This is a genomic window from Sediminibacillus sp. JSM 1682029 (assembly GCF_041366435.1).
Lineage (GTDB): Bacteria > Bacillota > Bacilli > Bacillales > Amphibacillaceae > Sediminibacillus > Sediminibacillus terrae.
The window spans coordinates 631,384-689,054 of record NZ_JBEWYY010000001.1 but is presented as its reverse complement, the minus strand read 5'-3'; the positions used below and the strand labels follow the sequence as shown (position 1 = coordinate 689,054).

Here is a 57,671-nt window from a genome sequence, read left to right as displayed (position 1 = left end):
TATTGTTCCATCGCTCCAGCATCTGCCAAGACGGGGTTGCAGGTTTGCAGAACGTATCCCGTGGCTGGATGGTTCGGCACATGAAGAGCAACCGGAACTTCATGAAGTGAAGCCAGAACATTTCGTGCGATGCACGTGTTATCGCCATTTCCATTTCCCGGCGGAAAGGGAGGGATGGACGCATGGCATTTCTTGAAGTGAAAAATTTGAAAGTCCATTTCCCGGTCCGGGGTGGGTTGTTCAATCGAAAAATCGGCGCTGTGAAAGCAGTGGACGGTGTATCTTTTACAATTGAACAAGGGAAAACCTACGGATTGGTGGGGGAATCAGGATCAGGAAAAACAACTACCGGACGGGCAATCATCGGTTTGAACAAAATAACGGAGGGACAGGTGATTTTCGAGGGAGAAGGTTTAACGGGGAAAAATCCCAGGCGAAAAAAAGATGTTCAAATGATCTTCCAAGACCCTTACTCCTCTTTGAACCCGAGGAAGCGTGTGCTGGATATTATCGCCGAACCGCTTCGGAACTATGAGAACCTGACCAAACAGGACGAGCTGGAACAAGTGATTCAACTTTTAAAAAGGGTGGGACTAAGCGAGGACAGCATCTGGAAATACCCTCATGAATTTTCAGGTGGTCAGCGGCAGAGAATCGGAATTGCCCGGGCGATAGCATTGAAACCGAAACTTATCATAGCCGATGAACCCGTTTCCGCTCTTGATGTATCGGTCCAGGCACAAGTACTGAACTTTATGCAGGAGATCCAGGAGGAATTGAACCTTACATATTTGTTTATCAGCCATGACTTGGGGATTGTCAAGCATATGAGTGACCGGATCGGAATTATGTACAAGGGCCGTTTTGTCGAAGAGGGGACAACGGGAGAGATATTCAATAGTCCACAGCACATATACACAAAACGGCTGGTGGCGGCGATACCGGATATCGATCCGAAAAAAAGGTCTCTTCAAAAGCGTCTGCGCCAGGAAGTACAGGCCGAATACACACGTTCTTACCATGATTATTTTGATGAACAAGGGCTTGTCTATGATTTGCGCAACATCTCTGATTCCCACCTAGCAGCATTGCCGGAGAAAGGTTGAGGATCTTATGTGGAAATTCATTGTTAGAAGGTTGCTCATTACGATGCCACAAGTTTTATTGCTGAGTGTCCTGGTATTCCTTATGGCTCAGATGATGCCCGGTGACGCTCTCTCTGGACAAATTGATCCGAATATCGATCCAGCAGCCATCGAGGCGCAACGTGAAAAACTTGGCTTGAACAATCCTTGGTATGTGCAGTATGTGGATTGGGTGGGTTCCGCGCTTCATGGAGATCTCGGTCAGTCTTTCCGTCATAAAATGCCAGTGACGGATTTGATTGGACAGCGGCTTGCCAATACTTTTTGGCTTGCTGTTGCAACCCTGATTCTTACCTATCTAATTGCAATCCCTCTTGGCATTACAAGCGGGAGATACAATGACACACTTCGCGACCAGTTGATCACAGGCTATACCTACATTGGCTTTGCTACTCCGTTATTCATATTTGCTTTGGTATCTCTTTGGGTTTTCGGGTTCAAGCTGGAATGGTTTCCGACGGGAGGCAGCGTGGCACCGGGACTTGAGCCAGGAACCTTCCCTTATATTGTGAGTAAACTGCAGCACCTATTATTGCCGGCTCTGTCCATGGCTTTGATCACCACGGTGAATACTGTCCAATATTTACGCAGTGAAATAATCGATACCAAACAAAAAGATTTCATTATCACAGCAAGAGCGAAAGGGGCTCCGGAGTCCCGGGTCTATAATCGTCATATCTTGCGTAATTCTCTGCTTCCGCTTGCGGCATTCCTCGGTTTTGAAATCACTGGTTTGATTGGAGGAACGATATTCGTCGAAACCATTTACAGTTACCCGGGAATGGGATTGTTATTCATGGATTCTATCACGCTACGGGATTATAGCGTGGTCACTTCGGTCGTGTTGCTGCTGGGTGTGGTTTCCATCTTAGGTGTGCTGCTGTCGGATATCATTTTAAGCATTGTAGATCCCAGAATCCGTATTAAATAAATGATCAAGAGGTGAAAAACATGGCTGAACTGCAGGCTGGCACTCCTGGCAAACAGGAAAAAAGCCCTTCCGGAGTCATGATTTTGTGGCGGGAACTGGCCAGGGACCGGATTGCACTTATATCCTTCATTTTCTTGTTGTTGGTCACGATTTTTGTGTATGGCATTTCCTTGTTTTTAGATCAAGATGAAATTGTTTCGGTAGATTTGTTTGAGATCCATCAACCCCCATCGGAAGAATTTTGGCTTGGGACAGATTATGGTGGCAGGGATGTGTTCGGCCAATTGATCATTGGTACACGCAATTCTCTGTCTATCGGTATTCTGGTCACCTTGATGACCGGAATCATAGGGGTGCTGTATGGTTTGATTTCCGGTTACTTTGGCGGGACGGTCGATAATATCATGATGCGGGTCGTCGACTTCTTTCTTATTCTCCCGTTTTTGATGATTGTCATTGTTTTCGTGGCTATTGTTCCCAAATATGATATTTTTTCGTTTTCTTTGATTATGACTTCCTTTTTATGGATGGGGATTGCCCGTTTGGTTCGTTCCAAAGCCTTACAGGAAAGGGAACTGGATTATGCTCAGGCATCCAAATCGCTGGGAACTCCGGAATGGAAAATCATGTTTTCACAAGTCCTGCCGAATTTGAGTTCCTTGATTATCGTTACGATGACGTTGAATTTAGCTGCGAATATCGGTTTGGAGTCCGGGCTGTCTTTTCTGGGATTCGGATTTCCGGAAAGCACGCCAAGTCTTGGTACTTTGCTTGGTTATGCTAGGAACCCGCAAACCTTGGAATACAGATGGTGGATATGGGTGCCAGCAGCGGTACTGATTTTTGTGCTGATGTTAAGCGTCCGCAATGTGGGTGAAGCACTGAAGCGGGCTTCCGATTCAAGACAGAGGCGAGGGTGAAGAAGGCAGTTAGAGTGGATACTCACATCAATGACGGTGTTATTGATGCTGTGTATAGATAGTCAGTCACTAGCGCTGGCATACCATTTTAAGGGGAGGAAATTAGATGAGTAAGAGATATCTCGGCAAGCTGTTTTCCTTGTTGACGCTGGTCCTTATGTTTTTCATTTTGACAGCGTGCAATGACGAGGATGCAGAAGCGGAAGTCGAAGGAAACGACAATGCGGATAAGGGTGAAGCTGCACAGGACGATGTTTTTTCGATTGATGATTTTGAACAAATCAAGACCAATCAAGGAGAGGCCATCGAGGGCGGGACGCTTAACTTCGGCTTAGTTTCCGATACTGCTTTTGAAGGGACATTGAACTTTAACTTTTACTCCGGAAATCCAGATGCACAGGTGATTAGCTGGTTCGATGAATCGTTGTTGGATGTGGATGAAAACTACGCTTATACGAATGACGGAGCTGCAACGCTCGATGTAAACAGGGAAGCAAAGACAATCACATTCAAAATCCGCGATAACGTCAACTGGCATGATGGTGAGCCTGTGACAGCTGAAGACTGGCAGTTTGCCTACGAGGTGATAGGTCACCCGGACTATGACGGAATCCGATATGGATCGGATTTTACTATTATCAAAGGCATGGAGGCCTACCATAGTGGAGAGGCAGACGCAATATCCGGAATTGAAGTCATCGATGAAAAAACCATGAAAATATCCTATGACACCTTTACCCCATCGCTTTTGTCAAGCGGCATTTGGTCTTATGCTATGCCAAAACATATCTTCAAAGACATTCCGGTTGCTGATATGTCTTCCTCTCCGGAAGTACGGGAAAAACCCATCGGGATGGGTCCTTTTAAAGTAGACTCGATTGTGCCTGGTGAATCCGTGACCTTCGTGAAAAACGAAAATTACTGGCGGGGGGAACCAAACCTCGATGGGGTTACGCTAAAAGTGATCAATCCGAATGTAGTCGTGCAGGCATTGGAAAATGGAGAAGTGGACTTGGTTGATAGTTTTCCTACCGATCAATATCCAGAGAATGCGGATATGTCCAATGTAGAGTTTGTCGGCGACGTAGACCTTGCTTATACGTACATTGGTTTCAAATTGGGAAAATGGGATGCAGAGGCTGGTGAGGTCATCCCGGATCCTGAAGCAAAAATGGCAGACGTTGATCTAAGAAGAGCCATGTGGCATGCCGTAGACAATGATACGGTCGGCAAAAAGTTTTACAACGGGCTTCGCTGGAATGCCAATACACTCATTCCTCCATCCCACCCTGACTATCATGATGACAGTATCGAAGCGCCGACCTACGATCCTGACAAGGCGAACCAGCTTTTGGACGATGCTGGCTATGAAGATGTCAATGGCGATGGTATCCGTGAGGACAAAGATGGCAATGAATTTGTGATCAACTTTGCTTCGATGTCAGGAGGTGACACTGCAGAACCGTTGGCTCAATATTATATCCAGGCGTGGGAAGCAGTAGGCTTGAAAGTCGAATTGCTTGATGGCCGTTTGCAGGAATTCAATACTTTCTATGACCGTGTGGAAGCAGATGATCCGGAAATCGACATTTATCAAGGTGCCTGGTCTGTAGGGTATGATGTCAATCCGGCTGGTTTATATGGCAGAGATGCTGCTTTTAATTATACCCGTTATGCAAGTGAAGAAAACGATGCCTTGCTGCAGGAAGGGGTATCGGAAAAAGCATTCGACGAGGCTTACCGTCAGGATGTCTATAGTAAATGGCAGGAGCTGATGGTGGACGAAATCCCTGTATTCCCGACGGTCTACCGGGCAGTGATCATTCCGGTGAACAACCGGGTGCAAAACTATGCTGTCGACTTCAAGGATGGAGTCGGAATCTATCGTTATCAGTTAGCTTTGACTCAGGAAGAAGCAGTGACTGCTGAATAACCGAATAGACTAGAAGTAGTGGATGCAAGACAAGGTGAATATAGAAAAACCGAACGATTTTCGAAGGTTGTTTTGAATCATCGTTCGGTTTTTCTTATGGCAGGAAATATTGAGGAGTTGTCGACGAAGATGAACGGTTAAGATATAGTATAAATGATGAAGATGATGGAAAAAATCCAGGCGAAATAGAAGGAGAGGGACGATGCAATTGTTAAGGAAGATGCTGCTCAAGTCTTGCGCTGGCAAAAAAGGAACAAAGGATTTTTTGATCGGTTACCAGACATGAAGAGGTTGGCATTATGATACAGGCTGTTCTGTTTGATCTGGATGGGACCATGCTGGACCGTGAAAGAAGCATTCGTTTTTTCATACATCGTCAATATGACCGGCTGGAGGGCTATTTGGAAGGTGTGGAGAAAAAGGAATTTATCGAAGCTTTCTTGAAATTAGACGCCGGCGGATATGTTTGGAAAGACAGGGTATATCAGCAGCTGGTCAGTATGTTTTCCATTACTTCTGTTTCCTGGCAGGAATTACTTGATGATTACATAAGTCACTTCAAGAATAGTTGTATCCCGTATCCCAACCTTAAAAGTGTCCTGGAAACCTTGAGGTTTCAGGGGTTAAAGTTAGGAGTCATCACGAATGGCCGGTATCCCTTTCAACTGGATTCCATCAAAGCGCTTGGTATTGAAAGTTTTTTTGACGTAGTGTTGGTTTCTGAAAAAGAGGGGATCAAAAAACCTGATCCAACTATCTTCCATAGAGCTTCAAGGCAGCTGGACGCTCCCCTGGACAAATGCTTGTTTGTCGGAGACCATCCGCAAAAGGATATTGCAGCAGCTGGAAACGCAGGGATGATTACTGTATGGAAAAAGACAAAGGGGAGTAATCCGGAACCAGCCGATTACACCATTCATCAATTAGAGGATTTATTGAAGATAGACGTGTTGAAATATAGCAAAGAGACTAGGAACAGGAGAAAATAGATACCTCCTTGTTCCTATTTTTGCTAGTTGAATACCAATGATTGTGGTTGACAAACAGCGTTTAGTATCATATGATAATCCTCATGATTTAATGACCGGTTGGTTCTAAAAGGTAACCGATTGGTTCAGGGGGGAGACAAATCAGTAAAAAACAGGCTTTAAAAGAAGCGGCAATCCGGCTATTTGCGGAAAAAGGCTACCATATGACCTCTGTACAGGAAATAGCTTTGGAGACGGGTGTTTCCAAGGGAGCTTTTTACAAACATTTTGCCAGTAAAGAAGCATTACTTATTGAATTGGTCAAGGACAGTCACGATAAAATGTTCTTAAAAGCCCATTCTGTTCAATTTAACGGGATATTGACCGGCAAGGAGATACTGCAAAAACGAATTGCAATTGAGCTCGAACAAACCCTTCAGAACAGTTCAATATTTTTTACTCTATTCAAAGAGTTCCCTCCGGAAGAATCAAATGAAATTTCCCAAATGATGAAGGAATTCCACATAGAATTAATCGAGTGGCATAAACAAAGTCTCATCGAAGCATTTGGGCCCAGCCATGGTATTTGGGATATCGTCGTCATGTTCGAGGGGATGATGAAGGAGTATATATATTTACTGGTATTCAAGCAAATACAAGTACCGGTGGATAGATTGGCTCTTTTACTGACGGATGTCTTAGAAGCTATGATCAAAAGGGCGGGAAGTTTGGAACCTATCCTTAGTGAAGAGGCGGTATTACCAGATAAACAGGCCGATGATTCTGTCCGCTTGAAACAACTGCTGCAAAATCAATTAGAGTCTGTCAGACAAGAGGCTGAAATGCTTGCCGTTCCGGAAAAATCAAAAACTCATACATTAGCGGCTTTGAACCGTCTTGCTGAAGAAGTTCAAAAAGACAAGCCGGAGGCATACTTGCTGGAAGCCATGCTGCATTATTTGAAACAGCAGGATAGCTTAGTATGCAGTCTTCTGCAAATCGAGCAAACACTAAACAGATTATTCAGGGAAGAAGGAGAAGATAGAAAATGACAGAACAAAACCAAGAAACCAGTCAGCCTGATATAAAAATCGGTCCGATGCTGACAGTCATGTTGATCGGCGCATTCGTCGGTTTGTTAAATGAAACATTGCTGGCAACAGCATTGCCGTCCATTATGGCTGATTTCGGCATTACAGAAAATAAAGTACAATGGCTGACGACAGCTTTTCTACTGACGAACGGGGTAATGATCCCGATTTCCGCTTTTTTAATTGAACGATTCACGACAAGGAAACTGTTCATGACTGCTTTCAGTATTTTTGGACTGGGCACATTGATCAGTTCCTTGTCTCATGTATTTCCATTACTGCTAACGGGGAGGGTCATCCAGGCAGCCGGTTCTGGAATCATGCTGCCGTTGATGATGACCGTCATTTTAACCGTTATCCCTAGGGATCGCCGTGGCGCTGTTATGGGAATGGCAGGTATCGTTATCTCGTTTGCTCCGGCAATCGGGCCAACGTTGTCCGGATGGATGCTTGAATATTTTTCTTGGCGGGCACTATTCTATATCGTTCTGCCGATCGTGATTTTGACCATTATCATCGCATATTTTTCGATGAGGAATGTCACCAGGCTTACCAAACCTAAAATTGATATTTTGTCGATTGTCCTGTCATCTTTCGGGTTCGGAGGATTGTTATATGGATTCAGCAGTGCCGGGGAAGATGGCTGGAGCAGTACCAAAGTTCTTGTTTGCTTGATCGGCGGAGCCATTATCCTGGCATTGTTCATATGGCGTCAGCTAAAATTGGCCACTCCGCTCTTACAATTCAAAGTGTTTAAATTCAACATTTTCAGCCTTTCGCTGATCATAACCATGATTGTTTTAATGTCGATGATCGGTGCAGAAACATTGCTGCCGCTATACATGCAGAATTTACGCGGTTTCACACCGCTTGAGTCCGGCCTTATGTTGCTTCCAGGGGCGATAGTAATGGGAATCATGTCGCCGATTACAGGAATGATGTTCGATAAATTCGGAGCGCGTTGGCTCGCTGTACCTGGTTTGGCTATTGTTGCGATTACAACCTATATATTTACGAACTTATCGATGGACACCTCGTTTACGATGCTCGCCATTGTGTATGCTGTCCGTATGTTTGGTTTGGCTTTGGCAATGATGCCGGTTATGACCGCTGGTTTAAACCAAATTCCAGATGAATGGAATGCACATGGTTCAGCGATGGCGAACACGATGCAACAGGTCTCCGCTTCGATCGGTACAGCTATCCTCATCACGGTGATGACGACGGCTGCTAAAAACTATCAGCCGGATATGACTGCCCTGGCAGGACTATCACAGGCAGATGCAAAGCAGCAGGTAGCAAACAACGCACTGTTGCATGGTTATAACAGCGCCTTTTTGTTTGCTTCCATTCTTGCTTTGGCAGGGATGCTGCTCGCTCTGTTTTTAAATACGAAAAAGTCAGATGAGCAAACTAAAACAGTAGAAGGATAGAAGTTGCGGCATGCTTCCGGGAGACCGGAAACATGCCGTTTTATATGTTCAGGATAATATTTATTGGCAAAGAAAACCACGCGTGGGCATGCATGAATTGGTCAGAGGCCCACATGTTGGGGGGAGGGCAGGGGTAGTAGCATAATGTAGCGATTTAGCCTTTACTCCTTTAAACAGGCGCTTGCGACAGCAGGAAAATTAGATACCTTTAATGAATAAAACATACCCATCTTTTCCGGCTAAAGATGTCAAGGTAACGAGTTTCCTTCATCGCCCCTTTTTTCTGAAGACTGCCGGAATGGACTGCAGCCGTATCTATATCCATACTTTTCTTTTCGCCAGCGTACCACTACATCGTGCAGTTCATCCGTTAGACGAAGCAATTCCTCATTTGACAAACTGTTCGTTTTTTCATAAACAACATACATTTCGTTTCTTAACTGCTCCATTTTTTGTTCCAGCTGTTCCAACATAATACTTCTCTACTTTCTTATGTAGATTGATTCATCTCTACCAAGCTTTTCAGCCAAGCGTTTCACCGTTCTACAGTAACCCTTTTTAGAACCCTGCGTCTGGAGATGGAAATTTTGATAGACTTTTGTTTGAAAATCAATTTTATTTCCCATTCGGAAAAGCAACAGCGCCCATGGGAAGCTGGCAAGAAAAAAGTTGTTACCTGACATTGTATTATCAAGGAAAGTTCACTCCTATTCAAGGGAACGTGTGTTCTTATTGTATAAGAACAATAACGAATAGGCAAGCGAACGACAGAGTTATTTTAAATGGAAGCATGAAGAAAGTAAACGTGATATGGGACGATGCGACTCTTGAGGAAAGAACAGGATCTTGGAAGTTCCGGATGGAAACCGGTTCAGTGAATTGATTTTGTTTTTTGGAATTCATTGAGAAGCTTATCCAGCGCCTGGGAGATTTTAAGGACTTCCTTCCCATCCGGCTCATTGCTATAAGCTTTATACATTTTCAATCTTAATTGCTCTATCTCTCTTTCTAGATCTTTTTTCATAAATTATACCCTACCTTATCTATGATTCTATTGAAATAGTATCTTTTTTTTTGAATTAATTCAATTAATATTAGTACCTTTTTCACAAATATTCCTTTATCTGGATACAGAAACGAAATGTAGACGGATGACATACAATGTGATGTAACCATAAGGAAGGAGGTTCAGAATATGTATCATCCTTGGCAGGTACCTTCAAATTATCCATTCGAGGCTTGGGAAAGAATAGATACGCAGCCAGGCACTCCTGGTTTTCCATCATTCCCGCCACCGACACAACCGCCGGGCGGTACTCCTCAAGCAGGACCCCCGACAAGTCCGCCGCCATCTGTAGTACCGCAGCAACCGCAATTTCAAACCTATGCTGTCGACCCGGGAGGAATTCGCGGTTGTTTATTCCGTTTCACCTATGTTTGGCTGGAAGGTTTTGAATCCTTTTGGTATTATCCAACCTTTGTCGGTCGCCGCAGCATAGCAGGTTACCGCTGGACAGGATTCCGCTGGGTTTACTTCGGAATCGATTTGAATCGGATCGAATCGTTTCAATGCTATTGATGGACAGGGAACCAATAAGAGCCGGTACGAAGGGTCATCCTTCACCGGCTTTTATCTGATTTTAAAAAATTCGATTACCGCTTCCCGTTTAAGAGGGTGGGATATATTCTGGGGATCTTTTCCTACAAATCAGGAACCGATTTGTGATGCCGTTGTTCGGGTTTTCTCTAATGTTTTCCTTCCAGTCAATCGACTGAATATGGCAATTGTGATTGTTCCCATTAAAATAAATGCAAACGTTAAGACAGTGGTTGGCAGGAAACTGCTGAGAAAAATAAACAAACCAGCAATCACAGCACCTAGAATTGTCATCAATCCAAATACGGCCATGTATGTACTTCTTGCATGGTCTGGTACCATGTTGGCCAGCATTGTCTGTTTTACTGGGATATGCAGTAATTCGCCCAAAGTAGCAAAGAACATGGCGCTGATCAGCACAATGGCTGAATGGTGAAAACTGAGGATGGTATAACCAAGGAAGTAAAGCACGAGCCCTCCAAGCAACACAAAACGATCATCGAGTTTTCTTAATAAGTAGGAAACAAAAACGGTCAAACAGACGACCAAAACAGTATTCTCCGCTTTCAATATCCCTAGTAAGTTAATACCATCTGCTTGAAACGGCAAGAACGGCACCAGCTGTCTTGCTACCGGAATGTCTGCTGCCAAACGAAGTCCGATGTAATTAGTCAATTGTTCCTCTGTCGCGACAATAAGTAAATTTGCTAAAGTGAATAACGCAAAAGTTTTATGTCTTAAGACTTTTAAATAAATCTTGACTCCACTGTCCAAGTCTTTTAGAGGAGCTGTCTTCTTTTCCTCGCTGGTGGTCTCGGTTAGAAACGATTCCTTGATAAAAATTACGGTCATAACGAGGGAAATCATGGTTGCAGTTGCAACGCCTAAAAACAGAAGGAAATGATGATCCATGAAGAGAAAAGCACCAGTGATTCCTCCTATGGATATGCCAAGATTTTGGAGCCAATATGAAAATGTATAAACCGCTTTACGGTTTTCCTTATTGCTTTCATCGATGATCATCGCTTGGTAGGCCGGAGTTGCGGACCCGAGAAAAAAATGGATAACGACAAATAGAGCAAAGGTGAAATAGGGAAGACTCAGCCATGGGGAATTGACTGCTGCGACAAATAGAAAGCCGCCTAGCACGATTGCTTCAGAACAGACTATTACCGGTTTTCTTCCTTTCTTATCTGAAACGTACCCCCCTGTAAAAGAACCGGCGATATTAGCTGCCATCACGCTCAAAAACATAAAGCCCGTAACTACCGTTCCCAGCAAACTCGAGAAAAAAACGACTAGATAAGGAGTAACCGCAGCATTAGCTGTTGTGGTTATAAATTGAAGTACTAATCGAATTTGAATGGTTCGGGAAAATGTAAAAAGATTCATCCTTTCATCTCCTTTTTACGATTGATTAATCAATCGTTTTTTAACCGACCTGTTCTTATGGAATGTTCGGACTGAATAATTGCATGGCAACAGGCGCAAAATCAGCCCAGATATCGTGTTCAGGTTGATCGGCCAAATTCAGCCGGATTCCCATCAGAAAGGAAGTGTAGGCAATAGAAGAAGTGATCGGGTCTATTTCTCTGTGAAGCTGACCACTGCTTTGCCCTTGTGCAACCAAGTCTGCAATTTTATAACGGAAGGTACGATAAAATTGATCAAGCTCCTTAAATTGGCGTTCGAACCTTTGGTGCTGTCCGATTACCTGGGTGACAAGCCGCAAGTAAGTACCAACATTGGCAAATAAGCGGATATGCTTGTCGATCATCGATTCTAATTCTTTGTATGGGTCTTCGGGATTTGAATTGAAATCCAACAAAAGAGGGGAAAGGTCTTTAAGACGTTCCACAACTGCATGATGAAATAACTCTTCTTTGTTCTCAAAGTAAGTAAATACACTACCGAAGCTTACGCCGGAAGCCTTTGCCACCTTGGAAATAGTGGTATCGTTGTAACCATGTTCCGAAAAAAGGATAATCGCCTGGTCCAAAATTTTATCCCTTTTTGCTTTCATTTTTCGCATTTGTTTATCTGAAAGTGCCATAATTATCTCCTTGTAAAAGATTGATTGATCAATCATTTTTAGTCTATATCAAATATCCGCGGTTGTAAACACATTTTTTCTGGTCTCTAGTACATCCATTCTAATAGGTGAATTCTTTCTACATAAATCTTTTAATTCGCTAATGCCTGCGCTTATTAACAGGGTTTAAAACTAGTGGTCACACCTGCATGTTGCCGAAAAACCAAAAGACCGACATTCAAATGGAATAAGGTGGACTGGTTATTTAAAAACTATCCGTAGAAAGGAGGAGATAAAATGTCAGGCAGACGTGAAGGTCCCAAACAACAAAAGCAACCCAACCTCCCGAAAAGTCCAAGCCAGCCTTACGGAGAACCATTGAGCGGATCCCACCAAGTGAAAAATCAAAATCATTCTCGGCAGAAACGGAAATCTTCACACGATATGTAAATGAGGATGGAAAAGAAGCATAGGGACCAAAACAAAAGCCGAACGATTCGTATTCGTTCGGTTTTTATAAGGTAACCTCTGTTTTTTTGCATATGCTCACCAGCGACGAGCAGTTGGATACTGTATGTTTTCATTTCGAGGAACGGATAGATATGACGGAAAACGATGGGAATATATCTTTACTCTTCTTCCGGCTAAAGATAAGGTGAACGGCGAGTTTTCTATCCAAAAGTGCTTGGCACTTTACAGCTTAACGGTTTTATCTAGTATAATGGGGATGTCTGGGATTTTATCAGAATAAAAAACTGGACATGGATAGAGAAGAAAACAGGAAAAAACTGTTTTGCCCTTGCAGGGTATTGATGAATAGAGGAAATCGTTTGGCTGTCATGGACAGCGAGAATCAGCAAATAGGGAGCTAATAAGGAATGGAGATTATAAAGATTCAAGACGCGCCTCCAGCGAATAATGACCCAATCATTTTATGCATCGGAAAGTTTGACGGCGTCCATCTAGGACACCAGTCGATTTTGCGACAGGCCGGGCGCTTGAAAGAAACCGGGCAGTCATTGGCGGTCATGACTTTTCATCCGCATCCTTTGTGGGCATTGAAGCGTGATGAACGATACAGGCAGTGTGTCACACCGCGAAGAGAGAAATATAGTCAATTGGAACGTCTTGGTGTCAGCAAAGTATATGAAATCGAATTTACGGAAAAATACGCAGAAACGACACCTGAAACGTTTGTGTATGAGCATTTATCTTTGTTGAATATTAAAGGGATCGTAGTAGGGGAAGGGTTCAATTTTGGCAAAGGCCGTAAATCGGATACCGACCTTTTGACAGATTTGTCAGCTGACATCGGAATTCCGGTGACGATAGCGCCCTTAATGACAATTGGAGGACAGAAAATCAGCAGTACGGATATAAGAGCCTCCATCAGAGATGGGCAGTTTGAAAAAGTAAACACACTGCTTGGCAGAAACTATTCTGTCAACGGGAAAGTAGTGGAAGGAGATGCACTTGGCAGGAAGCTTGGATTTCCAACGGCCAACTTATCTCCGGATGGCGATTATGAGTTGCCTGGAAGCGGTGTTTATCTCGGAAGTGTTGAAATAGCCGGGGACGACGATATGGCGGGAGAATGCTGGTATGCTTTGATCAATGCTGGTTATCGACCAACGGTGAATGGGAAGGGTTATCTGATTGAAGCCTATTTATTGGACTTTTCTGGCGATCTCTACGGCAAGTCGATGAAGGTATCGTTCATTCAAAAAATGCGCGAAGAGGAAAACTTTGCTTCCCTGGATGAATTAATCAAGCAGATGAACAAAGATAAAGAAGAGGCGCGCGTTATACTTGGACTTGATAATCATTCCTGAAAAGCCTGAAATTTTACGGCAGAGAGAGGGGCTGACAATGGGAATAGTGGTGGTCGAAATTTGTGACGCCAGTTTGATTAATGAAGTGGATGTCGAACAAATTTTGGAATCGGAGTATCCGGAAGTATCGGTTGTGAAATACGATTGCTTGTCTTTTTGTGGGCTTTGCCGGGTGCGTCCCTATGCGATGGTAAACGGAACCCGCGTCTTTGGAAAGACTGCTGAAGAGTGTCTGAATGCAATCCGGAGCCAAATCGATGAAGAACTGGCTTTTTATATGGACTGACTGTTCACATTACCTCTCCGATTGGCCTTGGCTGTGCTATAATGAAAGTCGTTTCGATTTTTTAAGAGCTGGCTCGGGGGTTGAAGAACGTGGGATTGATTAAAATATTCAAACACAGCATCGTATTGCCGAAAAAACAGGCTGTGTTCTGGCTTAACAGGGTCAGCATGCGTGACACCCTGGTATATATTTTTTTGTTGATATTTGTACTATATTTGCCTGAAGGATATGATTTGGCCATTCAGGACAATCTTTTGTTGGATAGTGATTTGCGAAGTGTATTTATTCTGCAAAGCATCACCTTTTATCCGATGTATGTCATTTTCTCCGGATTGGTGGTTATTTCTGCCCTGGCCGCAGTTGCCCTGCTGATGTCCCGGATGCTGAGTAGGAAGCTGGCATTCCAGCATCTTTGGAAAATGACTGCATTTGCGCTGACAGTGCCGCTCATTATTTACACGTTGATAAAGCTGACTGGCTGGGGAAACAGTTATCTGGTAATGCTGCTGTTAGTAGGGCTTTATTTTATTCTATATAATATGATTACTGTTTATCCGAAAAGAAAAAACAAGTAGTGTTGTATCGATTGTCAAAAACCTTGTCCATTCATGAGTGAGAATGGACAAGGTTTTTTGATGGCAAATATTTTTTAAATATTCGGATAATATAGCGTGAACCAGCATAATCTGAGTTTAAGAAAGCGCTTTCAATAATTGAGGAGGAGATAAGATGAAATTGACAACCAAAATTTTCATTGGTCTGATCCTCGGTGCCGTATTGGGACTCATTTTGCATTTTTCTGCACCGGGCTTGTTTGAAACGCTTGATAATTATGTGTTCAGCTTGCTGGGTACACTGTTTTTGAATTTAATCAAAATGCTTGTCGTGCCGATTGTGTTTTTTTCAATCGTTCTAGGTACTGCTTCATTAGGTGATCCGAAGAAACTAGGCCGCATTGGCGGCAAGACAGTGGCGTTTTTCTTGGCGACAACGACGATTGCCATTACGATCGCATTGGTTCTTGCCTACTTATTTCAGCCGGGGAAGGCGGGTATCGATACCACCGGAGCTAGCTTTGAAAGTAGTGAAGCACCGACCGTGGTGGAAACATTCACGAACATAATCCCGGCGAACCCCGTTCAGTCATTGGCTGAAGGGAATATGCTGCAAATTATTGCTTTTTCGATTTTTGTGGGGTTTGCATTGGCGATGCTTGGCAAGAAGACTGAGGGAGCATTGCGGTTATTGGAACAAGGCAACGATATAATGATGTTTTTGGTCAATTTGGTTATGCGGTTTGCTCCGTATGGTGCGTTCGGTTTATTGGCATCGGCTATTGGAACAATGGGGTTGGATGGAGCCAAAGCGATGGCCTCGTATATGTTGGTTGTCCTTGCAGGTCTTGCGGTTCATGCAGTCATTACGTACGGTACGGCAGTCTCTCTGTTGGGAAAAATGAATCCAATCCATTTCTTGAAAGGTTTTTTCCCGGCCATGACAGTAGGGTTCAGCACTTCGAGCAGCAGTGCAACTTTGCCAGTGTCGATGAAAGCTGCACAGGAAAACTTGAATGTCCCCAAATCGATCAGCAGCTTTGTACAACCGCTGGGCTCGACCATCAATATGGATGGGACTGCAATCATGCAGGGGGTTGCGACGGTGTTCATCGCTCAGGTTTACGCTGTCGATCTTTCCTTTTCTCAATTGGTAATGGTGGTGTTGGTCGCTGTGCTTGCAAGTATCGGGACTGCTGGTGTGCCGGGAGTAGGATTGATCATGCTGGCAATGGTTTTGAACCAAGTATCGCTCCCGGTCGAAGGAATCGCTCTTATTATTGGCATCGATCGGTTGCTTGACATGACAAGAACCGCGTTGAATGTCACCGGAGATGCTGCATGCGCAGTTGTGGTTGCGGAAACAGAAAAGAAACATCAGGATAAAGAAGAGCATCCTCAGCAGCTGCATGCTTAAAAAGGGAAAGAATACCTGTCTGATTTAGTTCGAATTAAAGCAAAGAATATAAGTGATAAACCGAACGAGGTATCGAACCCGTTCGGTTTATTTTGATTACAAAAAAGGAAACTGTTCAACCCTTCTATTATGTAACCCGCAACGCTCCACTCCGGCGAGGCACTTCACTTTCCGCATAGAAAACCGCTTTGCAAAGTGGATCTTCAGCTCACGCTCATCCCGCCTGCTTCTGCGTACCTTGTCTCCATGGATGGCGTTTCTTCTCTTCTTGTACGGTTTCTGTGTTGCCTATTTTGTCCCGGTCACTTTCTTTTTTTGTCTAACAGGATAAATGAAATGCCGGTATGATGCTCTCAGGCTGCAGTCCCTATTGCTTAGAGGATTCAAGACTTCTTTTTTGTTTTTTAAAAAAGTCGTGAATTTTAAGTCTCTATAATAGAATTCCTTTAGGAAATCAGGTAATCTATTGAGGTGAATCGGGGAGCGAAAGCAAATACATAGATGACAGACCGGACAACCCGGCCGGCGAAACGAGAAAGGAAGAAAAAGATGACAACAAACAGCTACAAGAGATCGACAATTGTGGCCCTGCTGCTGGCCGGGGCTTTCATTGCCATCCTTAATCAAACATTGATGATTACTGCCATACCACCGATCATGGAGGAGATGGGAATATCGGCAAACACCGGGCAGTGGCTCACCACTGTTTTTATGCTTGTCAACGGAATCATGATTCCTGTCAGTGCCTTTTTACTAGAACGATTTACGACAAGACAGTTATTCATCACGGCCATGAGTGTGTTTGCATTCGGAACTTTGGTTGCCGGGCTGTCTCCCAACTTTTCCCTTTTACTGCTTGGCCGGGTGATTCAGTCAGCGGGGGCAGGGGTCATGCTGCCGTTGATGCAGACAGTGTTTCTGATGATATTCCCTGTTAACAAACGCGGAGCAGCGATGGGGCTGATCGGACTTGTTATTTCGTTTGCACCTGCAATCGGCCCTGCCTTGTCCGGCTGGATTACTTCTCACTATTCCTGGCGGCTATTGTTTTTCATTATTTTGCCGATTGCCATCATTGACATCGTAGTGGCTATATTTGCCATGAGAAATGTGACCGAAGTAAGCAGGCCGCGGGTCGATATCCTTTCGATTATCTTATCGTCACTAGGGTTCGGCAGCTTGCTTTATGGATTTACGAGTGCGGGGAACAACGGCTGGTTTGCAGCGCTTACCGTAGTCTCGCTCGGAGTCGGAATTGTCGCCCTGGTCCTGTTTATCAGCAGGCAGCTCCGGCTCGAACATCCAATGCTGGAATTCCGGGTCTTTAAATATCCGATTTTCCCACTAGCTGTCATGGTAGGAATGATTGTATTCATGGGGTTAATCGGTGTAGAGACCATCATCCCGCTATATATGCAAAATATGCGGGAATTCAGTGCATTCGAGGCAGGTCTGGCATTACTTCCGGGTGCGCTGATCACCGGCTTTATGTCACCTGTGACCGGCAGGATTTTTGATAAAGTGGGTGCACGCTGGCTGGCGATCACCGGACTGACTATCATTACGGGGTCTTCCTTTGCATTTTCCAGCCTGGATACCGCCACCTCCTTCAGCTTTCTGACGATCATGTATAGCATCCGTATGTTTGGCCTCTCGATGGTCATGATGCCGATAGCTACTGCAGGATTGAATCAGCTGCCGCAACGGTTGATTCCGCATGGGGCCGCAATGGACAATACAATGAGACAAATTGCCGCCTCTGTCGGAACGGCCATCCTGGTCACCGTCATGACGACTTCAGCCTCCAATGCGGCGTCCAGGCCGGAAATTGCTTACCCGGACATACACGGAGCGAACATGGCATTTTTGGTTGTTTCTTTGTTATCCTTGCTGGGATTGCTGTTGTCCTTTTTTATCAAAAATACGAAGCCGGAAGCTGATGAATCGAAACAACAAGGAGATAACAACTGAATAAGTCCCCCTTGGGCATGCCAGGGGGGACACCTTTCTAGTCCGATTGTCGTATCTTAATCATTGACACTGTTCATTGCGTATGTTTTAATGAAAGAAACCGCTAACAATTTAATAGTAATGGATTGTTACTGTTCGGCAGGCAAAACCTGAGTTTGTGGTAAAGTATTCTGAAAGGGATATTTATACCCGAATTTAGGTTTTTTTTAGTATAGTAGCGTTTTTCTTTTTATCATTCATTTACTTATTGAGGGCGAGCGATTATGGAAATAAAAAAAGTCTTTAACAATAATGTCGTATTGACAGAAAATAAGCATGGTCAGGAAATGGTTGTGATGGGAAGGGGTTTGGCGTTTAAAAAAAGGCCTGGTGATCCTGTAGATCCAGACAAGGTGGAAAAGACATTTGTACTGGAAAATCAGGGGGTATCAGACAAGCTCGCCGAATTGCTTAGTGAGATCCCGGAGGAGTACTTTGATCTGTCTTACCAAATCATCGATTATGCAAAAACACGGCTTCCTTATAAACTTGATGACTATATTTACGTTGCATTGACCGATCATCTGAGTTTTGCCATCAGCAGGTATAAGCAGGGAATCCATCTTCCAAATGCCTTACTATGGGAAATCAGAAAATATTATAAACAGGAATTTCAGGTAGCGATGGCATCGCTTGATTTAATAGAAAAATCAATTGGTGTGAGACTGGAAGAGGATGAGGCAGGTTCCATCGCCCTTCATTTGGTCAATAGTCAGTTATCAGGGGAGAGCATGGAAGCCACCGTGAAAATGACGAAGATGGTCAACAACATCTTGAATATCGTCAAATATTATTTTCAAATTGAATTAGATGAAAGCTCCATTAACTATGAACGCTTTCTGACCCATTTGCGTTTTTTCGCGCTGCGGTCGGTACGAGAAGAAAGGGCTCCCGTCGAGCATTCGGATGACTTTTTATACGAGCAAGTGAAAAAGAAATACCATAAAGCATTTTTGTGCAGCCAAAAGGTCGCTGCTTTTGTGGAAACAAACTATGACTGGTATGTGACAAAGGACGAAATCATTTATTTAACGCTTCACATTCACCGTGTCACCAATCGGCATGATATGAATGCCAATCCTTCCGATTGATTGAAAAAGCAAGATGTATACAAGCGGTCCCCTTCTGGAGGGACCGCTTGTATTTTTTTGCAGGAATTTATTGTCTTCGATAGAATATCTCGTTACTGCCTTTCTTCCCAGGAAGTTTGCATGTGTTTGCGACCAGGCCAAAATACTCAAATTGAAAAGCATGCCAAAAGCTTTGCATAAAAAAATCTGCACAGTAATCAGCTTTACATCAGCGCTCTTCTTACAATTGATGGCCTCTCACCGACCTGAACTGAAGGAATACCCAGGTGAATTGCTTGTATTTTTTTCTAACTTTTTTTAAGCTGAAACCAGCATCCAAGTAAACGCTTACACATATAGTTGATAAGGAATACGTAAGAGCCACTATAAAAAAGGTGAGGGAGGGCTTTTCATTGAGCAGTTTGCTAGTTGCTGCAATTGGAATCATTATCTTCATTCTTGGTTACCGTTTTTACTCGAAGTTTGTTGCCGAAAAAATTTATCGGCTTGATCCGAATTATGTGACCCCCGCACACCAGTATAAAGACGGTGTCGATTTTGTCCCGACCAACAAATATGTTGTCTGGGGGCATCATTTCACATCTGTTGCCGGGGCCGCACCGATTCTTGGACCCGCCATTGCGGTGTACTGGGGCTGGCTGCCTGCGTTTCTGTGGGTTGTTCTTGGGACCGTTTTTGCAGCGGGTGTTCATGACTTCGGAACCTTGGTTTTGTCGGTCAGGAATAAAGGCCAGTCGATCGGAACACTTGCCCATCGATTAATCGGTAAAAAAGCAAAACTACTATTTTTGTTTATCATTTTGATTTTAGTTTTAATGATCAATGCCGTCTTCGCCTGGGTAATTTCGAATCTGTTTATTTCTTATCCCGCTAGTGTGCTTCCGGTTTTCATTCAAATTCCACTGGCGATTTGGATTGGCTATGCTGTATATAAAGGAAAAACAAATATGCTTTTGCCATCTGTCATAGCGCTCGTGGTCATGTATGGTCTGGCGATTCTATCCAGCAATGTACAGGTCCTGCAAATCGATGTCGTTGGCTATTTCGGAGGAGAAGGTGCGGCGGGCTTGTTCGGAATGGGTGCCGTTTCCAGTGCTTTTCTAATCTGGATTGTGATTTTAATGGTTTATGTCTATATAGCTTCGACGCTTCCTGTCTGGAAATTACTGCAGCCCCGTGATTATATCAACTCCCATCAGTTGGTAGTCGGAATGGCCATCCTATATCTCGGCCTGTTGTTCACCAATCCGGAGGTGACAGCCCCTGCCGCAAGTTCGGCCGGCGATGTTTCCTGGTTTCCGCTCTTGTTCATAACGGTTGCCTGTGGTGCTATTTCGGGGTTTCATGGATTGGTTTCTTCCGGAACATCTTCCAAACAGCTGGACAAAGAAACGGACGCTCGTTTTGTCGGATATTTTGGAGCCGTCGGCGAAGGTGCACTTGCATTAGTATCGATTCTGGCTGTCATCACCCTGTTTCCATCGGCTGGTGACTTCACGGCTGCCTATTCCAGTTTTGCCCAGGCGAATGCAACCGGGCTCGGGAACTTTATCGAAGGTGCGAGTCAATTGGCAAGCGGGCTGGCAATCCCGCCTGGAATCGCCACCACGATCGTCTCGATCATTGTCGTCAGTTTTGCAGCGACAACACTCGATACTTCGGTAAGATTGATGCGCTATATCATTGCAGAACTCGGCGTCGAATATAAAATCCCTGCGTTGTCAAGGATGCATGTAGCGACAAGCATCGCTGTCATTCTTAGTGCCGTGCTTGTCCTTCTGCCGGAAGGATCCAAAGGGTTCGGCTCCGGTGGGTATTTGCTATGGCCGCTGTTCGGGACATCCAATCAGCTGCTGGCGGGTATCAGCTTGCTGTTGATCTCCATCTGGCTGAAACGGCAGGGCAGGAACTTTCTGGTTACACTGATTCCCATGGTATTTCTCCTGGTTATGACACTTTTAGCGATGTTCAATCAAGTGCTTTTCCAATGGTCGTGGTTTGGTTCCGATGCAAATATGCTTTTATTTGTTCTGGGAGCAGTCATTTTTGTGTTTGCCGTCTGGATTATCATCACTGCTATCTCCACTTTGACCAAAAACCGCATAGACCAAGCATAATAGAGAGGATCCTTCTGCTTTAGAGAACGGTTGTTTGAAAAAAGGCTTTTTTAAGGGGGGATTCCTGCCCCCTTAAAAAAGCCTCTTCAAGCTTTCGTAGGTCCGCATGATGTGGGCCATGCAGGTGTTGCCGCAGGACGCGGTGAATTTAACATTATTCTTTTCGACAGGCGCTTGCGCATTTCTTAGTAAGGAACGGAGGAAAAAGATGATGAAGGACAAACTTAAAACATTGATTCAGTGGTACGATGAAATGTTAAGTCTTCCGCATCGCAGCGAAGTAGCAAGAGAATTACGGGATGAAGACGACTTGTTTATGCTGCTGCTTTATTCGGAAATGGTGGGGATTCCTAATCCTGTGTACTATTACACGCTTGAATTGTATCCATATATGCTGGAAAAGTTCCATGACTGGCATCTGCGGATGGGAATGGAAAAGTCTCCGCTGGACGGTATCCGCTGTTGCTGAAAAGAGGGATTGATAATGAATGACATATGGCAAAAACCGATTTTGTTTGTAGGTGGCAAAGGAGGGGTCGGCAAGTCGACAACAGCTGCTTCCCTGGCATATGCAGTTGCAGAGGAAGGTAAACAAGTATTGCTTGTCTCCACTGATCCTGCCCATAATTTGGGAGATATCTTTAATCGTAAAAACGGTACAGAAACCATGTGTGTCACTGATTGTTTGACCGTACTAGAGATAGATGCCGCTAAAGAGGCAGAAGCTTACATTAAAAGTGTAAAGGACAACCTTTCCGGGTTAGTGAAATCGAACCTTGTCGAAGAAGTGAACAGCCAAATGGATATGGCAAAAACGTCACCAGGTGCCGAGGAAGCTGCCTTATTCGATCGTATGGTGTCCATCATTCTGGAGGAGCGGGAAAACTTCGATCAAATAATTTTTGACACAGCGCCGACCGGACATACTGTCAGGCTTCTTAGTCTTCCGGAGCTGATGGGGGTGTGGATGGATGGTATGTTGGAGCGGAGACGCAAGACAAATGAAAACTATAGCCAGCTGTTACATGATGGAGAGCCAGTCGAGGATCCAATATTCGATGTCTTAATGAAGCGGAGACAAAAGTTCGAACATGCACGGAAAGTGTTGCTTGATAAGGAGGAGACAGGTTTTCTTTTCGTCCTCAATCCGGAAAAGCTCCCCATCGAAGAAACGAAGAAAGCTATCGCTCAGTTAAGCCCTTTTCATATCCATATTGACGCGTTGGTTGTCAATAAGGTGCTGCCGGAAAATGCTGACGGTGAATTTTATTATAAGCGCAAGCAAATTGAGCAACCTTATCTGGATGAAATAGCGAGCATTTTTTTCAATAAAAAGCTATGTTATGTCCCGCTATTCTCGGAAGATATGTCTGATATCGACAGTCTTTCCACTTATGCAACGTATTTAACCAATACGGTCAGGTAGAAGAGTCTGTTATGCTTCTGGTAATAGGCGTAAATTGCGGGCTGTATGACAAATGTCATGTAGGGGACTTGACGTTTGTGTCTGTTTATCATCGTTGTTTTCCTCTACGATGGAGATAAGCTAAGCGGTTTATCCCAGAAAAAGCATGGACAAACATGCTTGAGGAGGAAAACAATGAGTAAACAAAAAACGGCGGAATTAAGAAAAAATGTCGCTTCATATGGAAAAGCGGACAAAAAATCGAGTGTTATACAATTATTGAATACAATACCGGCCTTCTTTATCCTGTGGTTTTTGGCATACCAAAGTCTGTCTGTATCCATTTGGCTGACCATCCCATTGGCAATTGTCGCAGCGGGTTTTGTGGTACGGATGTTCATTATCTTTCATGACTGCGCCCACCAATCTTTTTTCCAAAACAAAAAAGCCAATCGTATCCTGGGAACCCTGACCGGTATTATTACCCATTTTGCGTTTGAAAAGTGGAAAAGAAGCCACTCCATCCATCATGCTACGAGTGGCAATTTGGATAAACGAGGAACAGGAGATATGTGGGTGATGACAGTGGAAGAGTATAGGAAAGCTTCGTTCTGGCAAAGGCTTTCTTATAGATTGTATCGCAATCCTTTGGTGATGTTCGGCCTCGGTCCGATCTTTTTATTCCTGATTGATAATCGGTTCAATCGCAAGGGAGCAAGGCGAAAAGAACGTTTAAACACTTATTTGATCAATGCTTCATTGGTGGTCATCTATGGATTGCTGCTTTGGGCAATCGGTTGGGAAGCACTGCTGATCATCCAAGGCACCATTTTGTTTGTATCAGGGGCTCTGGGTATTTGGCTTTTCTATGTGCAGCATCAATTTGAAGATTCTTATTTTGAGAATGAAGCAGAGTGGGATTACGTAAAGGCTGCTGTAGACGGAAGTTCCTACTACAAACTGCCGAAGGTGATTCAGTGGATAACAGGGAGCATCGGTTTTCATCACGTTCATCATTTGAATCCGCGTGTCCCGAATTATTTTCTGGAAGAGGCACATACGTCCACTCCACCATTGCAAAAAGCAACAACCATAACTTTTCTGTCGAGTCTGGAATCCCTGCGTTTTCGTTTGTATGATGAGCAAAGCAAAACGTTTGTTAGCTTCAAAGAAATTAAAAGCACCCGAAAGGGCAGTCAGAAAAGGCCTGCCGCTGATTTGAACCTTACGAACAGGAGACCAGGCTTCCAAGAAAAATAGTTTCCCGGCCACACTGAATGGCAAAAGCATTGCGGGCAAAAATCCGAACGGTGATACGAATCCAAGCATTCGAACTCGTTCGGTTTTTTTAGTGGCCCCGGTATCTCGACTTTCCCTTTAGATTGATGTATGGTGGCAAAAAAGAATAGGCGGTTGTCTGCGTTTTTGCTATACTTTCTTTAGCTGCATCAGTATGAAAAGAAGCAGGAGGAGCTCTATGCAAAATTGGTTCCACATTATTCCCAAAAACACCGGACTCAGCACTTACGTCTGGATTATTTTCTGCATTTTGCCTTTTTATTTTATTTTCCGTTCATCCGGGCTTATGGAAATCATTTCCGGGGTTGTGATGATCCTGGTGTTTTTCCTTTCCTATCGGTTATCGTTTATCAAAAACGGGTGGCCGGTTTATGTTTGGGTGAGCGTGGAGATGCTTATCAGCATTGTGATGACTTTATTTTTTGGATATGTTTATTTCGCTCTTTTTTTAGCCTTTTTTATCGGCAATATCCAGCAAAAAGGTGGGTTCATCACTCTATATATCATCCACTTAACCACTACGATCGCAGCGATTATGTCCGGATTTTTCTTACATTTCGATTTATTTTTTTCGCAGCTCCCTTTTCTTGTCATCAGTTTAGTCGGAGTGATTTTATTACCGTTCAGCATGTACAATCGAATTAAAAGGGAAAAATTGGAGGGGCAGCTGGAGGATGCGAATAAACGAATTTCACAACTGATGGTCATGGAGGAGCGCCAACGAATTGCGCGTGACTTGCATGATACATTGGGACAGAAGTTATCCTTGATTGGCTTGAAAAGTGATTTAGCGGGAAAATTGATCACTTCCAAGCCTGCAGCCGCAAAAAAAGAAGTAAATGACATCCATCAAACAGCGCGGACCGCCTTGAAGGAAGTTAGAGAAATGGTTTCTGGAATGAGGGCGGCCAATTTACAGGAAGAAGTGTCACACATACGCCAATTGTTAAATGCGGCGCATATGGATTTCAATATTGAAATCAGCCCGGATTTAGGCAATATTCCCCTTTTAGTGGAAAATGTATTAAGCATGAGCTTGAAAGAAGCGGTAACCAATGTTGTGAAGCACAGCCAGGCGACATTATGTAAAGTGATGATACAACAGTTGCCAAATGGATGGCACATCATTGTGGAAGACAATGGCCATGGCATGGGAAACGATACTACGTCCTTTGGCGGGCATGGATTAAAAGGAATGAGGGAGAGGCTTGAATTTGTCAACGGCAGTCTGAACGTTGAGTCGACATCTGGCACAACGGTCCATATACGTGTGCCGCATCCTGTGCAGTAATGGAGAAGGGAGGAATGGCTGTGATTCGAATAGTAATTGCCGAAGACCAACAAATGCTGCTCGGTGCTTTAGGGTCGCTGCTGGATTTGGAAGAAGATATGGAAGTGGTAGGGATGGCTAAAAATGGAGAAGAAGCCGTTTCGCTAGTCCGGAAACATCAGCCTGAAATTTGCATTATGGATATCGAAATGCCCGTAAAGAGTGGTTTGGAAGCAGCGGAAGAATTAAAGACCCACCCATGCAAAGTGATTATCTTAACGACCTTTGCCAGACCGGGTTACTTTGAACGGGCACGAAAAGCGGATGTGCATGGTTATTTGTTAAAAGACAGCCCGAGTGAGGAATTGGCGAATTCCATCCGCGTCATTATCGACGGCCGCAAGGTGTATGCGCCGGAATTAATCGATATCGCCTATGCAGAAGCAAATCCACTAACAGATCGGGAAGAACAGGTTATCAAACTGATGGCTGACGGAAAAGATACGAAAGAAATAGCAAATCAGCTGTCTATCACGAACGGAACGGTCCGTAATTATATTTCCGTGATCCTCGAGAAACTGGAAGTCAGCAATCGAATCGAGGCTATTTCCCGTTTTCGGGAAAAGGGTTGGTTCAAATAGTCTTTAATACGGCCATGTTTTTTTCTACATAAGCCCAGTTTTGCGGGAAATCATAGCCTATCCTCCAGTAGGCTGCGCCTGCCAATTGATAGGCTTCCAAAAGCTGATATTTGACCGATATGCTGCGGACGTCTTCAAACCAGACAGTCCGTTCCTGCCCATTGGAAGTGTAAGTATAATAAGGGGACTGGGCTTCCTGATCATACTCAATGACTGTGTAATTATCCAGCGCTTTTTGCTGGGCTGCCAGGGCAGACAAGGCTGTCGCTGTCCCGGTCGTGTCCGCAGCGGAGGTGCCCGGCCAGTCATAGCCAAACAAAGCAATGGCAATTGTAAGTTTGCTTTCAGGAATCAAGCTGGCAGCATAACGGACGATATCTTCAACCCATCCAATAGGCGCAATTGGGTCTGGTGGTCCTTCGGTATATCCGTAATCATAAGTCAGTATGGTTACCAAATCTGCCGCTGTTCCTATCGCCAGGTAGTCAAAGGCACCAGAAAACGGATTATCCGGCATATCTTCTGATTTGGCAAATACATTGATGTGTAGCAGAAGGTTTCCGATAGCTGCTTTCAGCTCCCGGGCAAATGTAGTGAATGCTTCCCGTGAAGAAGGCGGGATGAATTCAAAGTCAAGGCTGACTCCTTTGTAGCCTTTTTCTTCGATTGTTTCGACAATCCTGTTGATTAAATTATTCCTGGCTTCTGGTTGCAGTACATTTTCCGCTAGTTCAGGGCTGAATGTTCCTTCCGCGTAGTTGCTTACGACCATCAATGGATCGATATCACGGCGAATTAATTCTTCAATCAGTTCTTCATCTTCTACTTCAGACAAGCCTCCTTCAGGCAGTGCGGCATATGTGAATACTGCACCATACGTCAAGGAAGAAGACGGTTCCTCTAATATTGCAGGAATGGATGCAGGGTCGAATGCATCGATAAAACCGATCGTTCGAATTGGATAACGAACTGGAGATGGAATTGCCAGTACATTTCCTATTGGTAGATTAGTTGGAGAGATATTTGGATTAGACTGGAGCAGGATTGGAATGGTAGACTGCCATTTCCTTGCTAACTTTGCCAGGCTGTCTCCTTGTTGAATACGGACGTAGCGTACCGGTAAGGCTGCAGGAGCTGGAACGTATAAAGCAAGTCCAGGCATTAACAGGTCACTCGTCAGTCCATTCGTTTCCCTAATGGCTTCAATGGTTGTCTGGTAAGCAAATGCAATAGACCAAAGGGTGTCCCCCGGCCTGACCACATGAATCTCCATATACATCCGTCCTTTCTATTACCACAACACATTTTATGGCGTGAATAGTACCATTTATGCATGATGTATATAGAAGAGCTCGTTTAAAAAAAGAGGCCGGGGGCAAAAGCATGGCCGCCAAACCAAAAACCGAACGAATTATAACTACCAATCAAATTCTTCGGTTTTTAGTTGCGTATTCTTGTAATATCCTGTTGTTTGATGGGTGCTTCGAATCGCTACGGCAAGATACTACGCGTTCCACGGGCACGGCTTCAACTTCCTCAGAAAGCACCAACCGCTTTCTTGCGGGATTTTCAGCTCGTGCTGTTCCCGTTGGAGTCTCCGTATCTTGCCTTCGCTATGTTTTCGTGGCCTGATTTCTACTTTTATCAAGACAAGATGAACAGAACGGTATTCTTCTATTGGCTGATAGGTATCTAAACAGAGAAGAGGACAAAAAAATAAGCACGGAGTTTCCTTTATTCTTTGGAAATGGGACAATAGCATAATAAAGATAAAGAAGTACTCCTGGTCTCCATGCGGCTTCGCTTTCTATCCGTTACGGCATGAGCAAAACGGAAAACACACCAGAAGAAGGTATCTCCATCCAACGGAGGCAAGGTACGTAGACTCCAGCGGGATGAGCGCGAGCTGAAGATCCACTTGGCAAAACGATATTCTTTGCCGAGTTAGCTGAAGCCGTGCCTGCGGAAAGCGAAGTACCTTGCCGGAATGGAAAACTGCACTTTTCATAGCATCGAATGTTTTGCTTTTTGCTCATCAAAAAAACCGAACGAATGATGGATCGTTCGGTTTTCATTTTAGTCACGATGCTTTTGTCCCAGGCTCTTCTATTCTCTTGAAGCAAACTGATGGAAGCCATGAAAGAGTGATGATTGTTCCGAACAGGTACATTTTCCAACCCGAAGTTTTCATAATAAAAACATGGACCGGATTTATTCAATCTCATCGAAGTAAACATCAATCAATTGCTCAGTTTTGGGATTTACCAGGACATAAACACGTACTTCTTTGGTTTCTTCCCCTTCAAGTGTAATAAGAAAGTTAAATTGCTCCCTTTCATCAGAAATAAAAACTTTTCCCTGATAGGCATAATCAGTTGCATTATAATCTGGATACTGTGCTTTAGCATCTTCTAAGGCAATATTTCCCCACTGGGCGTATTCGGGTTGGGCGAGTGCAATCATAGGGAACGTTAGGAAAATGACAGCAAATGCAAGGGAAACGTTTACGGCTTGTTTTTGCAACATGGTTTTTCAACTCCAATCATCTTTTGCTTTATTTTTCGCTTCATCTGTCAAGTTATTCATTTTCCCCGCTCGTTATCCAGATTACTTGAATAAATGATGCAAGAGCCGGTCTTTATCCTCAAAAAACTGTTTCATGATTGTATAATGGCTGGTGTCCTCCAAACCAATCTCTTCCATTCCCGATTCGCTTAATTGAAGGATTTTCGCCCCGGGATAGGCCATCAATATCGGAGAATGCGTGGAAATGATAAATTGTGAACCCTGTTCGATTAACTCATGAATACGAGCGAGCATGGACATCTGTCGTAATGGTGACAGCGCAGCCTCCGGCTCATCTAGAATATACAAGCCGTTTCCGCGGAAACGGTGAAGGAATGCTGCAAAAAAGGACTCGCCATGAGACTGCTTATGCAGGGAACGACCGCCAAATCCATCAATGACTTTTCCTCCTCCCGGTCCTTTGTCCATTTCTTCAATATTGCTCGCAACATTATAGAACGTTTCTGCACGGAAGAAAAAACTGTCAGTTGGCCGCTTTACTCCTTTTACCAATCGGATATAGCGATCAAGTTCAGAATGGGAATCATAGCTGGAAAAGTTGAAATGAAGGGTGCCACCTTCAGGATTAAATCCATATGCTATTGCTACAGCTTCCAATAAGGTTGATTTACCCATACCGTTTTCTCCTACCAAGAAGGTGATCGCTGGATGAAAACCGACTTCTTCCAGGGAACGGACAGCAGGTAAATGAAAAGGAAATCTATTGGTGGCGGGAATCCTTTCGCCATTCCATGTAACAGATTTAATAAACTGGGTCGAATTGGTTAATTTCATTGTCACCGACTCCTTTATTTCCTGTTTTCTATTGTACATTTTTCTGCCAATTTCGTAATCAAAAAGTTGCTTTTTGTTTTGCACTAAGCGTGTTATGATGAGGAGGCAACTAAATAATAAGAGGTTCTAGCTACACCCTCTATAAAAAACTAAGGAATGACTATACTTTCTTAGGTATAGTTTTTTTTATGTTCGTTTTTTGCTTACCTGAAAGGGCGGGGATGCCTGCATTTCCGTATTCCTTGACAGGGAACGATTCAACTCAATGTGTAGATAGGATTCTCGTTTCAATTCGGAAAGGGGAATTTTTTTATGGGAAAAAACAAAGCGGTAGTTGTGTTCAGCGGTGGTCAGGACAGTACCACATGTTTATTTTGGGCAAGGGAAAGGTTTGATGAGGTAGAAACGGTGACGTTTGACTACAATCAACGACATCACGAAGAAATCGAGATTGCCAGAGATATTGCTTCTGATCTTGGTATCAAGCATACGGTTCTGGACATGGCTTTATTGAATCAGCTTGCCCCTAATGCGCTGACAAGAGCAGAGATCGATGTGACAGAAGCAGAAGAGGGTGGACTGCCGTCAACATTTGTACCCGGTCGTAACCTGTTGTTCTTGTCGTTTGCTGCGATCATGGCTAAACAAGTTGGCGCTAAGCATGTTGTGACAGGGGTATGCGAAACGGACTTCAGCGGCTATCCAGACTGCAGGGATGTGTTCGTCAAATCACTTAATGTCACCCTTAATTTGTCGATGGATGACCAGTTTGTCATACACACCCCCTTGATGTGGCTGGACAAAGCAGAAACGTGGGAGCTTGCCGATAAGCTTGGCGCGTTTGAGTATATCCGGAAAAACACCTTGACCTGTTACCACGGCATACGGGCGGATGGCTGCGGAGAATGCCCGGCCTGCAAGCTGCGCCGTGCCGGGTTGGATTCTTACATAGCGAAGCGGGAAGGGGCACTGGAGTAATGGAGGGTTTCGGTTTCACCATCGTAGAGAAGTTGGAGAAGCTTGGTGAAGATATAAAAAAAGAACAGTTGAAGTACCACCGGAAACGGGTGCTGGTAAGCAAGGAGTTCACTTTCGATGCTGCTCACCATTTACATTGCTATGAGGGAAAGTGTAAAAATCTGCACGGTCATACTTATCGAGTCATTTTCGGTATCAGCGGCTATACCGATGATATCGGGCTCGTCCTCGATTTTGGAGATATAAAAAACATATGGAAAGAAAAAATAGAAGTTTATTTGGACCATCGGTATTTAAATGAGATGCTGCCGGCAATGAATACGACAGCAGAGAATATGGTGGTCTGGATTTACCGGCAAATGGAAGCAGGTTTGACCAGGCATGAAAACGTAAGTCTTCGGCTCGAGTATGTTAAATTGTATGAAACTCCCACAAGCTTTGCCGAAGCGCGAAGGGAGTGGATGGATAGTGAATAAGTTCCCTGTTTTGGAGATTTTCGGTCCTACCATCCAAGGGGAGGGAATGGTGGTCGGCAGAAAAACGATGTTTGTTAGAACAGCAGGATGTGATTACGGTTGTTCCTGGTGTGATTCAGCTTTTACATGGGACGGAAGCGCCAAGGATGATATCAGGTTAATGACGGCTGGCGACATTATCGAAGAACTGAAGGCAACTGGCGGCAGCAGGTTTGACCATGTGACGATTTCTGGAGGAAACCCGGCATTGTTGCAGCATCTTGGAGAACTGATTGATATGCTGCATGGCAAAGAGGTGGAAGTTGCTCTGGAAACACAGGGCAGTCGCTGGCAGGATTGGTTTATCGATATAGATGATTTGACCATCTCTCCTAAACCGCCCAGTTCCGGGATGAAAACGAACTGGCAAACGCTCGACAACATTTTGAGCAAGCTGGCTGACAATGGGAGGTCTCCCCATGCCAGTTTGAAAGTGGTTGTTTTTGATGAGGCGGATTTGCATTATGCTTCAAAAGTACATCAACGGTACCCACAAACAGTCTTCTATCTGCAAGTCGGCAACGACGACTTAGCGGAAACAGATCCTTCATGCCTGACGAGTAAACTGCTGGAAAAGTATGAGTGGTTGATCGACCGGGTCATGCAATCAGAAACACTTAACCGGGTTCGTGTACTTCCGCAGGTGCATGCCCTTGTGTGGGGAAACAAGCGCGGCGTATAAAATGTTCATAACTTGCAAGAACCGCTTTAGTATACCTCTCATGAAGCGGTTCTTGTTTTTTTTAATGCAATAAGTTATCTTTACTGTCAATAAAGAGTGTTCCATCCTGTTGCACCTCGGCATAAAAGACATCTTCGACAGAATCGACGCCGGCCTGCTGAAGCTGCTGCTCCAGCCATTTGTTGTCCAAATTCAGCTTAGACAGATTATTGGAAAGAATTCTTCCGTCTGAAACAACTTCAGTGGCCATGGGATAAGTGGTTTGTTGACTGCCAACGTTCATATCTTTTTTGTTAACGGATTGTTTATCTTGTTTTTTCATGACAGAAAGTTTTCCGTTTGTTTCAAAGATGGCATAGTCGACATCCTTTAAAGAAAAGACATTTTTCTGTCTTAGCATCGCTTTTAATGAATCCAGGTCCAGTCTGCTTTGTTGCATGGCATCTTCGATGATTTTTCCCTCTTTGACGACAGTGATCGGACTGCCGGTTACTACTTTTCTGGCTTTTTTTGACTTGATATCGATCATATCCATCACCAGCGTATAGGCCGTCCAGCCTACTAAAGCTATAACGCCGTTCCGAACGCTGAAGTTTTGATTAGCGACAAGATTCGCCGTTATGGAACCGACTGCGATGGCCGAAACAAAATTGAAGAAGGTCATCTGGCTGATTTCTTTTCTGCCCATCACTCTAGTCATGACAAACAGAACCAAAAAGCCGATGGAAATCCGAAGTATTAGTTCCATTGTATCCATACCCAACCATCCTTTTTCTTTTCAAATTTCTGTTCTTAGTTATTTGCCTCATGCAAAAAAACTATTCTATGGCTCGCCAAATTTAAGAGGTTTGATATATTCCTTAAAAGCTTAAAAGGAAGAAAAAAGGATTTTTAGTCGTTAAATCGAATAATTACAGTAGAGTGTAGGGGAGAGGTGGTCCAACATGTTAATCAAACCAAAAAGACTAAAGCCCGGTGACCGGGTAGCTACGATAAGCCCTTCTTGGGGAGGGGCAGGAGAACCTGAATTGCGCTGGAGGTATCAGCAGGGAATCGGGCGGCTTGCTGATGTATTCGGTCTGGAAGTGGTGGCAATGCCGCACAGTCTGAAAGGGGCAGCGTATCTTTATGAGCATCCCGAAGCCCGTGCGGAAGACATCATGGCCGCTTTTCGGGATTCTTCCATTAAAGCGGTTATTGCGAATATCGGCGGGGATGACAGTATCAGGCTGCTGCCTTACATAGATTTTGAAGTGATTCGTCAAAATCCGAAAATTTTGCTGGGATATTCCGATGTGACCATTGCGCATTTGTTTTGTCACAAAGCTGGTGTGTCATCTTTTTACGGACCGGCAATTATGACGGATTTCGCTGAAAACATGGAAATGGACACTTACACAGTGGAGCATATCAGACGTACCCTTTTTGATACCGAGCCAATCGGTGAAATTAAACCGGCAAAGCAGTGGACCAGTGAACGCCTGGAATGGACAGAAGAAAATAAACACAAACGAAGAAACCTGCGTCCTGACAAAGGTTATGAACTTTTACAGGGAAAAGGGTGCGTTCAAGGACGGCTAATCGGCGGCTGTATAGATGTTTTGGAATTCGCAAAACAGACCCCTCTGTGGCCGGACAAAGAATATTGGGAAGACAGCATATTGTTTTTTGAAACATCGGAAGACAAACCGGAGCCTGAATTTATAAAGTATTGGCTGCGCAATTATGCTGCGCAGGGAATTCTGGATGTGGCAAACGGGATTGTATTCGGAAAACCGATGGACGAGACCTATTATGAGGAATATAAATCAGTCATCAGGCAAGTGATGGAGGAGTACAATCATACCGATTTACCTATTCTATATAACTTGAATTTCGGACATACTGAACCGAAGTTCGTCCTCCCCTATGGTGCCAGGGCGGAGATTGATTGTGAAAACTTGGCTTTTTCTATCTTGGAAAGTGGCGTGAAAGAGTAAAGGAGGGAACAGAGAATGAATCGTTTGAATTTGGTAACGCTTGGAGTCAAAGATATGGTGGAATCCTTGCACTTCTATCGTGAAGGTCTTGGTTTCGAGGTCCTTGTCTATGGGGAGGAATCGAACCCGGAAGTCATTTTCTTCAATAATCGCGGCACGAAAATATCGCTTTTTCCTCTGGAACAGCTGGCTGCGGACATCAATGAACAAGAGCCGCCAGCATTGAAATCAGGAGGATCTGCAATCAGCCTGGCGTACAATGGAAAATCAAAACAAGAAGTCGATGAGGTCTTCGCTATGGCAGCTAGAGCTGGAGCCACCATCGTCAAACAACCGCAAACAGTGTTCTGGGGTGGTTATAGCGGTTATTTTCAGGATCCTAATGGATTCTATTGGGAAGTTGCCTATGGGGAAAACTGGGAATTTGATGAACAAGACATGCTGATAATGAAATAAGGGGAGTAATCAGTGAAAATAGAGAGAACATATAATCAGTCTGATAAAGAATACATCCGGGAAAAATTAATTGAACATAATATGAGCCAGCTGCCCGATCATTTGAAAACACCGAAGGAGAATATTTGCTTTCTGGTTTCATCAGATAATGGTGATATCATCGGAGGCATCACCGGGACGATGTATTGGCAACACCTGCATATAGATTTTCTTTGGGTGGATGAATACCATCGTTCCAAAGGGTATGGGGCGCAGTTACTGAAACAGGTAGAAAAACTTGCAGTGGAGAAACGATGTCGTTTGATTTTCCTCGATACGTTTAGCTTCCAGGCGCCGGAATTTTATCAAAAACAGGGGTATCGGGTATTCGGGGTGCTGGAAGACCATCCACAAGGATTCAACCAATACTTTTTGCAAAAAAGACTTTGAAAGTTGGAAGGCTGATTATCGGCCTTCTTTTTTCGACTTAAGGAAAGTTTCCGTTTCTACTGACAAAAACAGCTTGAAGGAAAGACATAATGCTGTAGGACAGCATACTTCCAGGGGGAACCTAACCCTGTTGGGAGATGAAGATATATATAGTTTATTTTCGTCAAGCGGGGGTCTGTATGAAGAAAAATATTGTTTTGCTCGACATTATCATTTATGCCTTATTTCCTTTATTTATTTGGCATTTTGTCCGTGATTTCATTGGTGATTATTATGCCATGCTGCTTTCCTCTGTTCCGGGGATTGTGTATAGTGTATATCGCTTTTACGAGTTGAAACGAATCAACTTTTTCGGTGTCTTTATTTTGGTTACACTGATGATCGAGACGCTGATCGATATCCTGGCAGGCTCTTCCCTGCAGTTACTTTGGAACAAAGTCTTTTATACTGCAGCGATGGGATTGTTTTTTCTCGGGTCCATCATAATCAAAAGACCGATCACCCTTTATTTTGGATTAGATTTTGCCGAACTGCAGGGATATGATCGAAGGTTTAGTAAATGTCTTTACTATCAGAAACGGCTGTTTCGGATTTTTCAGCTGATTACTTTCGTTTTTGCATTGAGGAGTGGTGTCCTCGCTGCAGTGAAGACCATGTTGATTATGGAGTACGGGGTGGAGGCATTCGAGAAAGGAATCATCCTTCGTCAGGCATTCAGCTGGCTGATGACCGGATTTACCATCGTGGGTTTTTTCTATATCGGAAAAGTTATCTATACATCGCCAGATTTAATCAAGAAAGCGGAACAGGAAATAGAGGAGAAGAGAGCACGTTCTGTTTGAGGAAGCTGCATACATTGACACGAAAAACAAGCGCATGTTACATTTATCTTGAATTAAAGATATTATGAAGAAAATACCAATATGATTGAGACATTAGCCGCCGGGAATAGCTAAGACCGTCTGAGGCGGTTCGTGAACTAAATATATGGAGGAATTGAGATGAACCAGTTGAAAGGAATTCATCACGTAACAGCCATTACAAGCAGTGCGGAGAAGAACTATGAATTTTTCACTTATGTGCTTGGAATGCGGTTGGTTAAAAAAACAGTCAATCAGGATGATATCCAAACTTATCATTTGTTTTTTGCGGATGATACAGGAAACCCGGGTACAGATATGACGTTTTTCGACTTTCCAGGGATACCGAAAGGCGAGCATGGAACCAATGAAATCTTCAAAACATCCTTTCGTGTTCCGACTGACGCTGCTCTGGACTATTGGGTGGCACGATTTGATCGTCTGGAAGTAAAACATACAGGCATCAAAGAGCAGTTCGGCAAGAAAACATTGTCGTTCGTCGACTTTGACGACCAGCATTACCAACTGATTTCTGATGAACAAAATGAAGGGGTGGCATCGGGCACCCCTTGGCAGCAAGGTCCGATTCCATTGGAATATGCCATCACAGGACTGGGTCCGATATTTGTTCGGATTGCGAATTTCGAGTATTTTAAAGAAATGATGGAAAAAGTTTTGGTCTTTAACGAAATCGATCAGGAAGGATCCTTCCATTTATTTGAAGTGGGTGAAGGAGGGAATGGCGCACAAGTCATAGTGGAACACAACAAAGTGCTACCCCAAGCGCGACAAGGATTTGGCACCGTCCATCATGCCGCTTTCCGTATCGAGGATCGGAATGAGTTAGAAGAGTGGGATCAATGGTATCGAAGATTTGGTTTCCAAACCTCTGGGTATGTTGACCGTTTCTTCTTTAAATCCTTATACACAAGGGTGGCACCACAGATTCTGTTTGAGCTTGCAACCGATGGTCCAGGTTTCATGGGGGATGAACCATATGAAACACTGGGGGAAAAGCTTTCCCTGCCGCCGTTTCTCGAATCGAAACGAGCCCAAATCGAAAATGCGGTTCGGCCGATCGATACGGTCAGAAGTACGAAAAGTATTGAAAAAGAATACGAATAGCGAAACAACAGACACTTGTATGGAGTTTTTTCCAATGCTAGTGTCTGTTGTTTTATTGGTAATTCCATTAACCTTCCCTCTGTCAATTTCAGCAAGTCTGCCCAAATTCCTTATAACTGTGAATGAAAAACGGGTGGAGTTTTTGAATTGAGCATGTTTTTCTTGAATTCTGCAAGGGTTTGATAAAATGACGATGGGTGCATACAAGCGACAGGAGGTGCCAGGATGGAATTACGCCAATTGCATTACTTTTTAGAGGTGGCAAAACAACAAAGCATCACTAAAGCGGCGGAATCTCTCCATATTTCACAACCGGCATTGAGTAAAATGATCAAGGGACTCGAGGATGAATTGGGGATGACGTTGATCGTCCGATCCAATAAAACGAGTGAACTGACGGATGCCGGTATGGTGGTAAGAGAATATGCGAGGAAGATTGAAGGACAATTGGATGACATGACAACCATATTGAATGACTTGACGCAATTGGAGCGTGGTGCCATACATATCGGACTGCCTCCGATCATTGGCAGCTTGTTTTTCCCGAATGTGTTATCTGCCTTTCATAAAAAATACCCGAACATTAAAATCACCATCACGGAGTATGGCGGTGCCAAGGTTGTAAAAAGTGTCGATGAGGGCGAACTCGATTTGGCGGTCGCTGTTTTGCCGGTAGATGACGAAATATTTAACATCTATCCGATTGTGGAGGAAAAAATGAATGTTGTCGTGCCGGAGGAGCATCGTTTTGCCAATCGGAAATCGATTGACTTATTGGAACTGAAGGAAGAAGAGTTTATTTTTTATCATGAAGATTTTGCACTGCACGATATTATTCTGGAAAAGTTCATTCAGGCTGGTTATCATCCGGATATTTTGTTTAAAAGCTCCCAATGGGATTTGATGGCGGAAATGGTCGCCGCCAATCTCGGGATAACGATTTTGCCTGATTCGATCTGTAACAAAGTGAGAAACAGCGGATTACATATTTTGGAGGTGAACCCAAAGATACCTTGGAATCTCGCCGTCATCACCAAGAAAGATAAGTATATTTCTTACGCAGGCAGGACTTTCATTGATTTTATCCAACAAATGCATGATCGTGTATAACTAAAAGTTATGCGTTATATAATTTATATGTATTTTACGAATGAAGGCAACGGTAGTAAGATGAGATTAATCGAATTTTAAAGCTTAGGTAAAGGAGTTGGGAGGGATAGGCTTTGAAAATCATTACGATTCTTTTCCAAATTGTCTTCATTCACTTGTTTCTGTTTTTGGGAGCTGGTGTCAAAGCACTTATTCCGATTCCGATACCAGCTTCGATGATCGGACTTCTGCTGTTGTTTTTGGCCCTCTGCCTGAAGATGGTTAAACTGGAATGGGTCGAGCAGGGCGGAAATTGGCTGATAGCTGAATTGTTATTGTTCTTCGTACCGTCTGCGGTCGGAATTGTTAATTATGATGAAATGCTTAGCTGGCAAGGCTTCAGCACCGTGTTGATCATCGGGATAAGTACTTTTATTGTCATGGGCACTACCGCCTTTATTGCAGATAAAATCATGATCCGGAAAGAGCGTGATACCCAATGAGTATCATCTTTTTTATTTTTGTAACCAGTTTGTTATATATGTTGGCGAAGGCAGGATATAAACGCATCCCGCTGCCAATTTTTCACCCATTGCTGTTGAGCCCGATTTTGATTATTGTTTTAATCAGTTTGCTGCATGTGTCTGCCGATCAATATTTAGACAGCGCAAGTCTGCTCACACATATGCTGGGACCGGCAACCGTTGCATTTGCTATTCCCATTTACAAGCATTTACCAGTATTGAAAAAATATATCGGTACAATCGTGACCAGCATTACCATCGGTACGCTCGTTGCAATATTTTCTTCTTTCTTGCTTTCCTTGCTTATGCACTTGAACAATCAATTTCTGGTCAGTGTACTGCCAAGGTCGATTACCACGCCAATTGCCATCGAGGTTTCAAAAGATATTGGCGGTATTCCTACCTTGACAACCGTTTTTGTCATTCTCACCGGTATTATCGGCGGGATTATCGGACCAGCTGTGATCAAGCGCTTTTCGATAAAATCGACGATAGCTAAAGGCCTGGCGTTAGGTACGAGTGCGCACGGCGTCGGAACCAATAAAGCAATGGAATATGGCGAGCAAGCTGCAACGTTTTCGACATTGGCGATGATTTTCGCCGCCAGTTTAACTGTATTATGGGGGAAATTTTTGATACCCATGCTTGTTTCATTTATCGGCTGACCTGAATGCAGGTCAGCTTTTTTTGAAAACCTAAAGCGGCAAAAGCAGCTTGCTTTTTTGAAATTTTAGAGGGATTTTATTGCTTCCCATGGAATTACAAGGGAATGGAGGCGATGAAATTGACAGAAGAGCTATTGGAAAAAAACAGGTCCGGTTGGAATGCCGTGGCACACCATTTTAACGGACAGGATGCGTTGCCGGGATATGGACCATACGCACAGTCCGAGGAAGAATTACAGTTATTCGGGGAGATAGCCGGCAAAAAGGTACTGGATATTGGTTTTGGGAGTGGTCATTCACTAAAATATATGGCAGAAAAAGGTGCAGCAGAGTTATGGGGTGTTGATTTTTCAGAAGAACAAAAAGAGCTTGCGGAAATTACCCTGCAGGATCATCTGACTCACTTGTTCTGTGCACCTATGGAAACGGATATCGGTCTGCCCAAAGCATATTTTGACTACGTTTATTCGATTTATGCAATCGGCTGGACGACAGATCTACCCGCAACCTTTCAATTGATTTATTCGTATCTGAAAGGAGGAGGCTCCTTTATATTCAGTTGGGACCACCCTTTATATCCCCATATGAAAAGTGAGGATGGACGTTTTTATTTGGACGCCTCTTATCAGGAGGAAGGCATGCTGCAATTCGATAATTTCAAAGGGGAAAAGAAACCCATGGCATTTCAGCGACGGAAGATGAGCACGTACCTCAACACCTTGATCACTGCTGGATTTACTATCGAACGCGTGATAGAAAGCGATGTTCCAGCCGATCTGAAAGATGTAAAAGCAGAGCAGTCTGACGGTTATTATTCCTTGTATAAGGCACAACGGTTTCCTGCTGCGATGATAATAAAAGCCGTGAAAAAATAATTACATAAACGGAGTTGGGTTGAAGCAGGCAGACCATTGGGCGGGACTGCCTGCTTTGTATTTTTCCTGGAGAGATATAATTCCTCAACAAGATTCTATGAACTTCCTTGTAAAGCATTTTCAGAAGAAAAAAGTTTGACAAGGACAGCTATTATGTAATACTATATACCAGTAGTAAGTAACGCTTATTACCGGTGATACAGAATACTGAATAATGCAAATGGGTGATGAAGGTGGAAAAAATAACAGAATTGCTGAAAGGGGTGCTCGAGGGTTGTGTGCTTGAAATCATCAGCCGTGGAGAAACATACGGTTATGAAATCACACAACAGCTGCGGGAACTTGGCTTTACTGATGTAGTTGAAGGTACAGTATATACCATTACCATACGGCTTGAAAAAAACAATCTGGTGGATATAGAGAAAAAACAATCCACTGTGGGACCGCCGAGAAAATTTTATACACTGAATGCAGCGGGCCATGAACGCCTTGAAAATTTTTGGGAAAGATGGGAATTTATTTCGGGCAAAATGAATGAGCTCAAAACGAAAGAAATCAAAAGGAGAAGGTAAAATGAATTTTTTTGAAAAAATTTATGGGAATCTGGAAGAAAAGCGGGAATGGAAGGCGATGGAGGCTCGAGCAAAGGCACTTCCAAATGAGTATCATCAAGCATACAAAGCTATTCAAAAATATATGTGGACCTCTGGTGGTCTCACCGATTGGAAGGAAACTAGCCGAATTTTTCACGGCATTCTCGACCTTTTCGAGGAAGGGGCTGCGGATGGCAAGAAAGTAACCGACCTCACGGGAGAAGACGTGGCTGCTTTTTGTGATGAACTAGTGAAGGATTCGAAAACCTGGCAGGACAAATATCGTACGAAGTTAAATGAGACAATCGGGCGCAATGAAAGGTGAAATGAGATTGATTCTCGCTGCCATTTCACATAGCCAGTCTGAAAATAACATTCGCTTTCGCTCCGCATAAATCATTTGTCGGTGAACTGGTGGTACGCGCTAAAGACATCGGCTAAGCACCATGAAAATTTCAATTACAGTATGCAAAATTGAAAACGAAGTTCATTAGATCATTCTGACTGAATAGCTGGTAACAAAAGTTCTGTTGCCAACTTCCCTATTCAGTTTCATTTTTAAATTAGTAGTAAGTGTTACTGAATACCATTGACACTAAGTAGAATGAATTATCTAGAACCGAGCTCTGCAAGGCCCTTCACTGATCGAACGTTCTTTGTCTAAGGAGAACAATCCTCTAGATTATCAGGCAGAATGCCCTAAACTCAGGATTTCGGAAGCGGCTTACAGGCACTTTTTATAAGGAGGAAAACTAAAATGAACAATACAGCCATTACGGTAAAAGGATTAAAAAAATCCTTTAAAGACAAGCAAGTATTAAAGGGAGTCGAATTTGAGGTGAAACGTGGTGAAATTTTCGCTCTGCTAGGTTCAAACGGAGCCGGCAAGACGACGGCGATCAACATTCTCTCGACACTGATGAAGCCAGATGGAGGCAAAGTAAGCATTTGCGGTTTTGATGTTCAGCGGGAACCGGACAATGTTCGCCAAGCCATCAGCCTGACAGGACAATTTGCTGCTTTAGATGGCATGCAAACAGGACGGGAAAATATGATAATGATTGCCAGATTGCGGGGAGTATCTAATCCCGCTCAAGTCACCGACAATCTGCTTGCGAAATTCAACCTGACCGAGGCTGCCAACCAACGCGCAGACAAATATTCTGGTGGAATGAAGCGCAGGCTTGACATCGCCATGAGTTTGATCGGAACTCCGGCAGTCATTTTTCTCGACGAACCGACCACGGGGCTCGACCCCGAAGCACGGATGGAAGTCTGGGATAAAGTCAAAGAGCTTGCCGACAATGGCACGACCATATTGCTGACAACCCAGTATCTGGAGGAAGCCGAACAACTGGCAGACCGTCTCGCCATCCTTCATGGCGGTAAAATCATCACAACCGGAACTCTTAACGAACTAAAAGAGATGTTCCCGCCAGTGAAAGTGGAATACATCGAGAAGCAGCCGACATTAGAGGAAATTTTCCTTACGATCATTGGCAAAAAGGAGGAGAAGTAAATGAAAAGGAAAACAGGGGTCTTAATGGCACGATTAATGCGAAATATCATGCGCAGCCCGGATACCATCATTACGGTTGCCATTACACCGATTATGCTGCTGCTTCTTTTTGTCTATGTATTTGGTGGAGCTATTGAGACAGGAACGGATAACTATGTCAATTATTTATTGCCGGGAATCTTGCTGATCACTATCGCATCCGGGGTTGCGTACACTTCCTTACGGCTATTTACGGATGTGAAAAGCGGACTGATGGCACGTTTCATCACTATGCCTATCAAGCGTTCGTCGGTACTGTGGGCTCACGTTTTGACTTCGCTTGTTTCCAATGCACTTACGTTAGTAATGGTTTTCCTGGTCGCGTTCATAATGGGGTTCCGTTCAAATGCTGATATGGTGGATTGGATAGCGATAGTTGGTATACTCGGACTGTTTACATTGGCACTGACTTGGCTTGCAATCATTCCCGGATTGACTGCACAATCTATGGAAGGCGCGACAGCATATTCCTACCCGTTGATTTTCCTGCCGTTCATCAGTTCGGCTTTCGTTCCCACCGATACCATGCCCAAGGCAGTTCGTGTGTTCGCTGAAAACCAGCCCGTCACTTCCATTGTGAATTCCATTCGTGCCCTCATGTATGAAGGTACTGTCGGAAATGGTATCTGGACTGCGCTTGCCTGGTGCGTTGGAATCATTGTCCTCGCTTATTTGATAGCCAGTAAAGTATTTCAGCGCCAGTTAGGGTGAGTGTTTTCTAATATGAGTAAGTACAGTAACATTGATAGAAAAAGTAATGATTCCAAATGTAGTCCCATTACGGAGGAAAAATGCGAAATAGCAAAAGAATTAGTGTGATTGAGACAAAAGCATAGTGACGAAAAAAAGGAAGCCGTTCAACCCTTCCATAACAAAAAGACGATGAAAACGTAGCGAAGGCAAGATACAGAGGTTCCAAAAGTACCGGCACGAGCTGAAAATCCCGCAGGAAAGCATCTTTTGCCTTCTGAGGAAGTGGGAGCCGTCCGCATGGAATTCGTAGTATCTTGCCGTTTCGATACGAAGCACCCATCAAACAACAGGCAATTTCATCACTGTAACGTAAAGTGATTGAAAAGTATTTCCCTGTGATGGTAGCTTTCTCGACGGGATTGCAACTATTTTAATCAAACCGGTCTAGACTTTTAACTTCTTAATTGTTTAAACTGCTGACTCCATAAATCGGCTTTGGCCATTGCGTAGGAATCGAATTTTATTTCATCTGGCTTGTTTGCCTGGCCGATGATATAATCGGAAAACTCCATACCGACGTAATCAAAAATCGCTTTGAATTGTTGAATCAAGGGAAGCGCTGAAATTTTAGGATCAGGTGAATTACCTGTTATGATGACATACGCTTTTTTCTGTTTTACCAATTCTTTAAAACGGAAACGGGGATCGCGCATGTACTGGCTCCAGCGGTCAAAAAAGATTTTCATTTGTCCGGACATACCAAACCAGTATAATGGCGTGGCAAAGACAATGATGTCGTGCTCCAGAAATTCCTTGAGCATCCTTTCATAGTCGTCCTCGACAGCTGTAAAGCCTTCCTCCGTATGACGCTCGTCAATAATAGGATCCATTTGATAATCAAGCAGATGCATGGACGTATGGTCAACACCATCCAACGCCTCTTCGACCAGGAAATCACTATTCCCACCTTTTCGTGAACTGCCATGCAAAGTCAAGATACTCATGATCAACTCTCCTTTTCATCTGAAAGTAATGTGTATTGTTTTCCCAACTGATAAGCTTTTCCAAGCAGCATATCCACATGGATTTGCGACGGGTTGATGGTTCGATAAAACAACACGAAGTGAGAATGTTCGATGCCGCAGTAATCGGCAAGTCCTATATTGAAATAACGACGCATCATGGAATCGTACTTCCTTTTACTGAATCGTTCAGGAGGAGCACCAGCAAGAGTGAGCCATAGAACGCGATCGTGCGGAAGTTTATTCCCTCCGTACGCAAAACCATAATTCCAAACGCGGTCGATATACCCTTTCATCAAAGCCGGCATGTTCCACCACCATAAAGGGAAAATAAACGCCAAGCCATCATATTGTTTCAGGCGTTCCATTTCTGCTGCTGTTTGATGGGAGAAGTGTTGGATGGAATTGTTCCAGTCAGGCTCATCTTTTTCTTCCACTAATGGCTTGAAACCGCTACGGTATAAATCGAGCATATCTGCCTCATGTCCTGCGTCTTTTAGGCCTTCCATGAATTTCTCTGCAGTTGCAAAGGTTAAAGAATTTGTCCGTGGATGTGTGACAAATGTCAACACCTTCATGAATGATCACTCCTTCCGTTGAAATGTTCCTCAGAACCAGTCTATAATAGAGTGTAAGTTCAGTAAAATTGAAGTTTTAGATTGTTCTGATCAATAAAAACGATAATGGGGAGGGATTGGATTGGAATTGCGTCACCTCGTGACTTTTGAAACCATCGTGGAAAAAGGAGGATTCAAAAAAGCAGCGGATGATTTGGGGTATGCTCAATCCTCGATCACCGCCCATATCAAATCATTAGAAGAAGAACTCGGGTATCCTTTATTTGATCGGATGGGAAAGACGATCACCCTTACCGAGACCGGCAGGCGATTTTTGCCATATGCCGCTGACATCATCAAGTTGTACGCCAAAGCCAAACGAATCATTCAGGAAGGCGACCAACCAGCAGGGCCCTTATCCATCGGAGCAAGTGAATCACTGATGATTTATTGGCTGCCAAGTAAAATCCGGCGATTCATGGAGCAGTATCCCCTGGTGGAGTTGACGCTCAAATCAATCGATTACGAAAATCTTTCCGGCCAATTAAAAAAAGGGGACATCGATGCGGCGATTCTGGTCGATACACCTGATTGGCAGCCCAAGGATTTAACGGTTGAGAAAGTCAAAGAGGATCGCCTTATCCTTGTTGGACCTGCAAAACAGTCTGCCCCGCGTATAGCCGAAACCATGCTGGTGACGGAGTATACATGCAGCTGGAGGCCATTGATCGAGGACTATCTGAAAAATGAGGGGGGATATGCAAGAATAGAACTGCCGAGTATCGAAGCAATCAAACAAGGTGTGTTGAGTGGATTGGGAAAAGCCATGTTGCCTTCTTTTACAGTGAAGGATGCAGTGGCGAACGGTGATCTGGCAACAGTCCCGATAAGCACCGGAAATGAAATCGGGATTTATACCGCTGTTCACAAAGACAAGTGGCGTTCTCGCAATTTACAGGCATTCCTGTCATTGCTGTCAGACTAATTAGACAACAGAAGGAGAAGATTCTTGTAAACTTCTTTCTTCATAAAATGCTTCATATGTTACGATAGAAAAGATTATTATTTGAACAACCGAAAGGAAGTTACATAAATGAACGCTAATTTAATCGCTGATAAAATGACACCGTCCAATGATCCGTGGGAGGCGTACTTGGATGTAGAGGAACATGGTGAAATGGTGCTATCCAATGTGGAATTTACAACCACTACATTATGCAACATGCGCTGCAATCATTGTGCCGTGGGTTATGCCTTGCGAGATCGCGATCCGGAAGCACTTCCGATGGACTTGATTTTTCGCCGTTTGGATGAAATTCCACATTTACGGGCGATCAGCATAACCGGGGGAGAGCCGATGATGTCCAAGAAGTCGGTAAGGAATTATGTTCTGCCCTTGCTTCAATATGCCAACGCCCGCGGTGTGAAAACACAAATTAATTCGAATTTGACTTTACCTTACGGACGCTACGAGGAAATCACCCCTTATTTGGATGTTCTCCATATTTCCCATAACTGGGGGACGGAGGAAGAATTCGCGGAAACCGGGTTTGCTCGGATGGAACGAAAGCCGTCGATGGAAAATCGTAAGAAGTACTTTGCGCGGATGGTGGAAAATGCCCAGCGCCTTTCGAAAGAGGGCGTCATGGTTTCCGCCGAAACTATGCTGAACGGCAGGACTTTTCCCTATCTGGAGAGAATCCATGATCATGTACAGGAAATGGGCTGCACACGGCACGAGATACATCCTATGTATCCTGTCGATTTTGCTGAAAAACTGGAAACATTGAGTTTGGAACAAATAAGAACGGCTATTCGCCGACTGCTTGCACACCGGAATGAAGACATTTGGATGCTGTTTGGAACACTTCCGTTCTATCCATGCAGTTCTTCACCCGAAGAGTTGGAATTGCAACAGCAGCTATATGCAGCCAGGAACGTCTCAGTGCGGAACGATCCGGATGGGCGTTCAAGACTCAACGTCAGTATTTTCACCGGTGAAGTGACGGTGACGGACTTTGGCGATGAACCGCCCCTTGGAAATATTCAAACGGTACCGTTACAAGAGTCTTACCAGCGGTGGATGGAGACGAAAACAGCTAAATCACTGAATTGTCATTGTCCGGCAGTGAAGTGCCTAGGTCCGAATGTGTTGGTGAAAAATACATACTATCCAACAACCGATTTTCAACAAAAGCAAGCAAACATTAGCAGGTGAATCAAAGAGCAGGAGCAAACGTTCCTGCTCTTCGATTTAACGATTTACAAAAAACAGAGGAAAAAAGGTGGCCGAGGCATGGATGCAGAACGATTTACTAATAGATTAAGGCAGATTAAAGAAAACAAAGAACACCAACTCGAAGTAGAAGAACTGGATCTGCTGACAAATGAGATGCTTTCCCGCATCGGAGTCACCGATCCGGTTCTACGTGATGAGCTTATTTATCCTGTTTTCAGTCGGCTGATTCTGAACGGTGACTATTCTAACGGGAAGCTGACCGTCATTTTAGCAAAATGTATCGATGAGCAGCATCTGTTTTATCAAATCGGCGGGAGAAAAGACGACTCGGTGTTTACCAGATCGTTTTCTTCCCTGATCATCGCGGCTCTATTACATAAAAACTTGCACACTGGTTTTCTGGATGCAAAGCAACTGTTGACAGTAAAAGAAGCTTTGCTGAGGTATTTGAAGGAAGAAAAGGACATCAGAGGCCTGGTGGAAGATAAAGGATGGGCTCATAGTATTGCCCATGCGGCTGACGCCATCGATGAACTGGTCCAACAGCCTGGCCTCGAGTCCTGCTATCAAGAGATATTTGAAGCTGTTATTCGGGTGATGGGCACTTCGATTGAAAGTTATGGTTTTGAAGAGGACGAGCGGATGGCTATTCCAGTCACGTCCATGCTTGATCGAGGATTTTGCGAAGAAGCTGTACTCCGGGAAATCTCCTTTGTTACAGAGGAGCTAGAGGCCAGCTTTCATGTTGGGAGTCAGCAGCAATTTATCCGGAGGGAAAATATAAAGCAATTTTTAAGAAGTTTATATTTTCGCCTCATCTATAAACAAAAACATCCGAGGTTACAAGAAAACATCAGGAATGCGATTTTTCGAATAAGCCTGCCTTACTATAGTTGATGTTCAGTTCATTGAGTTTTTTAGGACCAGTAGCAAGCAAGGACAGTAGCGCAGCACTCAGGTCCTCTACAAAGAGAAACCATGGGAAATATCAGCAAGATCAGAAAAATCATTACCAATCACTCATAGAATAATAGTGGAGGGGAAAGCGTGAATATCTTGAAGGTAGCCAATATAGAGAAAGACTTGGAGGAGGTGACAGCTGTCTATTGTAATGTTCATCATCCCATAAACCCAGAACAACATCAGGAAATAATGAAAGAGAGGATTCGAAAGCATGCATGTTATCCAGGCTTCAAGGCAATAAAAGCATTGGATGAGAGTGGGAAGATTGTCGGGATGGCCTATGGCTATACGTCGATGCCTGGACAATTCTACCGTAGCAAAATCGAGCGCTTTTTGGATGAGGGAGAAAAGAAAAAATGGCTGGACGATTGTTTTGAATTTGTCGAACTTGCTGTCGATCCTGCAGTTCAAAGAATGAAAATCGGCAGCAAGCTTCATGATGCTCTACTTAAAGAGTCACGTCATGCTGTGTCTCTCCTGACAACTCAGGTCGATAATCATGCTGCCAAAAGTCTGTATGAATCAAGGGGCTGGGAAGTGATCAAATCCGCAATTCGTCCAATGGAAACCGCTCCTTCATTGACATTGATGGGCAATGAACAGCTATCCAGATTTTAACTGTAATTGGAGTTGAACGGGTCCCCGCCTTAAAAAAACTTGCCATCCCTTTTGCCAGGTAATATAATGGCGTAATATTTACTTTTAAAAGGGAGGAAGAAAACTTGATTCAAGAGCAGGCATTAGAGAAGATAGCTGCAAGCTTGCAAGCGGATCCGCTCGTCCGTGCGGTGTTCGTCAAGGGCTCGATAGGTCGAGGAGAACATGATGAAAACTCGGACATTGATCTTTATTGTCTTGTGGAAGAAACGGACAAGCAAACTTTCTTGGAACGTCGACTCGATCACTTGCAATCATATGGTTCGTTACTGTTTTATGATGATATATTTATCATCGCCCCACAAATTATTGCAGTATATGAAGATTTACTGCATGTTGATTTGTTCACAGTCACGGAAGAGACGTACATTGATAAAGATTATTTCCAGGTATTGTATGATCCAGAACAACGGATGGAAAAGTATGTTTCAAAACAGCATTTGACCTTGTCGCAGGATGAGTTTTTGGATGAGGTGATCGATGTTGCCTGGTTTTTATTGCAATACCGCAAAACAGCTTTGCGGGAGAATGATTTATGGGCGGTAGAAATGTTACGCCATGTTGCTGTCCATCTTGCCAGAGTTTTGCTGCATCACTATTCCCCGAACCGGGCACAGCTGGGATTGAAAGCTGTCGAAAACTCGCTTCCTGCTGAAATAACAGCCGAAATGCGGAACTTCTTTCAATCTATCACCCCGGATAAGCATTCCCTGGCAGCGGTGCAGGTTGTCCAGCTATTGCGGGACCACCAGCAATGGCTGACGCAACAATTGAGTTCTGCTCCTCATGCGAAGCGTCTACTGATGACAATGATTTCCGAAGAAACGTGGGACTTCCAATCTAATAAGATGTAAAGGAGAGCGGAAAAAATGTTTACATATTCTCTTGACGAACAATCATATTTAAAAATGCTGGAGCCAGAAGACGCTTCTGAATTGTTCTTGCTGACCTGGAATTCCATGGAACGATTGAAAAAATGGCTTCCGTTAATCGGAAATAACAGGAGACAAGAAGACACCGAGGTATTTATCAAATCTTCGCTCCTGCAATTGAGCGAGAACAATGGTTTTCAGGCAGGGATTTGGCATCAAGATAAGATCGGCGGTGTAATCGGTTTCCATTTCGTTAATTGGCATAACCGCACAACAAGTATCGGCTACTGGATTGGAGATGGATTCGAGGGAAAAGGATTGATGACCAAAGCTTGTCGGGCAATGGTCCAGCACGCTTTTGAAACTTGGCAGTTGAACCGGGTGGAAATAAGAGCGGCAGAGGAAAACAAAAAAAGCAGAGCTCTACCGGAAAAACTGGGTTTCACCCAGGAAGGGAAGATTCGTCAAGCTGAATTACTACAGGGAGAATACGTCGACCATATTGTTTATGGATTGCTTTTGGAAGATTGGAAGAAACAGAAACACCAAAACAATTGATACATTCTTCTGTTCTTCTCTAACCAAACGTCGTGACCATCTGAGAAAAACAACATAAAATGGTATTGCGAACATTTCTTGTCCTTGAATACCCAACCACACATCTTTTACAATCCGGGCCATTTCTTATAAAATGCTATAGTACTTGTATTTTGCAAGAGAGGAGGATGTGCATGGATAATTTCAATGACTCCATTCAATCCTTGATAGAAGGGGCAGGGTGGCTGGCTCCCGCACTATTTATTCTTATTCATTTGCTCAGGCCCTTTTTGTTTTTACCGGTGATCGTTGTATGCATTGCCGGTGGTGTGTTGTTTGGATTTGTAGAAGGAGCCGTATTGTCTTTTATTGGTTTATCGTTGATGAGTCTCGTTTTTTATAAATTGGTCAGTAGATTTCCGCGTTTTCGGGAAGGGGTGGCCCGATTGAAAAGCAAAATTCTTCCTGATCGGACGATTACGGTAAGTCAGGTGATGGTTCTTCGGGTCATGCCGTTTGTGCATTTTCATTTATTGTCGTTGTATTTGATGGAAATGACGAACGGCTTTAAAAGCTATATGTATTATTCAGCTTTAGGAGTTATCTTACCTGCCGTGTTATATACAGCTTTTGGGGAGGCGATCACGGAGTTTCCTTGGTATGTAGTCGGTTTATTCATGATTATATTAGCTGCTGTCTATACGCTTTTAGGCAGGATTCATCAAATGAATATCGAGAGCAGTAACAGTTAGTTTACTGACAAGGAAGGATATGGTCCATGGGTTGTTGACTTATGGATCATATCCTTTTATCAACCGTTTTAATGAGAATCGGATGAAGGCAGAAAATGAGACAAAATGCTCTTCATCGGATGGATGACATTCGGATCGGGACAGAGAACCAGCCAAAATGCATTTCATCCGGTTGATATGATCAGAGATCAGTTGAAAAGCTGACAGTTCAAACTGGTCATATACAAAACGCTTCTTTTTATATCGTCTGATCAGACGGTTGAAAAGTGTGTATGACTAAGAGGTTGTTGAGAATACTAAGCTTATCTTTTGATTCCCTCGGAAGGAAGTGTTTAAAGAATGACCGAGAAGCAGATTGTCATTGATGCAATTATTAATGGGGAAAAATTCAAAGCTGAAAAACAGGCACCACGTGAAAATCCGGCAAGACCAGATGAAGTAGTCGGTTATGCTCCGGTCAATACACGGGAGGATACAATCCGGGCAATTGATGCTGCCCATGATGCTTTTCCAGTCTGGGCAGAGTCGGAAATGCAGGATCGGATCAAGCGGATGCAGACAGCGATCCAGAATATAAAAGACCGTACACCGGAGATAGCTGAATTGTTGAGTCGTGAGCACGGCAAACCGTTATATGATTCTAAAGGTGAAATAGGGGTTTCGCTTGCTTGGATGGAGTTTGCTTGTGAAAACGTGGCGGAGGTACTGAAAAATGAAGTCCAAAACCACGATGGTGGTAAAACGATTATCGCCAAAGATGCGATTGGTGTTGTTTCCGCCATTTCGCCGTGGAATTATCCCATATCCCTTTCCACTATTAAAATAGCCCCCGCTCTGTTGGCCGGTAACACCATGGTGCTAAAACCCAGTCCATTGGCCCCGCTCGCTGTCAGCGTGGTAACCGAAATCATCGCTGATGCATTTCCGCCGGGTGTTCTGAACTTAGTCCATGGAGAGTCCGATGTTGGGGTAGAGCTAACTTCCAATCCTAAAGTTGCCAAGATAGCCTTTACTGGCGGAACAGAAACGGCGAAGCACATCATGAAAGCTGCTGCCGATACCATCAAGCACATGACGTTGGAACTGGGCGGTAATGATGCCGCGATTGTATTGAAGGATTTTGATGTCAATGATGAGAAAGCAATGCGGCGTCTTGTAATCTCCAACTTCCTTACCGCCGGGCAAATATGTATGATAGCCAAGCGGGTATATGTTGACCAGTCCATCTACGAACAATTTGTAGAGAAATATATCGAAGCAGCCAATAGATGGGTACGGGTAGGGGACCCATTTGGCAAGGATACGACGATTGGATCGGTAAATAACAAAAAACAGATGGAGTTTGTCCAAAGTCTGGTGGACGATGCTAAAAACAAAGGTGCCAAAGTAGTCAAGCTTGGCAAGATTCTCGATCAAGATCTATATGAAAAAGGATACTTTATGCAGCCAACTGTCGTTCTGGGAGCCGGATATGATGATCCGATTGTGGTAGAAGAGCAATTTGGACCGACAGTGCCTATATTGCCGTTCGAAGATGATCAGCATGCAATCAAGTTGGCGAATGATAGTATTTTTGGGCTGACCAGTTCGGTTTGGGGAGAAGAAGAGCATGCCGTGGAAATAGCCAAGCATATTCAGGCAGGAACCACCATGATAAATACTGCAGCGGTGCAGGGGCTCGATGTCCGCTTTCCATTTGGCGGTGTCAAACAATCTGGAATGGGGCGGGAATATGGCAAGGAAGGGATTCTTGCCTATACTGATACCCATGTGATAAATATACCCGATCAACGCGATCTCCCATATATTCCCGAATAAGGAGGAAGAAATGATGGAATACCAACGTGCAAAAGCGATCAAACAATCACAAGACTTAATCAAGGTTACTTACCAGGGCAGTTCCGTTTACATCCAGCAAATTGATGAACAAAACGGAACTGCACAAGTTTATGCCTTGGATGATCCATCACGTCAGCAAAACGTAGCAATTGAACAGCTCCAGGAAAGTTAGTCGGCCTTAATGCTTGTAGAGAAACGGTTTCGTTTTTCTGCAAGCTTTTTTTATACTACCCCTCGAAGACTTCGAAAAATCACTAGCTAAGAGAATACCATCCCGACATTGCTCCATTTTTTCTACCAAAAACGAAACCGATCGATATCAAAAAACGTAAATTGGTTATAACAAAAACAGGGGCAGGTGATCCGTGTGCAAGGATTGCTGGTAGAAGAGGTTTCCGTAGAAATAAACCGGGAACAGATTTTGAAGGATATATCGTTCCATTTGAAACCTGGCACCATCACCGCATTGGTAGGCCATAATGGAGCAGGAAAGTCGACCATCATGAAAACATTGATCGGTCTGCAGGAAAGGAAGACGGGAAATATTCTTTTGAATGGTATCTCTCAAGAAGAAGACTTCCTACCCTATAAGAAAATGATTTCCTACATACCAGAAGAACCGTTTTTACTGCCGGAGCTGACTGCGATGCAGCACTTTCAACTATATGGCCGCAGTTATCAAATCGATGAACAGGAGCTGCTGCGCAAGGTGGATTATCTATCCGGGAAAATGGAAATAACCGATAAACTTGACGAATTTCCTGAGTCGTTATCGAAGGGAATGCGGCAGAAGGTACAGACGATTTGTGCTTTGCTTCCTGATGTTCCACTACTGCTAATTGATGAACCATTCATGGGATTGGATATTTATGCTTCCGAATTTTTAGCCGAAGCCATGAAGGATAAAGCAGGACAAGAAACGGCAATATTGTTGACTTCCCATCAACTAGACCGTGTTCAGCAGTTGGCGGATCATTTTATCATGCTGCAGCATGGAAAAGTGGCAGACCATGGTAAGATAAAAGATTTTCATGTTCTGAAACGGAGATTTTCAGAATGAATGGGTTCGCTACTGCATGGAGTGTTTATCGGCATGTGAAAAAGCATCGGTCCAGAAAAAAGGCAAAGCTTTACAAGCTGGCCTTCGGCGTCAGTTTTGATGTGACAATATCCATCTATTTAGGGGCATTCATAATATTTGGCTTATTCATATTACACGAAACATTGAAAGAGTCGGCGAACATGATTCTCCAGATAGAATCATTTGTCACTGCCAATTATCTCAATCTAATGCTTGTCTTGCTTGTACGGCCTGTCGTCACTTCATTTACCAGGCCAGGGGTGTTATTCTCGAGCGCTGAACTGAAGTTAAGCATGCTGCCATTTTCCAAGCAACAGCTCTGGCAATACTGTACAGGAGAAAAAATCCTGAAAACAATTGTTTTGTGGACGGTTATTGCCAGTTTTATCGCTTTTATTACGCCGCTTTCTATTCATTTTGCAATGGGGACAGCTGGGCTGATAATTTTGATGGAAATATTAATGGCGTTACCCCAGTGGAAGCTGTATCAAAAGCAGTTTTGGATGAAATTGATTACCAATGCAGGAATCGTTGTATTGGCAGCAGTTGTCAGGTTGCTTAGTATTTATGCCGGCGATGCGGCATGGTGGATGGGAGGGGTATTTGTATCGCTTGCTGGCATCAATATCCTGCTGGTAAAAAGAGCAACCGAATCCGTGAATTGGTCGAAAGTCGTACAGACGAATGATTTGATTATCTGGAATATGTGGTTCATAAACAAAATGTCACAGATGGAAATAAAGCCTCCTCCCAAACGTGGATGGATTCAACAATTGTTCACCAGTAGGATGAATCGAAAAAGATTTGTTTACTCCAACCCTGTCAGTATGTATCGAAGACTCTGGAAAACGTATTTTCTGGAACAGAAGGAAGCGGTGCTCCGTACAATTGGCAGTGTCTTGATCCTATTGGTGCTTCTGGGGTCCCGCAATGAGTGGATGTTTGGAATTGGAATAGCGCTGTCCATCTTTTTATATGTACAAATGGCATCCAGCTTTTTTACCGGCGGATTCGGCAATCGGCTTGTTTATTGTTTGCCTTGGGAATTGAAACAGTGGAAGCTTGCTTTCTTTACTTGGTTTGTCCGTTCGGGGGCCATTGTTTGTCTTGTCCTTACGTTGCTTTTACTGTTTTTCCAGGAAACTCCGTGGTGGTTTCCGGTCCAATTATGGTTCTATGCAGAGTTAACGAGACGTTATTTTCATCAGCAGATGGAACTTACCATGGCGGTTTTAGCAAAGTCACAATCCGAGCTTCCCAGCATCCAGAATTTCTTTGTCTTTTTGTTATTCGGCCTGGCTGCCATCAGTATTGTTTTTCCATACGTAACCATCCTGGGCGTTGTCTTGTTGCGTTGGAAACAGCCGGATGATGTTTTGTTTTCAGGAAAAGAAGGAAAAGAATTTAGCCAGTAAGGTTAATGTGTAGGAAGGTACCCTGTTTAATTCATGGCAGCCTGGAGTGAAAAAGCGGCTCGACGCTGAGTGCGCCTAGCCGCTTTGTTGTTAATTATCAAAAAAATTATTGTGTGGACAGTTAAACAATTAGCGCTGCTGTTACTTTATACCCTGCATTTTCTTTTGAATGACAGGGGAAAGCAGGAACAGCAACAAGCTTAGTACCAATGCAGATCCACCGATAATACCGAAGTAAAGTGTTTCGGTTTCGTCTGTGTAGAATTTAACGATTTGTGCATTGATAGCCTGGGCTGCCGCGTTGGACAGGAACCATAGACTCATCGTTTGAGCCGAGAAGGCTGCAGGTGCGAGTTTCGTAGTAGCCGACAAACCGACAGGTGACAAGCACAATTCGCCAAGAACTACGATAAAGTAGCTCAGTACCAGCCATAAAGGATTAACTAATGCGTCTCCGCTCAATGCGCCAGGTACGAGGATGACGATGAACGACAAACCGGCAAACAACAGGCCTAAAGAGAATTTCTTCGGTACGGATGGCTGGCGGTCACCAAGCTTGACCCATAACCAGGCAAATAAAGGTGCCAGGAAAATGATGAATAACGGGTTCAGTGACTGGAACCAAGCCGGAGAAATATCAATACCTGCGAATTGTAATTGAGTTCGCTGATCGGCATAGTTAGCCAAGATCGTCGAGCCTTGTTCTTGAATTGCCCAGAACATCACCGAAGCGATGAAAAGGGGAATATAAGCAATAATCCTTGACTGTTCAACAGCTGTGGTTTTCGGACTACGATACATGACGACAAAATAAGCGGTAGGAATCAAGATACCAAGTACTCCTATTAATCCGATAAACGTATCGAAGGTAAGCAGTCCCATTGGAATAGTGAAGGCGATAAGCACAATGACAACGATAGCTGCCAGCACCATCCATTTAGTGAATTTTTTCTTTTCTTCCGGTGACAGTGGATTACCCACATAGTTGCCAGCAAGACCGAGGTTTTTCTTTCTCGTAAAGATATAAACCATCAATCCGCAAAACATTCCTACTGCGGCTACACCGAAACCTAGATGGAAGTTATATTCTGTTCCGAGTGTTCCGACAATTAACGGAGCAAGAAAACCACCTAGATTAATGCCCATGTAAAAAATGCTGAAACCGGCATCGCGGCGCTGATCTTGCTCACTATAAATCTCGCCGACCATGGTAGAAACATTCGGTTTCAATAAACCTGTTCCCAGGACGATCAGTACCATTGATACAAAGAACAATGTGATGCTTCCTGGAATTGCCAGGGCAATATGTCCGAACATGATCAATATCCCACCATATAAAAGTGCCCGGGAAGTACCGAGAATTCTATCGGCAAGCCAGCCTCCAATTATACCCGACATATATACGAGAGATCCGTAAATAGACATGATAGCAAGCGCAGTGCTTTCCGGCAGTCCTAATCCGCCGTTGGATACTTCGTAATACATATAAAATACGAGAATCGCTCGCATTCCATAATAGGAAAAACGTTCCCAAAATTCAGTAAAAAATAGCGTAAATAAACCTTTCGGATGACCAAAAAAGCCTTTCTGAGGTACGCTGTCCACAATTTTCTGTTTTTTCTCGCCAGTCATAAGCAACCTCCTTTTATTACCTTTACCATATTATTTCTATCTAGTTAAAATGTCAAAGTAAAAATCAGGCAATGCCTTATAAACGTTGATATGGCAGGGATTATTTTTCATAGGAAGAAGATAGAAATAGAGGAGTTTTACGGTTGAATGGTCTATTGATGGTTAATTGATCTATTTTTGAACTACCTATTCATTTTATTTTTTCCGTAATACCTTTTATAATTTATCTAGTACATAAAATAGAAGAGAGGGACTAATATGAAATTATTGGAAGGAATTTTGGCGCACAATGAACAGTTTGTCAAAAATAAGGATTATGAAAAATATCAAACGGACAAGTTTCCGAATAAGCGGGCGGTCATCATCTCCTGCATGGACACCCGCCTTGTCGAACTTCTTCCTCAATCAATGAATGTCGGAAATGGGGACGCAAAAGTCATTAAAACTGCCGGAGCAATCGTCGCTGATCCGTTTGGCAGTGTCATGCAGAGCATCCTTGTTGCCGTTTATGAACTGAAAGCAGATGAGGTATTTGTGGTCGGCCATCATGACTGCGGCATGTCCAGTTTGAACGCTGAAGCGATGCTGGGCAAAGTGAAAGAGCGCGGTGTAAGCGAGGAAACATTGGCGACATTAGAGAATTCCGGTGTGGATCTTGATAAATTTTTACAAGGGTTTGATCGAGTGGAGGACAGTGTCGAGCACAGTGTCGATACCATCAAGCATCATCCAATGCTGCCTTCCGATGTGCCGGTGCATGGGTTGGTCATTGCTCCCGATACAGGTAAACTGGATGTCGTGGTAGACGGATATCAGAAATAACAGGAAATCGAGCCATTCTGCTGAACGTATTTTCAGCGGGATGGCTTTTTAATTTTAGAACCAGCAAGCATTAATAGGGGAGGGGTAACAGTGTGGAAAAATAAGGGAATCTATTGATAACACGCATATGCTCAACTATTTATCATGTAAATCATTTGGTTAAGGAACCCAGTCATAAAAATATTCATAGGCTAGCGATGCTTTGACCGTTCATGGTGAAGTACAAGAAAGGACCATTTTTTTGCAGGAGTTCGGCAGGTTTATCCGAATTATAAAATGGACAGGCCATTTTCATTTGCTTTGTTCTCTTTCGTATAAGTGGGTATAAACTGCGACATAGTTTGATTGCGTCTTTCTAACTTCCTAGATGTATTGAATTGTAGTTCAGCGCTGCGGAAATACCCTGCGCTTTCCGCGGGCGGCTGGTGAGCTTCCTCGAGCTGACGCTTTGCGGGATCTCACCGGGGCCTATCCTCCCGCAGGACAGGTGTTTTCGGTGGGACGAGTAATCGCAGTCCCAAGGAAGGCTGCGGCAGCAATGCATCGCACGAAGAAAATTGTTTTGTATTTTCGATGAGTCTCCGGGTATTTCCTTCGCTGGGACCAGCTTCTGAAAGTGTTTCTTTCATCCACTAAACATTGATTGGGTTAGTCGGCAATCTATCAGAGATAGGCACTGTTTCCGTGTTCCCGTTACGCTTTGCAGCGGGCTTCCTCCCCACAAGGTGCGAAGAAGCTGTTTCATGTAGCACCCTGGCTGAAGCGTTCCCCACGGAAAGCGAGTGTTTTTTCGAGACGTTGGATCACTTATTCTTTTAAGATTAGGAGGAAGTAACAGAAAGGTTATGTCCCGGTTTATATTTTTTGCGGAATAGAAACCGTAAGTAAAAGATTAGTACGAATACCAGAAATAAGAGGGGGATACATGTG

Annotated in this window: 63 protein-coding genes and 1 riboswitch (2 of these 64 only partly in view); of the genes, 51 read left to right on the top strand and 12 right to left on the bottom strand. The window is 43.8% G+C overall.

Annotated features, from left to right (window positions below):
• The 8 genes from ABVF09_RS03490 to ABVF09_RS03455 form a co-directional block, all read left to right on the top strand.
• A protein-coding gene (locus ABVF09_RS03490) for an ABC transporter ATP-binding protein (RefSeq protein WP_371068626.1) crosses the window boundary here: on the top strand, positions 1–196 show its 3' portion. 812 nt of this gene lie to the left of the window's left edge; only the last 196 of its 1,008 coding nucleotides appear in the window; its start codon lies beyond the left edge, outside the window; it ends in the stop codon at positions 194–196.
• Positions 183–1,106: an ABC transporter ATP-binding protein gene (locus ABVF09_RS03485; protein WP_026771664.1), complete on the top strand. Its 924-nt coding sequence runs from the start codon at positions 183–185 to the stop codon at positions 1,104–1,106. The genes ABVF09_RS03490 and ABVF09_RS03485 overlap by 14 nt, the downstream gene beginning before the upstream one ends.
• A gap of 7 nt (positions 1,107–1,113) precedes the next feature.
• Positions 1,114–2,076, top strand: coding sequence for an oligopeptide ABC transporter permease (opp4B, locus tag ABVF09_RS03480; protein WP_371068625.1), 963 nt, complete (start codon positions 1,114–1,116; stop codon positions 2,074–2,076).
• Between the two features lie 20 nt (positions 2,077–2,096).
• Entirely contained in the window at positions 2,097–2,996 is a 900-nt protein-coding gene (locus ABVF09_RS03475) for an ABC transporter permease (protein ID WP_371068624.1), read from the top strand.
• A 106-nt stretch (positions 2,997–3,102) separates the two neighbouring features.
• Positions 3,103–4,929, top strand: coding sequence for an oligopeptide ABC transporter substrate-binding protein (gene opp4A / locus ABVF09_RS03470; protein ID WP_371068623.1), 1,827 nt, complete (start codon positions 3,103–3,105; stop codon positions 4,927–4,929).
• Positions 4,930–5,228: 299 nt separating this feature from the next.
• Positions 5,229–5,918 (top strand): HAD family hydrolase, encoded by a 690-nt coding sequence (locus ABVF09_RS03465; RefSeq protein WP_026771660.1) that lies wholly within the window; start codon positions 5,229–5,231, stop codon positions 5,916–5,918.
• A 119-nt stretch (positions 5,919–6,037) separates the two neighbouring features.
• On the top strand, positions 6,038–6,949 hold the full coding sequence (locus tag ABVF09_RS03460) for a TetR/AcrR family transcriptional regulator (RefSeq protein WP_371068662.1): 912 nt from the start codon (positions 6,038–6,040) through the stop codon (positions 6,947–6,949).
• On the top strand, positions 6,946–8,421 hold the full coding sequence (locus tag ABVF09_RS03455) for an MDR family MFS transporter (protein ID WP_037329090.1): 1,476 nt from the start codon (positions 6,946–6,948) through the stop codon (positions 8,419–8,421). The genes ABVF09_RS03460 and ABVF09_RS03455 overlap by 4 nt, the downstream gene beginning before the upstream one ends.
• Before the next feature lie 248 nt (positions 8,422–8,669).
• Here the strand turns inward: ABVF09_RS03455 and ABVF09_RS03450 are convergent, their stop codons facing one another.
• Positions 8,670–8,894 (bottom strand): hypothetical protein, encoded by a 225-nt coding sequence (locus tag ABVF09_RS03450; RefSeq protein ID WP_026771658.1) that lies wholly within the window; start codon positions 8,892–8,894, stop codon positions 8,670–8,672.
• Positions 8,895–9,292: 398 nt separating this feature from the next.
• A complete protein-coding gene (locus tag ABVF09_RS03445; protein WP_074597971.1) occupies positions 9,293–9,445 on the bottom strand; it encodes an aspartyl-phosphate phosphatase Spo0E family protein in 153 nt (50 codons plus the stop codon).
• Positions 9,446–9,616: 171 nt separating this feature from the next.
• On the opposite strand from ABVF09_RS03445, the gene ABVF09_RS03440 reads away from it, so the two are divergent.
• A complete protein-coding gene (locus ABVF09_RS03440) occupies positions 9,617–10,000 on the top strand; it encodes a hypothetical protein (protein ID WP_035427398.1) in 384 nt (127 codons plus the stop codon).
• Positions 10,001–10,129: 129 nt separating this feature from the next.
• Here ABVF09_RS03440 and ABVF09_RS03435 read toward each other — a convergent pair whose 3' ends face one another.
• Together ABVF09_RS03435 and ABVF09_RS03430 are read right to left on the bottom strand one after the other, a co-directional pair.
• Positions 10,130–11,410, bottom strand: a complete 1,281-nt coding sequence (locus ABVF09_RS03435; RefSeq protein ID WP_371068622.1) for an MFS transporter — start codon at positions 11,408–11,410, stop codon at positions 10,130–10,132.
• Positions 11,411–11,465: 55 nt separating this feature from the next.
• Positions 11,466–12,071, bottom strand: a complete 606-nt coding sequence (locus ABVF09_RS03430; protein WP_371068621.1) for a TetR/AcrR family transcriptional regulator — start codon at positions 12,069–12,071, stop codon at positions 11,466–11,468.
• 276 nt (positions 12,072–12,347) lie between these two features.
• Here ABVF09_RS03430 and ABVF09_RS03425 point away from each other — a divergent pair, with 276 nt between their 5' ends.
• The 13 genes from ABVF09_RS03425 (at position 12,348) to ABVF09_RS03365 (ending at position 25,972) form a co-directional block, all read left to right on the top strand.
• Positions 12,348–12,500 (top strand): small acid-soluble spore protein P, encoded by a 153-nt coding sequence (locus ABVF09_RS03425; protein WP_026571661.1) that lies wholly within the window; start codon positions 12,348–12,350, stop codon positions 12,498–12,500.
• A gap of 428 nt (positions 12,501–12,928) precedes the next feature.
• On the top strand, positions 12,929–13,882 hold the full coding sequence (locus ABVF09_RS03420) for a bifunctional riboflavin kinase/FAD synthetase (RefSeq protein WP_026771654.1): 954 nt from the start codon (positions 12,929–12,931) through the stop codon (positions 13,880–13,882).
• Positions 13,883–13,919: 37 nt separating this feature from the next.
• Entirely contained in the window at positions 13,920–14,168 is a 249-nt protein-coding gene (locus ABVF09_RS03415) for a YuzB family protein (protein WP_026571663.1), read from the top strand.
• A gap of 89 nt (positions 14,169–14,257) precedes the next feature.
• Positions 14,258–14,743, top strand: a complete 486-nt coding sequence (locus tag ABVF09_RS03410) for a DUF1189 family protein (RefSeq protein WP_026571664.1) — start codon at positions 14,258–14,260, stop codon at positions 14,741–14,743.
• 154 nt (positions 14,744–14,897) lie between these two features.
• On the top strand, positions 14,898–16,139 hold the full coding sequence (locus tag ABVF09_RS03405; protein ID WP_026771652.1) for a dicarboxylate/amino acid:cation symporter: 1,242 nt from the start codon (positions 14,898–14,900) through the stop codon (positions 16,137–16,139).
• 549 nt (positions 16,140–16,688) lie between these two features.
• Positions 16,689–18,110, top strand: coding sequence for a DHA2 family efflux MFS transporter permease subunit (locus tag ABVF09_RS03400; RefSeq protein WP_153462146.1), 1,422 nt, complete (start codon positions 16,689–16,691; stop codon positions 18,108–18,110).
• Between the two features lie 263 nt (positions 18,111–18,373).
• On the top strand, positions 18,374–19,240 hold the full coding sequence (gene licT / locus ABVF09_RS03395; protein WP_371068620.1) for a BglG family transcription antiterminator LicT: 867 nt from the start codon (positions 18,374–18,376) through the stop codon (positions 19,238–19,240).
• A 392-nt stretch (positions 19,241–19,632) separates the two neighbouring features.
• Positions 19,633–21,357, top strand: a complete 1,725-nt coding sequence (locus ABVF09_RS03390) for a carbon starvation CstA family protein (protein ID WP_035427401.1) — start codon at positions 19,633–19,635, stop codon at positions 21,355–21,357.
• A 211-nt stretch (positions 21,358–21,568) separates the two neighbouring features.
• Positions 21,569–21,826 (top strand): cory-CC-star protein, encoded by a 258-nt coding sequence (locus ABVF09_RS03385; protein WP_026571669.1) that lies wholly within the window; start codon positions 21,569–21,571, stop codon positions 21,824–21,826.
• Between the two features lie 15 nt (positions 21,827–21,841).
• The gene (locus tag ABVF09_RS03380; protein ID WP_026571670.1) at positions 21,842–22,783 is read left to right on the top strand and encodes an ArsA family ATPase; all 942 of its coding nucleotides are present in this window, start codon (positions 21,842–21,844) and stop codon (positions 22,781–22,783) included.
• A 174-nt stretch (positions 22,784–22,957) separates the two neighbouring features.
• On the top strand, positions 22,958–24,022 hold the full coding sequence (desA, locus tag ABVF09_RS03375; RefSeq protein ID WP_026571671.1) for a Delta(5) desaturase DesA: 1,065 nt from the start codon (positions 22,958–22,960) through the stop codon (positions 24,020–24,022).
• Positions 24,023–24,239: 217 nt separating this feature from the next.
• A complete protein-coding gene (locus ABVF09_RS03370; protein WP_026771648.1) occupies positions 24,240–25,352 on the top strand; it encodes a sensor histidine kinase in 1,113 nt (370 codons plus the stop codon).
• Between the two features lie 20 nt (positions 25,353–25,372).
• Entirely contained in the window at positions 25,373–25,972 is a 600-nt protein-coding gene (locus ABVF09_RS03365) for a response regulator (RefSeq protein ID WP_026571673.1), read from the top strand.
• Here ABVF09_RS03365 and ABVF09_RS03360 read toward each other — a convergent pair.
• From ABVF09_RS03360 to ABVF09_RS03345, 4 genes are all read right to left on the bottom strand, one after another.
• Complete coding sequence (locus ABVF09_RS03360) at positions 25,965–27,245, bottom strand: glycosyl hydrolase family 18 protein (RefSeq protein ID WP_026771647.1); 1,281 nt, start codon at positions 27,243–27,245, stop codon at positions 25,965–25,967. The two genes, ABVF09_RS03365 and ABVF09_RS03360, sit on opposite strands and share 8 nt — an antisense overlap.
• A 541-nt stretch (positions 27,246–27,786) precedes the next feature.
• Complete coding sequence (locus tag ABVF09_RS03355) at positions 27,787–28,197, bottom strand: hypothetical protein (RefSeq protein ID WP_371068619.1); 411 nt, start codon at positions 28,195–28,197, stop codon at positions 27,787–27,789.
• Positions 28,184–28,498, bottom strand: coding sequence for a DUF3889 domain-containing protein (locus ABVF09_RS03350; protein ID WP_026571676.1), 315 nt, complete (start codon positions 28,496–28,498; stop codon positions 28,184–28,186). Before ABVF09_RS03350 ends, ABVF09_RS03355 begins: the two co-directional genes overlap by 14 nt.
• 81 nt (positions 28,499–28,579) lie before the next feature.
• Positions 28,580–29,332 carry an AAA family ATPase gene (locus ABVF09_RS03345; RefSeq protein ID WP_371068618.1) on the bottom strand — a complete coding sequence of 251 codons (753 nt, stop codon included), beginning with the start codon at positions 29,330–29,332 and terminating at the stop codon, positions 28,580–28,582.
• Between the two features lie 114 nt (positions 29,333–29,446).
• Positions 29,447–29,491, top strand: a riboswitch (PreQ1 riboswitch).
• A gap of 153 nt (positions 29,492–29,644) precedes the next feature.
• Here ABVF09_RS03345 and queC point away from each other — a divergent pair.
• The 3 genes from queC to queE are packed head-to-tail and all read left to right on the top strand — an operon-like array spanning position 29,645 to position 31,507.
• On the top strand, positions 29,645–30,310 hold the full coding sequence (gene queC / locus ABVF09_RS03340; RefSeq protein ID WP_026571678.1) for a 7-cyano-7-deazaguanine synthase QueC: 666 nt from the start codon (positions 29,645–29,647) through the stop codon (positions 30,308–30,310).
• Positions 30,310–30,786 carry a 6-carboxytetrahydropterin synthase QueD gene (queD, locus tag ABVF09_RS03335; protein ID WP_153462135.1) on the top strand — a complete coding sequence of 159 codons (477 nt, stop codon included), beginning with the start codon at positions 30,310–30,312 and terminating at the stop codon, positions 30,784–30,786. Before queC ends, queD begins: the two co-directional genes overlap by 1 nt.
• Positions 30,776–31,507 (top strand): 7-carboxy-7-deazaguanine synthase QueE, encoded by a 732-nt coding sequence (gene queE, locus ABVF09_RS03330; protein WP_153462400.1) that lies wholly within the window; start codon positions 30,776–30,778, stop codon positions 31,505–31,507. Before queD ends, queE begins: the two co-directional genes overlap by 11 nt.
• A gap of 61 nt (positions 31,508–31,568) precedes the next feature.
• Here queE and ABVF09_RS03325 read toward each other — a convergent pair whose 3' ends face one another.
• Positions 31,569–32,264, bottom strand: coding sequence for a YetF domain-containing protein (locus tag ABVF09_RS03325; RefSeq protein WP_026571681.1), 696 nt, complete (start codon positions 32,262–32,264; stop codon positions 31,569–31,571).
• Positions 32,265–32,451: 187 nt separating this feature from the next.
• Between ABVF09_RS03325 and ABVF09_RS03320 the strand changes: the two genes are divergently transcribed.
• From ABVF09_RS03320 to ABVF09_RS03260, 13 genes are all read left to right on the top strand, one after another.
• Complete coding sequence (locus tag ABVF09_RS03320; protein WP_371068617.1) at positions 32,452–33,486, top strand: S66 family peptidase; 1,035 nt, start codon at positions 32,452–32,454, stop codon at positions 33,484–33,486.
• A 15-nt stretch (positions 33,487–33,501) separates the two neighbouring features.
• Positions 33,502–33,942: a VOC family protein gene (locus tag ABVF09_RS03315; RefSeq protein ID WP_153462132.1), complete on the top strand. Its 441-nt coding sequence runs from the start codon at positions 33,502–33,504 to the stop codon at positions 33,940–33,942.
• A 12-nt stretch (positions 33,943–33,954) separates the two neighbouring features.
• Positions 33,955–34,371, top strand: a complete 417-nt coding sequence (locus tag ABVF09_RS03310; RefSeq protein WP_371068616.1) for a GNAT family N-acetyltransferase — start codon at positions 33,955–33,957, stop codon at positions 34,369–34,371.
• Between the two features lie 179 nt (positions 34,372–34,550).
• Complete coding sequence (locus ABVF09_RS03305; protein ID WP_371068615.1) at positions 34,551–35,213, top strand: VC0807 family protein; 663 nt, start codon at positions 34,551–34,553, stop codon at positions 35,211–35,213.
• A 159-nt stretch (positions 35,214–35,372) separates the two neighbouring features.
• Positions 35,373–36,356: a ring-cleaving dioxygenase gene (locus ABVF09_RS03300; RefSeq protein WP_026571686.1), complete on the top strand. Its 984-nt coding sequence runs from the start codon at positions 35,373–35,375 to the stop codon at positions 36,354–36,356.
• Between the two features lie 225 nt (positions 36,357–36,581).
• Positions 36,582–37,466 carry a LysR family transcriptional regulator gene (locus tag ABVF09_RS03295; RefSeq protein ID WP_371068614.1) on the top strand — a complete coding sequence of 295 codons (885 nt, stop codon included), beginning with the start codon at positions 36,582–36,584 and terminating at the stop codon, positions 37,464–37,466.
• 113 nt (positions 37,467–37,579) lie between these two features.
• Positions 37,580–37,948, top strand: a complete 369-nt coding sequence (locus ABVF09_RS03290; RefSeq protein WP_026571688.1) for a CidA/LrgA family protein — start codon at positions 37,580–37,582, stop codon at positions 37,946–37,948.
• Positions 37,945–38,634 (top strand): LrgB family protein, encoded by a 690-nt coding sequence (locus tag ABVF09_RS03285; protein WP_026571689.1) that lies wholly within the window; start codon positions 37,945–37,947, stop codon positions 38,632–38,634. Before ABVF09_RS03290 ends, ABVF09_RS03285 begins: the two co-directional genes overlap by 4 nt.
• A 113-nt stretch (positions 38,635–38,747) precedes the next feature.
• Positions 38,748–39,509, top strand: a complete 762-nt coding sequence (locus ABVF09_RS03280) for a class I SAM-dependent methyltransferase (protein WP_371068613.1) — start codon at positions 38,748–38,750, stop codon at positions 39,507–39,509.
• A gap of 233 nt (positions 39,510–39,742) precedes the next feature.
• Positions 39,743–40,081: a PadR family transcriptional regulator gene (locus ABVF09_RS03275; RefSeq protein ID WP_371068612.1), complete on the top strand. Its 339-nt coding sequence runs from the start codon at positions 39,743–39,745 to the stop codon at positions 40,079–40,081.
• Position 40,082: 1 nt separating this feature from the next.
• A complete protein-coding gene (locus ABVF09_RS03270) occupies positions 40,083–40,427 on the top strand; it encodes a DUF1048 domain-containing protein (RefSeq protein ID WP_371068611.1) in 345 nt (114 codons plus the stop codon).
• Between the two features lie 432 nt (positions 40,428–40,859).
• Positions 40,860–41,621: an ABC transporter ATP-binding protein gene (locus ABVF09_RS03265; protein ID WP_026771636.1), complete on the top strand. Its 762-nt coding sequence runs from the start codon at positions 40,860–40,862 to the stop codon at positions 41,619–41,621.
• Positions 41,622–42,371: an ABC transporter permease gene (locus ABVF09_RS03260; protein ID WP_371068610.1), complete on the top strand. Its 750-nt coding sequence runs from the start codon at positions 41,622–41,624 to the stop codon at positions 42,369–42,371.
• A gap of 434 nt (positions 42,372–42,805) precedes the next feature.
• Here the strand turns inward: ABVF09_RS03260 and ABVF09_RS03255 are convergent, their stop codons facing one another.
• Together ABVF09_RS03255 and ABVF09_RS03250 are read right to left on the bottom strand one after the other, a co-directional pair.
• Positions 42,806–43,351 (bottom strand): flavodoxin family protein, encoded by a 546-nt coding sequence (locus tag ABVF09_RS03255; protein ID WP_200865439.1) that lies wholly within the window; start codon positions 43,349–43,351, stop codon positions 42,806–42,808.
• Between the two features lie 8 nt (positions 43,352–43,359).
• Positions 43,360–43,953, bottom strand: a complete 594-nt coding sequence (locus tag ABVF09_RS03250) for an NAD(P)H oxidoreductase (RefSeq protein WP_026771633.1) — start codon at positions 43,951–43,953, stop codon at positions 43,360–43,362.
• Positions 43,954–44,074: 121 nt separating this feature from the next.
• On the opposite strand from ABVF09_RS03250, the gene ABVF09_RS03245 reads away from it, so the two are divergent.
• From ABVF09_RS03245 to ABVF09_RS03195, 11 genes are all read left to right on the top strand, one after another.
• On the top strand, positions 44,075–44,917 hold the full coding sequence (locus ABVF09_RS03245) for a LysR family transcriptional regulator (protein ID WP_153462126.1): 843 nt from the start codon (positions 44,075–44,077) through the stop codon (positions 44,915–44,917).
• 108 nt (positions 44,918–45,025) lie between these two features.
• Positions 45,026–46,150, top strand: coding sequence for a radical SAM/CxCxxxxC motif protein YfkAB (yfkAB, locus tag ABVF09_RS03240; RefSeq protein WP_153462124.1), 1,125 nt, complete (start codon positions 45,026–45,028; stop codon positions 46,148–46,150).
• Between the two features lie 78 nt (positions 46,151–46,228).
• Positions 46,229–47,068 carry a DUF2785 domain-containing protein gene (locus ABVF09_RS03235; RefSeq protein ID WP_371068609.1) on the top strand — a complete coding sequence of 280 codons (840 nt, stop codon included), beginning with the start codon at positions 46,229–46,231 and terminating at the stop codon, positions 47,066–47,068.
• A gap of 150 nt (positions 47,069–47,218) precedes the next feature.
• Positions 47,219–47,752, top strand: coding sequence for a GNAT family N-acetyltransferase (locus ABVF09_RS03230; RefSeq protein WP_371068608.1), 534 nt, complete (start codon positions 47,219–47,221; stop codon positions 47,750–47,752).
• Positions 47,753–47,856: 104 nt separating this feature from the next.
• Complete coding sequence (locus ABVF09_RS03225; RefSeq protein WP_371068607.1) at positions 47,857–48,645, top strand: nucleotidyltransferase domain-containing protein; 789 nt, start codon at positions 47,857–47,859, stop codon at positions 48,643–48,645.
• A 15-nt stretch (positions 48,646–48,660) separates the two neighbouring features.
• Entirely contained in the window at positions 48,661–49,221 is a 561-nt protein-coding gene (locus ABVF09_RS03220) for a GNAT family N-acetyltransferase (RefSeq protein WP_371068606.1), read from the top strand.
• 173 nt (positions 49,222–49,394) lie between these two features.
• Entirely contained in the window at positions 49,395–49,952 is a 558-nt protein-coding gene (locus tag ABVF09_RS03215; RefSeq protein ID WP_153462117.1) for a TVP38/TMEM64 family protein, read from the top strand.
• 339 nt (positions 49,953–50,291) lie between these two features.
• On the top strand, positions 50,292–51,770 hold the full coding sequence (locus tag ABVF09_RS03210; RefSeq protein WP_026771626.1) for an aldehyde dehydrogenase family protein: 1,479 nt from the start codon (positions 50,292–50,294) through the stop codon (positions 51,768–51,770).
• A 13-nt stretch (positions 51,771–51,783) separates the two neighbouring features.
• A complete protein-coding gene (locus ABVF09_RS03205) occupies positions 51,784–51,963 on the top strand; it encodes an H-type small acid-soluble spore protein (RefSeq protein ID WP_371068605.1) in 180 nt (59 codons plus the stop codon).
• A gap of 195 nt (positions 51,964–52,158) precedes the next feature.
• On the top strand, positions 52,159–52,851 hold the full coding sequence (locus ABVF09_RS03200) for an ABC transporter ATP-binding protein (RefSeq protein ID WP_371068604.1): 693 nt from the start codon (positions 52,159–52,161) through the stop codon (positions 52,849–52,851).
• Positions 52,848–54,287 (top strand): hypothetical protein, encoded by a 1,440-nt coding sequence (locus ABVF09_RS03195; RefSeq protein ID WP_371068603.1) that lies wholly within the window; start codon positions 52,848–52,850, stop codon positions 54,285–54,287. The genes ABVF09_RS03200 and ABVF09_RS03195 overlap by 4 nt, the downstream gene beginning before the upstream one ends.
• A 141-nt stretch (positions 54,288–54,428) precedes the next feature.
• Here ABVF09_RS03195 and ABVF09_RS03190 read toward each other — a convergent pair whose 3' ends face one another.
• A complete protein-coding gene (locus ABVF09_RS03190) occupies positions 54,429–55,919 on the bottom strand; it encodes a peptide MFS transporter (protein ID WP_371068602.1) in 1,491 nt (496 codons plus the stop codon).
• Between the two features lie 258 nt (positions 55,920–56,177).
• Between ABVF09_RS03190 and ABVF09_RS03185 the strand changes: the two genes are divergently transcribed.
• Positions 56,178–56,741, top strand: coding sequence for a beta-class carbonic anhydrase (locus ABVF09_RS03185; protein WP_153462109.1), 564 nt, complete (start codon positions 56,178–56,180; stop codon positions 56,739–56,741).
• A 927-nt stretch (positions 56,742–57,668) separates the two neighbouring features.
• Positions 57,669–57,671 carry the 5' end (the start) of a bifunctional metallophosphatase/5'-nucleotidase gene (locus ABVF09_RS03180; RefSeq protein WP_371068601.1) on the top strand. It continues 1,386 nt past the right edge of the window, so the window shows 3 of its 1,389 coding nt (coding positions 1–3); it begins with the start codon at positions 57,669–57,671; its stop codon lies beyond the right edge, outside the window.

Excerpts from the sequence above, each read along its gene's own strand:
- ABVF09_RS03485 (WP_026771664.1), top strand. The coding sequence starts at position 183 with ATGGCATTTCTTGAAGTGAAAAATTTGAAAGTCCATTTCCCGGTCCGG.
- opp4B (WP_371068625.1), top strand. The coding sequence starts at position 1,114 with ATGTGGAAATTCATTGTTAGAAGGTTGCTCATTACGATGCCACAAGTT.
- ABVF09_RS03475 (WP_371068624.1), top strand. The coding sequence starts at position 2,097 with ATGGCTGAACTGCAGGCTGGCACTCCTGGCAAACAGGAAAAAAGCCCT.
- opp4A (WP_371068623.1), top strand. The coding sequence starts at position 3,103 with ATGAGTAAGAGATATCTCGGCAAGCTGTTTTCCTTGTTGACGCTGGTC.
- ABVF09_RS03465 (WP_026771660.1), top strand. The coding sequence starts at position 5,229 with ATGATACAGGCTGTTCTGTTTGATCTGGATGGGACCATGCTGGACCGT.
- ABVF09_RS03455 (WP_037329090.1), top strand. The coding sequence starts at position 6,946 with ATGACAGAACAAAACCAAGAAACCAGTCAGCCTGATATAAAAATCGGT.
- ABVF09_RS03450 (WP_026771658.1), bottom strand. The coding sequence starts at position 8,894 with ATGTTGGAACAGCTGGAACAAAAAATGGAGCAGTTAAGAAACGAAATG.
- ABVF09_RS03445 (WP_074597971.1), bottom strand. The coding sequence starts at position 9,445 with ATGAAAAAAGATCTAGAAAGAGAGATAGAGCAATTAAGATTGAAAATG.
- ABVF09_RS03440 (WP_035427398.1), top strand. The coding sequence starts at position 9,617 with ATGTATCATCCTTGGCAGGTACCTTCAAATTATCCATTCGAGGCTTGG.
- ABVF09_RS03435 (WP_371068622.1), bottom strand. The coding sequence starts at position 11,410 with ATGAATCTTTTTACATTTTCCCGAACCATTCAAATTCGATTAGTACTT.
- ABVF09_RS03430 (WP_371068621.1), bottom strand. The coding sequence starts at position 12,071 with ATGGCACTTTCAGATAAACAAATGCGAAAAATGAAAGCAAAAAGGGAT.
- ABVF09_RS03425 (WP_026571661.1), top strand. The coding sequence starts at position 12,348 with ATGTCAGGCAGACGTGAAGGTCCCAAACAACAAAAGCAACCCAACCTC.
- ABVF09_RS03420 (WP_026771654.1), top strand. The coding sequence starts at position 12,929 with ATGGAGATTATAAAGATTCAAGACGCGCCTCCAGCGAATAATGACCCA.
- ABVF09_RS03415 (WP_026571663.1), top strand. The coding sequence starts at position 13,920 with ATGGGAATAGTGGTGGTCGAAATTTGTGACGCCAGTTTGATTAATGAA.
- ABVF09_RS03405 (WP_026771652.1), top strand. The coding sequence starts at position 14,898 with ATGAAATTGACAACCAAAATTTTCATTGGTCTGATCCTCGGTGCCGTA.
- ABVF09_RS03400 (WP_153462146.1), top strand. The coding sequence starts at position 16,689 with ATGACAACAAACAGCTACAAGAGATCGACAATTGTGGCCCTGCTGCTG.
- licT (WP_371068620.1), top strand. The coding sequence starts at position 18,374 with ATGGAAATAAAAAAAGTCTTTAACAATAATGTCGTATTGACAGAAAAT.
- ABVF09_RS03385 (WP_026571669.1), top strand. The coding sequence starts at position 21,569 with ATGAAGGACAAACTTAAAACATTGATTCAGTGGTACGATGAAATGTTA.
- ABVF09_RS03380 (WP_026571670.1), top strand. The coding sequence starts at position 21,842 with ATGAATGACATATGGCAAAAACCGATTTTGTTTGTAGGTGGCAAAGGA.
- desA (WP_026571671.1), top strand. The coding sequence starts at position 22,958 with ATGAGTAAACAAAAAACGGCGGAATTAAGAAAAAATGTCGCTTCATAT.
- ABVF09_RS03370 (WP_026771648.1), top strand. The coding sequence starts at position 24,240 with ATGCAAAATTGGTTCCACATTATTCCCAAAAACACCGGACTCAGCACT.
- ABVF09_RS03360 (WP_026771647.1), bottom strand. The coding sequence starts at position 27,245 with ATGGAGATTCATGTGGTCAGGCCGGGGGACACCCTTTGGTCTATTGCA.
- ABVF09_RS03355 (WP_371068619.1), bottom strand. The coding sequence starts at position 28,197 with ATGAGATTGAATAAATCCGGTCCATGTTTTTATTATGAAAACTTCGGG.
- ABVF09_RS03350 (WP_026571676.1), bottom strand. The coding sequence starts at position 28,498 with ATGTTGCAAAAACAAGCCGTAAACGTTTCCCTTGCATTTGCTGTCATT.
- ABVF09_RS03345 (WP_371068618.1), bottom strand. The coding sequence starts at position 29,332 with ATGAAATTAACCAATTCGACCCAGTTTATTAAATCTGTTACATGGAAT.
- queC (WP_026571678.1), top strand. The coding sequence starts at position 29,645 with ATGGGAAAAAACAAAGCGGTAGTTGTGTTCAGCGGTGGTCAGGACAGT.
- queD (WP_153462135.1), top strand. The coding sequence starts at position 30,310 with ATGGAGGGTTTCGGTTTCACCATCGTAGAGAAGTTGGAGAAGCTTGGT.
- ABVF09_RS03325 (WP_026571681.1), bottom strand. The coding sequence starts at position 32,264 with ATGGATACAATGGAACTAATACTTCGGATTTCCATCGGCTTTTTGGTT.
- ABVF09_RS03320 (WP_371068617.1), top strand. The coding sequence starts at position 32,452 with ATGTTAATCAAACCAAAAAGACTAAAGCCCGGTGACCGGGTAGCTACG.
- ABVF09_RS03315 (WP_153462132.1), top strand. The coding sequence starts at position 33,502 with ATGAATCGTTTGAATTTGGTAACGCTTGGAGTCAAAGATATGGTGGAA.
- ABVF09_RS03305 (WP_371068615.1), top strand. The coding sequence starts at position 34,551 with ATGAAGAAAAATATTGTTTTGCTCGACATTATCATTTATGCCTTATTT.
- ABVF09_RS03300 (WP_026571686.1), top strand. The coding sequence starts at position 35,373 with ATGAACCAGTTGAAAGGAATTCATCACGTAACAGCCATTACAAGCAGT.
- ABVF09_RS03295 (WP_371068614.1), top strand. The coding sequence starts at position 36,582 with ATGGAATTACGCCAATTGCATTACTTTTTAGAGGTGGCAAAACAACAA.
- ABVF09_RS03285 (WP_026571689.1), top strand. The coding sequence starts at position 37,945 with ATGAGTATCATCTTTTTTATTTTTGTAACCAGTTTGTTATATATGTTG.
- ABVF09_RS03280 (WP_371068613.1), top strand. The coding sequence starts at position 38,748 with ATGAAATTGACAGAAGAGCTATTGGAAAAAAACAGGTCCGGTTGGAAT.
- ABVF09_RS03270 (WP_371068611.1), top strand. The coding sequence starts at position 40,083 with ATGAATTTTTTTGAAAAAATTTATGGGAATCTGGAAGAAAAGCGGGAA.
- ABVF09_RS03265 (WP_026771636.1), top strand. The coding sequence starts at position 40,860 with ATGAACAATACAGCCATTACGGTAAAAGGATTAAAAAAATCCTTTAAA.
- ABVF09_RS03260 (WP_371068610.1), top strand. The coding sequence starts at position 41,622 with ATGAAAAGGAAAACAGGGGTCTTAATGGCACGATTAATGCGAAATATC.
- ABVF09_RS03250 (WP_026771633.1), bottom strand. The coding sequence starts at position 43,953 with ATGAAGGTGTTGACATTTGTCACACATCCACGGACAAATTCTTTAACC.
- yfkAB (WP_153462124.1), top strand. The coding sequence starts at position 45,026 with ATGAACGCTAATTTAATCGCTGATAAAATGACACCGTCCAATGATCCG.
- ABVF09_RS03235 (WP_371068609.1), top strand. The coding sequence starts at position 46,229 with ATGGATGCAGAACGATTTACTAATAGATTAAGGCAGATTAAAGAAAAC.
- ABVF09_RS03220 (WP_371068606.1), top strand. The coding sequence starts at position 48,661 with ATGTTTACATATTCTCTTGACGAACAATCATATTTAAAAATGCTGGAG.
- ABVF09_RS03215 (WP_153462117.1), top strand. The coding sequence starts at position 49,395 with ATGGATAATTTCAATGACTCCATTCAATCCTTGATAGAAGGGGCAGGG.
- ABVF09_RS03210 (WP_026771626.1), top strand. The coding sequence starts at position 50,292 with ATGACCGAGAAGCAGATTGTCATTGATGCAATTATTAATGGGGAAAAA.
- ABVF09_RS03205 (WP_371068605.1), top strand. The coding sequence starts at position 51,784 with ATGGAATACCAACGTGCAAAAGCGATCAAACAATCACAAGACTTAATC.
- ABVF09_RS03195 (WP_371068603.1), top strand. The coding sequence starts at position 52,848 with ATGAATGGGTTCGCTACTGCATGGAGTGTTTATCGGCATGTGAAAAAG.
- ABVF09_RS03190 (WP_371068602.1), bottom strand. The coding sequence starts at position 55,919 with ATGACTGGCGAGAAAAAACAGAAAATTGTGGACAGCGTACCTCAGAAA.
- ABVF09_RS03185 (WP_153462109.1), top strand. The coding sequence starts at position 56,178 with ATGAAATTATTGGAAGGAATTTTGGCGCACAATGAACAGTTTGTCAAA.